The organism is Trinickia diaoshuihuensis (assembly GCF_003390925.1).
GTDB classification, from domain to species: Bacteria; Pseudomonadota; Gammaproteobacteria; order Burkholderiales; family Burkholderiaceae; genus Trinickia; species Trinickia diaoshuihuensis.
The window spans coordinates 1-48,740 of sequence record NZ_QUBS01000070.1 but is presented as its reverse complement, the minus strand read 5'-3'; the positions used below and the strand labels follow the sequence as shown (position 1 = coordinate 48,740).

42 protein-coding genes, 1 tRNA gene and 1 pseudogene are annotated in these 48,740 nt (G+C 64.2%); 29 read left to right on the top strand and 15 right to left on the bottom strand.

Annotated features, from left to right (window positions below):
- Nucleotides 1-172: 172 nt before the first annotated feature.
- Nucleotides 173-1,375 (bottom strand): M20 aminoacylase family protein, encoded by a 1,203-nt coding sequence (locus tag DXT59_RS14200; protein ID WP_116137530.1) that lies wholly within the window; start codon nucleotides 1,373-1,375, stop codon nucleotides 173-175.
- Between the two features lie 166 nt (nucleotides 1,376-1,541).
- Here DXT59_RS14200 and DXT59_RS14195 point away from each other — a divergent pair, with 166 nt between their 5' ends.
- The 19 genes from DXT59_RS14195 (at nucleotide 1,542) to lpxC (ending at nucleotide 25,704) form a co-directional block, all read left to right on the top strand.
- Entirely contained in the window at nucleotides 1,542-3,626 is a 2,085-nt protein-coding gene (locus DXT59_RS14195) for a molybdopterin-containing oxidoreductase family protein (RefSeq protein ID WP_116137529.1), read from the top strand.
- A 121-nt stretch (nucleotides 3,627-3,747) separates the two neighbouring features.
- Nucleotides 3,748-5,460: a long-chain fatty acid--CoA ligase gene (locus DXT59_RS14190; protein WP_116137528.1), complete on the top strand. Its 1,713-nt coding sequence runs from the start codon at nucleotides 3,748-3,750 to the stop codon at nucleotides 5,458-5,460.
- Between the two features lie 190 nt (nucleotides 5,461-5,650).
- Nucleotides 5,651-6,289, top strand: a complete 639-nt coding sequence (gene coq7, locus DXT59_RS14185) for a 2-polyprenyl-3-methyl-6-methoxy-1,4-benzoquinone monooxygenase (RefSeq protein ID WP_116137527.1) — start codon at nucleotides 5,651-5,653, stop codon at nucleotides 6,287-6,289.
- Nucleotides 6,290-6,666: 377 nt separating this feature from the next.
- Entirely contained in the window at nucleotides 6,667-7,095 is a 429-nt protein-coding gene (gene mraZ, locus DXT59_RS14180; RefSeq protein ID WP_102643981.1) for a division/cell wall cluster transcriptional repressor MraZ, read from the top strand.
- A gap of 25 nt (nucleotides 7,096-7,120) precedes the next feature.
- Nucleotides 7,121-8,062, top strand: a complete 942-nt coding sequence (rsmH, locus tag DXT59_RS14175) for a 16S rRNA (cytosine(1402)-N(4))-methyltransferase RsmH (protein ID WP_116137526.1) — start codon at nucleotides 7,121-7,123, stop codon at nucleotides 8,060-8,062.
- On the top strand, nucleotides 8,059-8,445 hold the full coding sequence (gene ftsL / locus DXT59_RS14170) for a cell division protein FtsL (RefSeq protein WP_116137525.1): 387 nt from the start codon (nucleotides 8,059-8,061) through the stop codon (nucleotides 8,443-8,445). Before rsmH ends, ftsL begins: the two co-directional genes overlap by 4 nt.
- Nucleotides 8,442-10,289 (top strand): peptidoglycan D,D-transpeptidase FtsI family protein, encoded by a 1,848-nt coding sequence (locus tag DXT59_RS14165; RefSeq protein ID WP_116137524.1) that lies wholly within the window; start codon nucleotides 8,442-8,444, stop codon nucleotides 10,287-10,289. The genes ftsL and DXT59_RS14165 overlap by 4 nt, the downstream gene beginning before the upstream one ends.
- Nucleotides 10,286-11,827: a UDP-N-acetylmuramoyl-L-alanyl-D-glutamate--2,6-diaminopimelate ligase gene (locus tag DXT59_RS14160; RefSeq protein ID WP_116137523.1), complete on the top strand. Its 1,542-nt coding sequence runs from the start codon at nucleotides 10,286-10,288 to the stop codon at nucleotides 11,825-11,827. The genes DXT59_RS14165 and DXT59_RS14160 overlap by 4 nt, the downstream gene beginning before the upstream one ends.
- Nucleotides 11,824-13,275, top strand: coding sequence for a UDP-N-acetylmuramoyl-tripeptide--D-alanyl-D-alanine ligase (locus DXT59_RS14155; RefSeq protein ID WP_116137522.1), 1,452 nt, complete (start codon nucleotides 11,824-11,826; stop codon nucleotides 13,273-13,275). Before DXT59_RS14160 ends, DXT59_RS14155 begins: the two co-directional genes overlap by 4 nt.
- Before the next feature lie 15 nt (nucleotides 13,276-13,290).
- The gene (gene mraY / locus DXT59_RS14150; protein ID WP_102643975.1) at nucleotides 13,291-14,460 is read left to right on the top strand and encodes a phospho-N-acetylmuramoyl-pentapeptide-transferase; all 1,170 of its coding nucleotides are present in this window, start codon (nucleotides 13,291-13,293) and stop codon (nucleotides 14,458-14,460) included.
- Between the two features lie 40 nt (nucleotides 14,461-14,500).
- Nucleotides 14,501-16,030, top strand: coding sequence for a UDP-N-acetylmuramoyl-L-alanine--D-glutamate ligase (murD, locus tag DXT59_RS14145; protein ID WP_162878073.1), 1,530 nt, complete (start codon nucleotides 14,501-14,503; stop codon nucleotides 16,028-16,030).
- Nucleotides 16,027-17,310 (top strand): putative lipid II flippase FtsW, encoded by a 1,284-nt coding sequence (gene ftsW, locus DXT59_RS14140; RefSeq protein WP_116137521.1) that lies wholly within the window; start codon nucleotides 16,027-16,029, stop codon nucleotides 17,308-17,310. The genes murD and ftsW overlap by 4 nt, the downstream gene beginning before the upstream one ends.
- Nucleotides 17,307-18,413: an undecaprenyldiphospho-muramoylpentapeptide beta-N-acetylglucosaminyltransferase gene (gene murG, locus DXT59_RS14135; protein WP_116137520.1), complete on the top strand. Its 1,107-nt coding sequence runs from the start codon at nucleotides 17,307-17,309 to the stop codon at nucleotides 18,411-18,413. Before ftsW ends, murG begins: the two co-directional genes overlap by 4 nt.
- Nucleotides 18,410-19,810: a UDP-N-acetylmuramate--L-alanine ligase gene (murC, locus tag DXT59_RS14130; protein ID WP_116137519.1), complete on the top strand. Its 1,401-nt coding sequence runs from the start codon at nucleotides 18,410-18,412 to the stop codon at nucleotides 19,808-19,810. Before murG ends, murC begins: the two co-directional genes overlap by 4 nt.
- Entirely contained in the window at nucleotides 19,803-20,744 is a 942-nt protein-coding gene (locus DXT59_RS14125) for a D-alanine--D-alanine ligase (RefSeq protein WP_116137518.1), read from the top strand. The genes murC and DXT59_RS14125 overlap by 8 nt, the downstream gene beginning before the upstream one ends.
- A gap of 9 nt (nucleotides 20,745-20,753) precedes the next feature.
- Nucleotides 20,754-21,515, top strand: a complete 762-nt coding sequence (locus tag DXT59_RS14120; protein WP_116137517.1) for a cell division protein FtsQ/DivIB — start codon at nucleotides 20,754-20,756, stop codon at nucleotides 21,513-21,515.
- Between the two features lie 20 nt (nucleotides 21,516-21,535).
- Nucleotides 21,536-22,768 (top strand): cell division protein FtsA, encoded by a 1,233-nt coding sequence (gene ftsA / locus DXT59_RS14115; RefSeq protein WP_116137516.1) that lies wholly within the window; start codon nucleotides 21,536-21,538, stop codon nucleotides 22,766-22,768.
- 150 nt (nucleotides 22,769-22,918) lie between these two features.
- A complete protein-coding gene (gene ftsZ, locus DXT59_RS14110) occupies nucleotides 22,919-24,121 on the top strand; it encodes a cell division protein FtsZ (RefSeq protein WP_116137515.1) in 1,203 nt (400 codons plus the stop codon).
- Between the two features lie 665 nt (nucleotides 24,122-24,786).
- Nucleotides 24,787-25,704 (top strand): UDP-3-O-acyl-N-acetylglucosamine deacetylase, encoded by a 918-nt coding sequence (gene lpxC, locus DXT59_RS14105; protein ID WP_116137514.1) that lies wholly within the window; start codon nucleotides 24,787-24,789, stop codon nucleotides 25,702-25,704.
- A 70-nt stretch (nucleotides 25,705-25,774) separates the two neighbouring features.
- Here lpxC and DXT59_RS14100 read toward each other — a convergent pair whose 3' ends face one another.
- Complete coding sequence (locus tag DXT59_RS14100) at nucleotides 25,775-26,260, bottom strand: DciA family protein (protein ID WP_116137513.1); 486 nt, start codon at nucleotides 26,258-26,260, stop codon at nucleotides 25,775-25,777.
- A gap of 181 nt (nucleotides 26,261-26,441) precedes the next feature.
- Between DXT59_RS14100 and secA the strand changes: the two genes are divergently transcribed.
- From secA to DXT59_RS14080, 4 genes are all read left to right on the top strand, one after another.
- Nucleotides 26,442-29,270 (top strand): preprotein translocase subunit SecA, encoded by a 2,829-nt coding sequence (gene secA / locus DXT59_RS14095; protein ID WP_116137512.1) that lies wholly within the window; start codon nucleotides 26,442-26,444, stop codon nucleotides 29,268-29,270.
- Nucleotides 29,271-29,285: 15 nt separating this feature from the next.
- On the top strand, nucleotides 29,286-30,533 hold the full coding sequence (argJ, locus tag DXT59_RS14090) for a bifunctional glutamate N-acetyltransferase/amino-acid acetyltransferase ArgJ (RefSeq protein ID WP_116137511.1): 1,248 nt from the start codon (nucleotides 29,286-29,288) through the stop codon (nucleotides 30,531-30,533).
- 82 nt (nucleotides 30,534-30,615) lie between these two features.
- Complete coding sequence (locus DXT59_RS14085) at nucleotides 30,616-31,485, top strand: ATP-binding protein (protein WP_116137510.1); 870 nt, start codon at nucleotides 30,616-30,618, stop codon at nucleotides 31,483-31,485.
- 17 nt (nucleotides 31,486-31,502) lie between these two features.
- Nucleotides 31,503-31,922 carry an NUDIX domain-containing protein gene (locus tag DXT59_RS14080; protein WP_420823390.1) on the top strand — a complete coding sequence of 140 codons (420 nt, stop codon included), beginning with the start codon at nucleotides 31,503-31,505 and terminating at the stop codon, nucleotides 31,920-31,922.
- Nucleotides 31,923-31,940: 18 nt separating this feature from the next.
- Here DXT59_RS14080 and yacG read toward each other — a convergent pair whose 3' ends face one another.
- The 9 genes from yacG to DXT59_RS14035 form a co-directional block, all read right to left on the bottom strand.
- Entirely contained in the window at nucleotides 31,941-32,132 is a 192-nt protein-coding gene (yacG, locus tag DXT59_RS14075; RefSeq protein WP_116137508.1) for a DNA gyrase inhibitor YacG, read from the bottom strand.
- 83 nt (nucleotides 32,133-32,215) lie between these two features.
- On the bottom strand, nucleotides 32,216-32,971 hold the full coding sequence (zapD, locus tag DXT59_RS14070) for a cell division protein ZapD (protein WP_116137507.1): 756 nt from the start codon (nucleotides 32,969-32,971) through the stop codon (nucleotides 32,216-32,218).
- A 198-nt stretch (nucleotides 32,972-33,169) separates the two neighbouring features.
- Nucleotides 33,170-33,781 (bottom strand): dephospho-CoA kinase, encoded by a 612-nt coding sequence (gene coaE / locus DXT59_RS14065; protein ID WP_116137531.1) that lies wholly within the window; start codon nucleotides 33,779-33,781, stop codon nucleotides 33,170-33,172.
- Between the two features lie 5 nt (nucleotides 33,782-33,786).
- Nucleotides 33,787-34,737: a prepilin peptidase gene (locus DXT59_RS14060; protein ID WP_116137506.1), complete on the bottom strand. Its 951-nt coding sequence runs from the start codon at nucleotides 34,735-34,737 to the stop codon at nucleotides 33,787-33,789.
- 1 nt (nucleotide 34,738) lies between these two features.
- On the bottom strand, nucleotides 34,739-35,848 hold the full coding sequence (locus DXT59_RS14055; protein ID WP_116137505.1) for a type II secretion system F family protein: 1,110 nt from the start codon (nucleotides 35,846-35,848) through the stop codon (nucleotides 34,739-34,741).
- Entirely contained in the window at nucleotides 35,845-37,068 is a 1,224-nt protein-coding gene (locus tag DXT59_RS14050; RefSeq protein ID WP_116137504.1) for a GspE/PulE family protein, read from the bottom strand. Before DXT59_RS14050 ends, DXT59_RS14055 begins: the two co-directional genes overlap by 4 nt.
- A 114-nt stretch (nucleotides 37,069-37,182) precedes the next feature.
- The gene (locus DXT59_RS14045; protein ID WP_116137503.1) at nucleotides 37,183-38,475 is read right to left on the bottom strand and encodes an HlyC/CorC family transporter; all 1,293 of its coding nucleotides are present in this window, start codon (nucleotides 38,473-38,475) and stop codon (nucleotides 37,183-37,185) included.
- A gap of 145 nt (nucleotides 38,476-38,620) precedes the next feature.
- Nucleotides 38,621-38,697 (bottom strand) — tRNA-Pro (locus DXT59_RS14040).
- 40 nt (nucleotides 38,698-38,737) lie between these two features.
- On the bottom strand, nucleotides 38,738-39,730 hold the full coding sequence (locus DXT59_RS14035) for a polyprenyl synthetase family protein (protein WP_116137502.1): 993 nt from the start codon (nucleotides 39,728-39,730) through the stop codon (nucleotides 38,738-38,740).
- Nucleotides 39,731-39,968: 238 nt separating this feature from the next.
- On the opposite strand from DXT59_RS14035, the gene rplU reads away from it, so the two are divergent.
- The 4 genes from rplU (at nucleotide 39,969) to proB (ending at nucleotide 43,035) form a co-directional block, all read left to right on the top strand.
- A complete protein-coding gene (gene rplU / locus DXT59_RS14030; protein ID WP_115537596.1) occupies nucleotides 39,969-40,280 on the top strand; it encodes a 50S ribosomal protein L21 in 312 nt (103 codons plus the stop codon).
- A 24-nt stretch (nucleotides 40,281-40,304) separates the two neighbouring features.
- Nucleotides 40,305-40,568 carry a 50S ribosomal protein L27 gene (gene rpmA / locus DXT59_RS14025; RefSeq protein ID WP_102643953.1) on the top strand — a complete coding sequence of 88 codons (264 nt, stop codon included), beginning with the start codon at nucleotides 40,305-40,307 and terminating at the stop codon, nucleotides 40,566-40,568.
- 149 nt (nucleotides 40,569-40,717) lie between these two features.
- Nucleotides 40,718-41,824, top strand: coding sequence for an Obg family GTPase CgtA (cgtA, locus tag DXT59_RS14020; protein ID WP_116137501.1), 1,107 nt, complete (start codon nucleotides 40,718-40,720; stop codon nucleotides 41,822-41,824).
- Between the two features lie 92 nt (nucleotides 41,825-41,916).
- On the top strand, nucleotides 41,917-43,035 hold the full coding sequence (proB, locus tag DXT59_RS14015) for a glutamate 5-kinase (RefSeq protein WP_116137500.1): 1,119 nt from the start codon (nucleotides 41,917-41,919) through the stop codon (nucleotides 43,033-43,035).
- A gap of 104 nt (nucleotides 43,036-43,139) precedes the next feature.
- Here proB and DXT59_RS14010 read toward each other — a convergent pair whose 3' ends face one another.
- Both DXT59_RS14010 and DXT59_RS14005 read right to left on the bottom strand, forming a co-directional pair.
- Entirely contained in the window at nucleotides 43,140-43,694 is a 555-nt protein-coding gene (locus tag DXT59_RS14010) for a CNP1-like family protein (protein ID WP_116137499.1), read from the bottom strand.
- Between the two features lie 112 nt (nucleotides 43,695-43,806).
- Nucleotides 43,807-44,448: an RNA pyrophosphohydrolase gene (locus tag DXT59_RS14005; RefSeq protein WP_240324509.1), complete on the bottom strand. Its 642-nt coding sequence runs from the start codon at nucleotides 44,446-44,448 to the stop codon at nucleotides 43,807-43,809.
- A gap of 250 nt (nucleotides 44,449-44,698) precedes the next feature.
- Here DXT59_RS14005 and DXT59_RS14000 point away from each other — a divergent pair, with 250 nt between their 5' ends.
- Nucleotides 44,699-46,435 (top strand): proline--tRNA ligase, encoded by a 1,737-nt coding sequence (locus DXT59_RS14000; RefSeq protein WP_116137498.1) that lies wholly within the window; start codon nucleotides 44,699-44,701, stop codon nucleotides 46,433-46,435.
- Between the two features lie 52 nt (nucleotides 46,436-46,487).
- On the opposite strand, the gene DXT59_RS13995 is transcribed toward DXT59_RS14000, so the two are convergent.
- The gene (locus DXT59_RS13995; RefSeq protein ID WP_116137497.1) at nucleotides 46,488-47,039 is read right to left on the bottom strand and encodes a hypoxanthine-guanine phosphoribosyltransferase; all 552 of its coding nucleotides are present in this window, start codon (nucleotides 47,037-47,039) and stop codon (nucleotides 46,488-46,490) included.
- An 84-nt stretch (nucleotides 47,040-47,123) separates the two neighbouring features.
- Nucleotides 47,124-48,491 carry a signal recognition particle protein gene (gene ffh / locus DXT59_RS13990; RefSeq protein ID WP_116137496.1) on the bottom strand — a complete coding sequence of 456 codons (1,368 nt, stop codon included), beginning with the start codon at nucleotides 48,489-48,491 and terminating at the stop codon, nucleotides 47,124-47,126.
- A gap of 94 nt (nucleotides 48,492-48,585) precedes the next feature.
- Here ffh and DXT59_RS31175 point away from each other — a divergent pair.
- Nucleotides 48,586-48,740, top strand: a pseudogene (locus tag DXT59_RS31175) (inner membrane protein YpjD); the annotation flags it as partial.

The following is a 48,740-nucleotide window of genomic DNA, read 5'->3' as shown; positions in this document are numbered from 1 at the left end:
GGATTGCCCGTGTGAAAGTAGGTAATCGTCAGGCTCCTCATGCTAAGAACCCCCGTCAGCCACCGCGCTCTCGGGGGTTTTTGCTTTTACTCGCGCGGCAAACCACATCGCCTGCCAAGCCCCCGTCGCCCTTTGCGCCCACTAGCCTCCGGCTAGCGAGCGCATCCTTTCATTACTTCTTGATCCCTTCCGCGAGATACCGCTCCGCGAGTCTCACCCAGTACGTCGTACCGACCGGCAGCAGTTCATCGTTGAAGTCATAGCTTGCGTTATGGAGCATGCATGGCCCCGCGCCGTGGCCCGCATCGCGATGGCCGCCGTCCCCGTTGCCGAGGAACGCGTAACATCCGGGCTTGGCCTGCAGCATGAATGCGAAGTCTTCCGCACCCATGGTCGGCTCCGTATGCGCGTCGACATTTTGCTCACCCACGATTTCCCGCATGACCTCCGCGGCGAAACGCGTCTCGTCGCCGCTGTTGATCGTCGGCGGGTAATTGCGGTTGAACGCGACTGTTGCCGAGCAATCGAACGCCGATGCCGTCGCTTCGACGATCTTCGACATCTTCGACTCGATCAAATCCAACGTCTCCGTCGTAAACGTACGCACGGTCCCGGCGAGCCACGCGTCGCTAGGGATGACATTGACCGCATCGCCGGCGTGGATCTGCGTAATCGAGAGCACGGCCGTATCGATCGGTTTCTTATTGCGCGTAATGATGCTCTGCAGTGCGTTGCCGATTTGAATCGCCGCGAATACGGGATCGCGGCCGTTGTGCGGCATGGCCGCGTGCGCTCCGACGCCTTTCACGTCGATCCTGAACTCGTTGCTCGACGCCATGATCGGCCCCTCGGTCACACCGAAGGTGCCCGCCGGCATTCCGGGCCAATTGTGAATGCCGAAGACCGCGTCCACTGGGAATTGCTCGAACAAACCGTCCTCGATCATAGCGCGCGCGCCCGCCCCGCCTTCCTCCGCCGGCTGAAAGATGAAGACGATCGTGCCGTCGAACCGGCCATGCAAAGCCAGGTGCCGTGCGGCGCCCAACAACATCGCGGTGTGTCCGTCGTGCCCGCAAGCATGCATTTTCCCGGGGGCCTGCGAGCGATGCTCGAACGTGTTGATTTCCTGGATCGGCAGGGCGTCCATATCCGCCCTCAGCCCGATCGCTCGCGTGCCGCTCCCTCGCTGGAGCACGCCGACCACACCGGTTTTGCCCAATCCGCGCTGTACGCGCAGGCCCCATTTTTCGAGTGACTGAGCCACAAGCTCGGCGGTGCGTGTTTCTTCGTACCGCAATTCAGGATGGGCATGGATACTTCGTCGGAGCGACTGGATCTCGTCGCGCGCGGCCAAGACTTCAGGAATGAGTTTCATGATGCGTTCGACCGTGGAATGGGGTTCTACAACTAGAATAAGTATCGGTATCGAACGAATCATTCTACGCTCAACGGCGTCCCGACAATTTGGTGCGGGCTCGGGCACGCGAACGTACTAAAATCACCGGCCTACCGCAACGCCACCCCTCTTACCGAACGCAGCCATGAATGCGCCCACCGAATTTGCCCGCGCCGTTTGCCCTCACGATTGCCCCGACACGTGCGTCATGCGGGTCACCGTCGTCGACGGCAAGGCCATCAAGGTCACCGGCGAGCCGAACCACCCGCCGACCCAGGGCGTACTCTGTACCAAAGTCAGCCGCTATGCCGAGCGCACGCATCACGCGCAGCGCTTGACCACGCCGCTAAAGCGCGTCGGCCGCAAAGGCGAAGGGCGCTTCGAGCCGATCAGTTGGGACGAGGCGCTTACATTAGCCGCTGGTCGCTTATCGGAAATCGTACGCCGAGAACCGCAGGCCCTCCTCCCGTATAGCTATGCGGGCACCATGGGTCTCGTTCAAGGCGAAAGCATCGCTCAGCGGTTCTTTCACAAGCTCGGCGCGTCGCGGCTCGATCGCGCGATCTGCTCGGCAGCCGGTATGGCGGGACTCAAATACACGTACGGCGCAGCGGTGGGCATGCATCTCGAATTTTTCGAGGAAAGCGAGCTCATTTTGATCTGGGGCTCCAATCCGATCGCATCGAGTCTGCATTTCTGGACCCGCGCGCAAGAGGCCAAGCGGCGCGGCGCCCGCCTCGTCGCAATCGATCCGTATCGCTCGCTGACAGCGGAAAAGTGCCATCAGCATATCGCCTTGCGCCCGGGCACGGACGGCGCATTCGCCCTCGGGATGGTGCACGTGCTGATCGCCGAGGACCTGATCGATCACCGCTATGTCGCGGATCATACGGTCGGGTTCGAGGCGCTCAAGGAGCGTGCATCCGCCTATCCGCCGGCGCGCGTTGCGCAAATTTGCGGTATCGAGGAACACGAACTCGTCGAGCTCGCGCGGCTCTACGGCAAAACGCGCAAATCGGCGATTCGTCTGAATTACGGCATGCAACGCGTTCGCGGCGGAGGCAACGCCACGCGTGCGATTGCGTGTCTGCCGTCGCTGACCGGAGCGTGGCGCGATCGCGCGGGCGGCTTGCTGCTGTCGACGTCGGGATGGGTGCCGTTCGATACCGCGGCGTTGCAGCGCCCCGATCTCATGCCCGGCTGGCCCGAGAAGCTGCCGCGCGTCATTAATATGAATGCGATCGGCGACGCATTGCTCCATCGAGGCGACGACTCGTTCGGCCCCAAGATCGAAGCGCTGGTCGTCTACAACTCGAATCCCGTGGCCGTGGCGCCTGATTCGGCGCGCGTTGCCGCCGGCTTTGCGCGCGAAGATCTCTTTACGATCGTACTCGAGCATTTTCAGACGGACACCGCCGACTATGCGGATCTGGTGCTGCCCGCCACGACTCAGCTCGAGCATTTCGACGTCCATCGCGCATACGGCCATACGTACCTCATGGTCAACGAACCGGCGATCGAGCCGGTTGGCCAAGCGCGACCGAATACGGAAATTTTCCGCGGGCTCGCACGCCATATGGGCCTCGACGAGCCGGCGCTGTTCGAAAGCGACGAGACCGTCGGGCGCAGCGCATTTCGCTGGGACGATCCGACGCTCGAAGGCCTCGATTGGGACAAGCTGAGCGAAGCAGGGTGGGTCAAGCTGAAATTGCCCGACGCGCCGTTCGCGGAAGGCCGTTTTCGCACGCCGTCGGGAAAGTGCGAATTCGCGAGTTCGTTGTTGGCCGCCCAGGGCAAGGATCCGCTACCCGACTATCTGCCGCCATATGAATCACGCGACGGTTCACCGGAGCTTGCGGCGCGTTACCCGCTCGCGATGATTTCGCCGCCCGCCCGCAATTTTCTCAATAGCTCCTTCGTCAACGTGGATAGCCTGCGTCAGGTCGAAAAGGAGCCGCATCTCGACATTCATCCTATCGACGCGGCATCCCGCGGGATCGGCGACGGCGACATGGTCCGCATTCGCAACGATCGCGGCGCGTTCGCGGCGCGCGCTCGCGTGACGGATCGTGCTCGGGAAGGGGTGGTGGTCGGCCTATCGATTTGGTGGAAGAAGCTTGCCCCGGACGGGTGCAATGCAAACCAGGTAACGAGCCAAGCACTGACCGACCTCGGCGACTCGGCCACCTTTTACGATTGCCTCGTCGAAGTCGAGCGTTTCGATGTCTGAGTGTTGTGCAAGCGGTTTTCTTGCAGTTCGAATTCGATATCTAATCCGGTTGTTTCTACCGGAGCGACCGGCTAGGATGCATTTTTTAGCACGACCATTCGAAAAGTAAGGGAGACGCCGCATGGAAAAAGTTTGGTTGAAGTCATACCCGCCCGGCGTCCCCGCCGAAATCGACCCGTCCGCTTACGCGTCGGTCGGCGAACTGCTGCAAGAGAGCTTCGAGCAATATCGGACTTCGCCGGCGTTTGCCTGCATGGGCAAAACGATGACTTACGGCGAACTCGATACGCTCTCGCGCAAGGTGTCCGCCTGGTTTCAGTCGAAGGGGCTTGCTCGCGGGGCGCGCATCGCGATCATGATGCCCAACGTGCTGCAATACCCCGTCGTGCTCGCCGCGGTGTTGCGTGCGGGTTACGTCGTCGTGAACGTCAATCCGCTCTACACGCCGCGCGAACTCGAGCACCAGCTCAAAGACAGCGGCGCCGAGGCGATCGTCCTGCTGGAGAATTTCGCGGTGACGCTCCAAGCGGTGGTGCGCAGCACCGCGATCAAACATGTGATCGTGGCGTCGATGGGCGATTTGATGGGCGCCAAGGGCTTCATCGTTAATTTCGTCGTGCGGCGTGTCAAGAAGATGGTGCCGGCTTGGGATCTCCCGGGCCACGTCAAATTCAACGATGTCGTGGCCGAAGGCGGCCGCTTGCCGTTCGCCGCCGCGGCTTTGACGCGAGACGACATCGCGTTCCTACAGTACACGGGCGGCACGACGGGCGTCGCCAAGGGCGCGACGCTTACGCATGGCAACATCGTCGCGAACGTCCTGCAATCGGCGGCGTGGCATGAGCCGGCTCACGCGCTGCACCCGGACGTCGACCAAATCGTCAACGTGATTGCGTTGCCGCTCTATCACATTTACGCGTTGACGGTCTGCGCATTGCTGACCATCCGAACGGGCGGCCTTGGCGTTCTGATCCCCAACCCGCGCGACATCGGCGGCATGATCAAGCAGTTGCAAGGCTATCGCATCAACACGTTCCCGGCCGTCAATACGCTCTATAACGCGATGCTGAACCATCCCGATTTCGGCAAGCTCGATTTTTCGAAGCTGCTCGTGGCCAATGCCGGAGGGATGGCATTACAAGAAGCGGTCGCCAAGCGGTGGTACGAGCGCACGCATGTGCCCGTCATCGAAGGGTACGGCTTGTCGGAAACGTCGCCGAGCGCGTGCTGCAATCCTGTTACCGCAACGCAGTTCAGCGGTACGATCGGCCTGCCGATCCCATCCACCGAACTGTCCATTCGCGACGACGACGGTAACGAATTGCCGATCGGTCAGCCTGGCGAAATTTGCATTCGCGGCCCTCAGGTGATGGTGGGCTACTGGAACCGTCCGGACGAGACGGCCAAGGTCATGACGGCCGACGGTTTCTTCAAGACCGGCGACATCGGCATCATGGACGAACGCGGCTACTTCAAGATCATTGACCGCAAGAAGGACATGATTCTCGTCTCGGGATTCAATGTCTATCCGAACGAGATCGAAGACGTCGTGGCCAAACATCCGGGCGTGCTGGAGGTGGCGGCGGTGGGCGTGCCCGACGAGCACTCGGGCGAGGCGGTGAAACTCGTCATCGTCAAACGAGACCCCGCGCTCACGCAGGCGGATGTCGTCGCGTTCTGCAAGGAGCAACTGACAGGCTATAAGCGGCCGAAGATCGTCGAGTTCCGTACCGAGCTGCCGAAGACGAACGTCGGAAAAATCCTGCGCCGCGAACTGCGCGACGCACCTGCCGCTCGGCCCGCCGCCGCGGTTGTCCCGGAGCGCAGCGCATAAGTGCCGCGGCGCGGCAAAAAAGCGCCGATGCTATATGCATTGCACAACATCGTCTAAAATGCACGATTAACCGCGGTTTTGCTCTGAACTAAGCGCGCGCCACATCTTGGGCAGCGGGCAGCCGTGGGGACGTGCCGCACGGCCTGCCTTTCGTGGCTGCCAGGTCGCCGCACCGCAAGGAGAAAGTGCAATGACGTTGGACGAGTTGATTACCGAGTTCGACCGCGGGCTGCGTTCGATCGCCGGCGTGAGCAGAATGAGCCGGCCGGTGCCGCAGCCCGAATCCGAACCGGCGGCTCCCCCGGCACCTGATATGACGCTTGCCGAACGTGCGCATGCCGCGGGACTCATGCGCGTGAATCACGTCGGAGAGATTTGCGCGCAGGCGCTCTATCAAGCGCAAAAGCTGGCTACGCGTACCCCCTCGCTCAAAGAGGCGTTCGAGCACGCGGCACGTGAGGAGGAGGATCATCTCGCGTGGACGGCGTCCCGGCTGCGCGACCTGGATTCGCGACCGAGCCTGCTCAATCCCCTGTGGTACAGCGGCGCGCTTGCGATCGGTTTCGCGGCCGGGTGCCTTGGCGACAGGGCGAGTCTTGGTTTCATGGCCGAAACCGAGCGTCAAGTCGAACGGCATCTCGAAGGACATCTGAGCACACTGCCCGAAGCGGACCGCCATTCGCGCGCGATCGTCTCGCAAATGCGCGACGACGAGCGGGCACACGGCCAATCGGCCACGGATGCCGGCGGCGTGCAATTGCCGGTGCCCGTGAAGGCATTGATGCGCGCGGCCTCGAAGGTCATGACGCAAACGGCTTACTACATTTGATTTTGCAGTGGGAGCGGCGCGCTCGCGCCGCCCGTCGACTTATCTCCATTCGCTTGGCTTTCTCATCCCGCCCTTGATCGCGCCGAGCGCTTGCCGCGCCGGTGCCCGCCGCGAGCTTTTCACGTATCACATTCACAAAATGCAGTAGTTCATTCTTTTATAACGTTTTTCGGTTTCTTACCTTGCATGAAGGGACTCACGTAAGTCCTTGTTCTTACAAACAAAATTCGTCGAAAAAACGGCTTTCTCCCTTGACCGGCCTGGGGCGTTACTCTAAAGTGGGAGACAGTGTGAGAAAGTGTATTTTTGTGGATTGATCGGATCATTCCGGGCCGTTTTCGAGGGATGGAGCGTCGTGCTCCGAAGGGGAGAGAAGGGTGTTTCAAGGGGCGTCGGCGCTGACGCTCGATGCGAAGGGGCGGATGTCCGTGCCCTCTCGGTATCGCGAGGCGCTGCAAGGCGAGGCACAAGGACGGGTGACGCTCACGAAGCACCCGGACGGCTGCCTATTGCTGTTTCCCCGTCCCGAATGGGAAGTCTTTCGCACCAAGATCGCCGCATTGCCGATGGACGCGCATTGGTGGCGGCGCATTTTTCTCGGTAACGCTTCCGACGTCGATCTCGATAGCGCGGGACGGATTCTCGTCTCGCCTGAATTGCGCATGGCCGCAGGGCTGGAAAAGGAAATCATGTTGCTCGGCATGGGAAGCCACTTCGAACTGTGGGATGCGCAGACCTACGCCGCCAAGGAACAGGCGGCCATGGCGCAGGGGATGCCCGATGCGCTGAAGAATTTCACGTTTTGATCGCGGGTTGAAATAGGGCGCTGCGATGGGAAACGAATTGCAGCATCGCACGGTGCTGCTGGAAGAAGCGGTGGATGCGCTGGTCACGCGCGTGGACGGCGTCTATGTCGACGGCACGTTCGGACGTGGCGGGCATAGCCGAGCGGTACTCGCGAGACTGAGCGAGGCCGGGCGGCTGATCGCGTTCGATAAGGACCCGCAAGCGATTGCGACGGCACGCGAGATTGGCGATCCTCGCTTCACGATCGTGCATGAGAGTTTTGCGTCGTTGGCGCCGGCGCTGGCGACGCGGGGTATCGAGCGTGTTGCCGGCGTATTGCTGGACCTGGGCGTGTCGTCGCCGCAACTGGACGACCCCGCGCGCGGTTTCAGCTTCCGCGCGGACGGCCCGCTCGATATGCGGATGGACCCGACGCGTGGCGAATCCGCGGCCGAATGGCTCGCGCGGGCAAGCCAGCAGGAACTGACGGAGGTCATTCGAGATTATGGGGAAGAACGGTTTGCTGTTCAGATTGCAAAGGCGCTTGTTGCTCGCCGGGCAGAGTCCGACCGTCTTGGGCCTCTCTCAAGCACGGGCGAGCTTGCCGAAATCGTGGCTCGCGCAGTCAAGACCCGTGAGAAGGGCAAGGATCCGGCCACCCGCACCTTTCAGGCTATACGGATTCACGTCAATCAAGAGCTTGCGGAGTTGCAAGTCGTTTTAGAGGCGGCATTTGCGTCGTTGGAGCAAGGGGGGCGGCTGGTGGTGATCAGCTTTCATTCGCTCGAGGATCGAATCGTGAAGCGATTCATGCAGGCTCACGCGAGTGGGCCTGCGATCGACCGTCGCTTGCCGATTCGTGCCGTCGATCTGCCCGCCGCTCCTTTGCGAATCATTGGCCGCGTATTTGCCGGCGCCGCCGAACTCGAGGCCAATCCGCGTGCCCGCTCGGCGGTCATGCGCGTCGCGGAGCGCGTCGCGCCATGAGCCGTCTCAACATTTTCCTGCTCATCGTCGTTCTCGGTTGTGCACTTTCCGTCGTCAATGCCACGAATCAGCAGCGGCAACTGTTCGTGCAGCTCGAGCGCGCGCAGTCGGAAGAGCATCAATTGCAGCAGGACTATGCGCAGTTGCAATATCAGCAAAGCGCGCTGTCGAAAACGTCGCGCATCGAGCAGCTCGCGACCGACACGCTGAAAATGCAGCCCGCGTCGACGGGCGAAACGCAATTTCTGACGCTCGCGCCCGGAGCGAACCAAGCCGAGAACGCCCCGATCCCCACGCTGCCCGCGAGCGCACCGCTCGCGCGCGCCGGTAAAGGAACGGCCAATGGCGCGGCCGGCGCCGCTCGTCGAGGAGGCGCGCGATGAAGCACGCCGCCAAGACGAAGGGCGTGACGTTCTCCTCGAGCCCCGTCCTCTCGGTACGTTTGCCGATGTGGCGCTCGAAACTCGTCGTCTTCTTGCTGTTCACCGCCTTCGTCGCTCTCGCCGCGCGCGCCTTCTGGATCCAGGGGCCGGGCAACGCCTTCTATCAGAAGCAGGGTGAAAGCCGCTACGAGCGCACGATCGAGTTGCCCGCCACGCGCGGCAAGATTCTCGACCGCAACGGCCTCGTGCTCGCGACGAGCTTGCCCGTGCGCGCGATCTGGGCGATTCCGGAGTCGGTGCCCGAGGACCTCGATCAGAGCAAGCTCGCCGCGCTCGGCTCGCTGCTGGGCATGACGCAAAAGGAGCTGCGCGCGAAGCTATCCGAGGACAAGACGTTCGTCTACGTGAAGCGCCAAGTGCCCGTCGATATCGCCGCGAAGGTCGATGCGCTCAAGATTCCCGGCATCTATCAGCGTGCCGAGTACAAGCGCTTTTACCCCGAAGGCGAGCTCACGGCCCACTTGGTCGGGTTCACGAACGTCGAGGACGAAGGCCAGGAAGGCGTCGAGCTGTCCGATCAAAAGATGCTCTCCGGCACGCCGGGCATGCGTCGCGTGATCAAGGACCGGCTCGGGCATATCATCGAGGACGTCGATGAGCAGGTCGTGCCGCATAACGGCCAGGACGTCGAACTGTCGATCGACAGCAAGATCCAGTACATCGCGTACTCGGACTTGAAGGCTGCCGTGGAAAAGTCGAAGGCGAAGGCCGGTGCGGCCATGGTCATCGATGTGCGCACAGGCAACGTGCTCGCGCTCGTCAACTATCCGACCTACAACCCGAACGATCGCTCGCACCTCACGGGCGAACAATTGCGCAACCGCGCACTCACCGACGTTTTCGAGCCGGGCTCGATCATGAAGCCGTTTACGGTGTCGCTCGCGCTCGATTTGCACCGCGTGACGCCGAATACCCTCGTGGATACCGGCAACGGCCGCTTCACGCTCGATGGCGCTCCGATTACCGACGACAGCGCCAACGGCGTGCTGACCATCGGCGGCGTGATTCAGAAGTCGAGCAACATCGGCGCGACGAAAATCGCCATGACGCTCAAGCCGGAAGAGATGTGGAATATGTATACCAGCATCGGCCTCGGGCAAGCGCCGAAGGTCGGATTCCCGGGTGCGGCCGCCGGCCGGCTGCGTCCCTGGAAGAGCTGGCGCCGCATCGAGCAGGCGACGATGTCGTACGGCTATGGTTTGTCGGTCTCGCTGTTCCAACTCGCGCGCGCCTATACCGCGATCGCGCACGACGGCCAGATCATGCCCGTGTCGATTTTCAAGACCGATCCGGATCAAGTGGTTACCGGCCCGCAGATCTTTTCGCCGACGACCGCGCGCCAAGTGCGCACGATGCTCGAATCGGTCGTCACGGCCGAAGGCACGTCGCCCGAGGCGGCCGTGCCGGGCTATCGCGTCGGCGGCAAGAGCGGAACCGCATACGTCCATGCGGGGCACGGCTACGACCGGTCGAAGTACCGGGCGTCGTTCGTCGGCATGGCGCCGATGCCGAACCCGCGCATCGTCGTGGCTGTCTCGATCGATCAGCCGACGGCCGGCAGCCACTTCGGCGGCTACGTGTCCGGCCCCGTCTTCTCCGGCATCGTCGGCGACACGCTGCGCGCGCTGAACGTGCCGCCCGATATGCCGATCAAGCAACTCGTCGTCTCCGACGATGCGGCCGCGGCCAAACCCGCCGCCAACGGTAAAACCGCCAACTTCGCGCCGGCGCGGCCGATGAACGTGTCGGCGGCTACCCAAGCTCACCCGGGAGTCGTTCGATGAGTGCGCCCGAAAAACAGGACGCCATGCACCGGGACATCGCCGATGCGCTCGACTGGCTGCGCGCGCATGCGCCGGCCGGCGCGCAATTGCACGGCGACACGCGCACGCTCGCGTCCGGCGATATATTTTTCGCGTACGCCGTGGACGGCGCCGATAGCCGGCCCCATATCGCGAGCGCCTTCGAGCGCGGCGCGGCCGTGGTCCTCTATCAGCCCGAAGGGTTCGCGGGCAATGTCGACGCCGCTCGTTCGCACGCGGTGCCCCACCTCGATCGTCTGGCCGGCGAGATCGCGAGCCGCTGGTACGGCGCGCCGAGCCAGTCGATGCGCACGATCGGCGTGACCGGCACCAACGGCAAGACTTCGTGCTCGCAATGGATCGCCGCGGCGCTGACGGGGCTCGGGGAACCGTGCGCGGTCATCGGCACGCTTGGCACCGGTATGTGGGGGCATCTCGTGCATACCGGGTTCACGACGCCCGATGCGCCGCAAACCCAGCGTTCGCTCGCGCAATTGGCGGCGGCGGGCGCCCGCGCGGTTTCGATGGAAGTGTCCTCGCATGCGCTGCATCAGGGGCGCGTCAACGGCACGGCTTTCGATATCGCCCTGTTCACGAATCTGACGCAAGATCACCTCGACTATCACCGCACGTTCGAAGCGTACGAGGCCGCCAAGGCGAAACTGTTCGATTGGCCGACGCTCAAGACGGCGGTCATCAATCGTGACGATGCCGCCGGGCGCCGGTTGATCGAGCGGACGCAGGCGCGCATGCCGACGATCGTCTACGGCATCGGGGCGACGAGCGATGCGCCGAGCGCCCATGCCGCGCTCGTGGCGACGAACGTGCGCGCCACGGCCACCGGCACCGCGTTTCATTTGTCGTCGGATTGGGGTGCGGCCGAGGTCGAAGTCGGCACGCTCGGCGAATTCAACGTCAGCAACCTGCTCGGCGTGCTCGGCGCCTTGCTGGCCGCCGATGTTCCGTTGAGCGATGCGCTGGCGCAGCTCGCCAAGCTCGAACCCGTCAACGGCCGCATGCAGCGTCTCGGGGGGCGTATCGCGAGCGACGAGCCGCTCGTCGTCGTCGACTATGCCCATACGCCCGACGCGCTCGAAAAGACGCTCGCCGCGCTGCGGCCGATGGCCCAAGCGCGCGGCGGCCAGCTCGTCTGCATGTTCGGCTGCGGCGGCGATCGCGATGCGACCAAGCGTCCGCTGATGGGGGCGATCGCCGAGCGGCTGGCCGATGCCGTCGTCGTCACGAGCGATAACCCGCGCAGCGAGGATCCCGCGTCGATCATCGACCAGATCGTCGCGGGCATGGCGGACCCGGACCGGGCGCGCCGGATCGAGGATCGTGCGAACGCGATCTTGCAAGCGGTGCGCGGCGCGGCCCGCGAGGATGTCGTACTGCTGGCCGGCAAGGGCCACGAAGCCACACAGGAAATCATGGGCAAGAAACGCGTGTTTTCGGACCAAGATCACGCGCGTCTCGCATTGGCGGCGCGTGCGACGCATCCGCGGGGAGCCGAGCAATGACGATGCTTTCGCTGGCCGAAGCCGCGCAACTGATCACAGGCGCCACCGTCCATGGCGATGGCGCGACCGTCTTCGAACGGATCGGCACCGACAGCCGGACCACGGGCCCCGGCGAGTTGTTCGTCGCGCTGAAGGGCGAGCGCTTCGACGCGCATGACTTTTTGTCCGACGTTCGCGCGCGCGGCGCGAGTGCGGTGCTGGCCTCGCGACTGCCCGAGGATTGGCGCTCGCCGGCACTCGTGGCACCCGACACGCGCGCGGCGCTCGGCGAGCTCGCGCGCGGCTGGCGCCGCCGCTTTGCGTTGCCGCTCGTCGCCGTGACGGGCAGCAACGGCAAGACGACGGTCAAGGAGATGATCGCGTCGATTTTCGCGCAAGCCGTCGGCGAATCGGCGCGGCTCGCGACGGCCGGTAACTTCAACAACGACGTGGGATTGCCGCTGACGTTGCTGCGTTTGAATGCGGCGCACCGGCTCGCCGTCATCGAAGTCGGCATGAATCATCCGGGCGAAACCGACGTCCTCGCGAAGATCGCGCTGCCGACGATCGCCCTCGTGAACAACGCGCAACGCGAGCATCAGGAATTCATGGCCACGGTGGAAGCGGTCGCGCTCGAACACGCGAGCGTGATCCACGCGTTGCCGGCCGAGGGCATCGCGGTGTTCCCGGCCGACGACGCCTATGCCGGAATCTGGCGCATCGCGGCGACAGGGAACCGTATCGTGGACTTCGCGCTCGAAGACGCTTCGCAGAATGGAACCGCGGCCGGTGCGGCGGTGCGAGGCGTGCTCGAAGGCAACCGTTTGCGCGTGCGCACGCCCGCGGGTGCGTTCGAAGCGGCGTTGCAAGTGCTCGGCGAGCACAACGCGCGCAATGCGTTGGCCGCCACGGCCGCGGCCGTCGCCGCCGACGTGCCGCTCGAGGCGATCGCGCGCGGGTTGGAAGCGTTCACGCCCGTGAAGGGGCGGTTGCAAACGAAACGTGCGATCGCCGGCTCGCTCGCCGGCGCGGCCGTCATCGACGACACCTACAACGCGAACCCCGACTCCATGCGCGCTGCGATCGATGTGCTGGCCGCATCGCCGGCGCCGCGCGTGCTCGTCATGGGCGATATGGGCGAAGTGGGCGATAACGGCACCCAATTTCACCGCGAAGTGGGCGCCTACGCGCGCGAACGCGGCATCGACGCGCTCGTTGCGCTCGGCGACGCGACGCGCGAGTCGTGCGCGGCCTTCGACGCGGGGGCGGGCAGCGGCGCGGCTCAGGCCGGCGCCCGCCACTTCGAGGACGTGGCTGCACTCGTCGAGTATTTGTTGCAGGCGGGTTTTGGAGCGAGCGCGACGCTGCTCGTGAAAGGCTCGCGCTTTATGCGGATGGAGCGCGTCGTCGAGGCGCTGACCGTCCAATCGTCACCCGTCGTGCCGGGCGCCGCGCCCCGCACGCATTGAAAGAGAAGGACAAGCATGCTGCTGGTGCTGGCGCAATGGCTGCAGAACGACGCAAGCTTTTTGCGCGTATTCGGCTATCTGACGTTTCGCGCGGTGATGGCAACCATCACCGCGCTCGTGATCGGGCTCGTCTGCGGGCCGTGGGTGATCCGTAAGTTGACCGAAATGAAGGTGGGCCAGGCCGTGCGCACCGACGGCCCCAAGACGCACCTCGTCAAATCGGGCACGCCGACGATGGGCGGCGTGCTGATTCTGATCGGCATCGCCGTTTCGACGCTGCTGTGGGCCGATCTGACGAATCGCTTCATTTGGATCGTGATCCTCGTCACGTTCGGCTTCGGCGTCATCGGTTGGGTGGACGATTACCGCAAGGTCGTCTACAAGGATCCGCGCGGCATGTCGTCGCGCGAGAAGTATTTCTGGCAATCCGTGATCGGTTTGTTCGCCGCCGTCTATCTGGCCTTCAGCGTCTCCGAGGCGAGCAACGTGCGCGTATTCGACCTGTTCATGGCTTGGGTGCGCAGCGGCTTGTCGATGGGGCTGCCCGCGCGCGCCGACTTGATGCTGCCGTTTTTGAAATCGATCAGCTACCCGCTGGGCGTGTGGGGCTTCATCGCGTTGACCTACTTGGTCATCGTCGGAGCGAGCAATGCGGTGAATCTGACCGACGGTCTCGACGGCCTCGTGATCATGCCCGTCGTCCTCGTCGGCGCTTCGCTCGGCGTCTTCGCCTATGTGATGGGCAGCTCGGTCTATTCGAAGTACCTGCTGTTTCCGCATATTCCCGGCGCGGGCGAGTTGCTGATTTTTTGCTCGGCGATGGGCGGGGCTGGGCTCGCCTTCCTCTGGTACAACACGCACCCCGCGCAAGTTTTCATGGGCGACGTCGGGGCGCTCGCGCTCGGCGGCGCGCTCGGGACGATCGCCGTGATCGTGCGCCAAGAGATCGTGCTCTTCATCATGGGCGGCATTTTCGTGGCCGAGACGCTCTCGGTGATGCTTCAAGTCGTGTGGTTCAAATACACGAAAAAGCGCTATGGCGAAGGGCGGCGCATCTTCAAGATGGCGCCGCTGCACCACCATTTCGAGTTGTCCGGCTGGAAGGAGACGCAAGTCGTCGTCCGCTTTTGGATCATTACGTTGATGCTCTGTCTATTCGGGCTCTCGACGTTGAAGCTGCGCTAAGCGCCGCGCGGCAAACGCAAAGGAAAAGGGAAAGCAAGCGATGTTCGGCGAGATGTTTCGTGATCGGCAAAGGCCGATGGTGCTCGTGCTGGGGCTCGGTGAGTCGGGCCTTGCGATGGCGCGCTGGTGCGCGCGCCAGGGGTGCCGTTTGCGCATCGCCGATACGCGCGAGGCGCCGCCGAATCTGCCGGCGCTCGCGACGCACGGACTCGACGCTCAGTTCGTTGGCGGCGCGTTTTCGCCGGCGCTGCTCGACGGCGGGATCGAACTCGTCGCGCTGAGCCCGGGCTTGTCGCCGCTCGCACAGGACCTCGTCCCGCTCATCGCGAGCGCGCGCGAACGCGGTATTCCGGTCTGGGGCGAACTCGAATTTTTCGCGCAGGCGCTCGCGCATCTCGGCGAAAGCGGATACGCCCCGAAGGTCGTCGCGATCACCGGCACGAACGGCAAGACTACGACGACGAGCATGACGGGGCTGCTATGCGAGCGCGCCGGCAAAAAGGTGGCGGTCGCCGGCAACATCAGCCCGTCGCTGCTCGACCGCTTGATGGATGCCATCGATGCGGCGGCGTTGCCTGAGGTGTGGGTGCTCGAGCTGTCGAGCTTCCAACTCGAGACGACCGTCTCGTTCGCTCCCGACGCGGCAACCGTGCTCAACATCACGCAAGATCACCTCGACTGGCACGGCGGTCTCGATGCCTACGCCGCCGCGAAGGGCCGCATTTTCGGGCCGAATACGGTGCGCGTGCTCAATCGCGACGATCCGCGCACCATGGCGCTCGCTCCGCGTGCCGATGCGGCCGGGCAAACGCCGGCGCCGTGCATTACGTTCGGATTGAACGAGCCCACGCGTCTGGGCGACTACGGGCTCGTGCTCGAAAACGGCATCAATTGGCTTGCGCAGGCGCGCGAGCGCGAGCCGTCGGACGAAACGGCGAGCCCGCGCCGTCGCAAGCAAGAAGCGCCCGCGCCCGCGGATCTCGCCATGACGCGCTTGATGCCCGCCGACGCACTGCGCATCCGCGGGTTGCATAACGCCGCGAACGCGCTGGCGGCATTCGCTCTGGCGCGCGCGATCGGATTGCCGGCCGCGCCGTTGCTGCACGCCTTGCGCGAGTATCGCGGCGAGCCGCATCGCGTCGAGTTGATTGGGTCCATCGACGGCATCGACTTCGTCGACGACAGCAAGGGCACGAACGTCGGAGCGACCGTCGCCGCGCTCGACGGCTTGGCGCAGCGCGTCGTGTTGATCGCCGGCGGAGACGGCAAGGGCCAGGATTTCGCGCCGCTCGTGCGCCCGGTCGCGCGTTGGTGCCGCGCCGTCATGTTGATCGGACGCGACGCGCCGCAACTTCGCGCCGCGCTCGCCGAGACGGGCGTCGCGCTCGTCGATCAGCCCACGCTCGAAGCGGCGACGCATGCCGCTTTCGCGCTCGCCGAGCCGGGCGATGCCGTGCTCCTCTCGCCGGCCTGCGCGAGCCTCGATATGTTCACCAACTATGCGCACCGCGCGGCCGTGTTCCATGACACGGTCGAGGAGATTGCGGCGCAGCGGGGGACGATGCTATGAGTTGGCTCGATCGGTTCGGCCCGGGCCTGGCGCCGCAGCGCGATAGCGCAGGCGGCGCTAGGCCGGCGAAAACGGCCGGCGTCGCTTCCTCGGGGGCGGGTGGCCTCGCGAGCGCGGTCAGCGGGATGCGCCCCGTGCGTTCGCGCATGCTCGATTACGATCACGCGCTGCTGTGGGTGGCGATCGCGCTGCTCGCGCTTGGCGTCGTGATGGTCTACTCGGCGTCGATCGCCATGCCCGATTCGCCGAAGTATGCGGCTTATCACACCTATGCATTCTTGATGCGCCACACGATTTCGCTCGCCATCGCTTCGATGGTCGCGATCGTGACGTTCAGGATTCCCATTTCGGTGTGGGACAAGTATGCGCCCAAGCTATTCTTGCTCGCGCTCTTCGCGCTGGTGATCGTGCTCGTGCCGCACATCGGCAAGGGCGTAAACGGCGCGCGCCGCTGGATTCCGCTCGGCCTCATGAACATGCAGCCGTCGGAGATCATGAAGCTCGCCGTCACGATCTACGCGGCGAACTACACCGTGCGCAAGCAAGAGCACATGCACAGTTTCGCCAAGGGCTTTTTGCCGATGGGCTTCGCGGTCGGCGTCGTCGGCGCGCTGCTGCTGCTCGAACCCGATATGGGCGCGTTCATGGTCGTCGCGGCCATCGCGATGGGCGTGCTCTTTCTCGGCGGCGTGAACGGCAAGCTATTCGGCGGCCTCGTCGCCACGGCCGTCGGCACGTTTTCGATATTGGTCTGGGCGTCTCCCTGGCGGCGCGAGCGGATCTTCGCCTACCTGGACCCATGGGACGATCGCTACGCGCAAGGCAAGGCGTATCAATTGACGCACTCGCTGATCGCGTTCGGCCGCGGCGAGTGGTTCGGCGTCGGCCTCGGCGGCAGCGTCGAAAAACTCAACTATCTGCCCGAAGCGCATACCGACTTCATTCTCGCCGTGATCGGCGAGGAGTTCGGTTTCGTCGGCGTGCTCGTCGTTATCTTGCTGTTCTACTGGATCGTGCGCCGTGCGTTCGAGATCGGCCGGCAAGCGCTTGCGCTCGATCGCACGTTCGCGGGATTGGTGGCCAAGGGCATCGGCTTGTGGTTCGGCGCTCAAACGTTCATCAATATGGGCGTGAACCTGGGTCTGCTGCCGACCAAGGGGCTCACGCTGCCGCTCGTCAGCTACGGCGGTTCGGGGATCGTGCTCAACTGCGTTGCGCTCGCGGTGCTGATGCGGGTGGACTACGAGAATCGCGTGCTGATGCGTGGGGGGAAAGTATGAGCAGCACGCCGCAACACACGCTCTTGGTGATGGCCGGCGGCACCGGGGGGCACGTGTTCCCGGGGCTCGCGGTGGCCCACCGTATGCGCGCGTGGGGCTGGCGCGTCGTCTGGCTCGGCAATCCGTCGGGCATGGAGGCATCGCTCGTGCCCAAGCATGGCTTGCCGATCGAATTCGTCCGTTTCGGCGGGTTGCGCGGCAAGGGGCTCAAGACGAAGCTCATGCTGCCGCTGAATTTGCTGCGCGCCTGCTTGGAAAGCGCACGGGTGCTCAAACGCGTGCAGCCCGATGTCGTGCTCGGGATGGGCGGGTATATCACGTTTCCGGCGGGCGTCATGACGGCGCTGACCGGGCGTCCGCTCGTGCTGCACGAACAGAACTCGGTGGCGGGGCTGGCGAACAAAGTGCTCGCCAAGCTTGCCCGCCGCGTGCTGGTCGCGTTCCCGGACACGCTGCCCGGCGCCGAGTGGACTGGCAACCCGCTGCGCGATGAGCTGTGCCATGCGCAAGAACCGAAAGCTCGTTATGCGAGTCGCACCGGACCGCTGCGCGTGCTCGTCGTCGGCGGCAGCCTCGGCGCCGCGGCGCTCAACGAATGCGTGCCGCGCGCGCTGGCTTTGCTTGGTGCGCACGAGCGTCCCCACGTCGTTCATCAGGCGGGGGCGAAGCATATCGACGCGCTGCGCGCCAATTACGTCCAAGCCGGCTTCGAACCGGGCGAGGCATTGCGCCTCGTGCCGTTCATCGACGACATGGCCGCCGCATACGGCGAAGCCGACCTCGTCATTTGCCGCTCCGGCGCGATGACGGTGGCTGAGGTGGCGGCCGTCGGCGTGGCGGCGCTGTTCGTGCCGTTCCCGTACGCGGTGGACGACCACCAAAGCACGAACGCGCAGTTCCTCGCGTCGCAAAACGCGGCCGTGCTCGTGCAGCAACGCGACTTGTCGCCCGAAAACCTCGCGGATTGGCTGCGCAGCCAGACGCGCGAAACGCTCGCCGAGATGGGCGAGCGCGCGCGCTTGCTGGCCAAGCCCGAAGCCACCGATCGCGTCGCGCAAGTTTGCGCGGCCGTGGCGCTCGCGCGCCGAGAAGGAAGGTCATGAAACACATCGTCAAACATATTCACTTCGTCGGCATCGGCGGCGCCGGCATGAGCGGTATCGCGGAGGTGCTCGTCACGCTCGGCTATCGCGTGAGCGGATCGGATCTCGCCCGCAGCGCCTCGACCGACCGGCTGGCCTCGCTCGGCGCACGCATCGAAATCGGCCACGCCGCCGAGCACATCGGCGATGCGGATGCCGTCGTCGTTTCCACGGCCGTGCGCAGCGACAACCCCGAAGTGCTGGCCGCGCGCCGCAAGCACGTGCCGATCGTGCCGCGCGCCGTGATGCTGGCCGAACTGATGCGGCTCAAGCAGGGCATCGCGATCGCCGGTACGCACGGCAAGACCACGACGACGAGCCTCGTCGCGAGCGTGCTCGCGGCGGGCGGGCTCGACCCGACGTTCGTCATCGGCGGACGCCTGACGAGCGCGGGCGTCAATGCGCGTCTGGGCACGGGTGATTTCATCGTGGCCGAAGCCGACGAGTCGGATGCCTCGTTCTTGAATTTGCTGCCCGTGATCGAAGTCGTCACGAACATCGACGAAGATCACATGGACACGTACGGGCACGACTTCGCCCGGCTCAAACAGGCGTTCATCGAATTCACGCACCGGTTGCCGTTCTACGGGATCGCCGTGCTCTGCGTCGATTGCACGAACGTGCGCGAGATCCTGCCGTTCGTCTCCAAGCCCGTGATTCGCTATGGGTTCGCGCCCGATGCGCAAGTGCGCGCGATCAACGTGCTGGCCCGCGACGGCAAGATGCATTTCACGGCGGTACGCGAAGGCGCGGCGCCGCTCGACATCGTGCTGAACATGCCGGGCACGCATAACGTGCAAAACGCACTGGCCGCGATCGCGATCGCGACCGAACTCGAGATCGCCGATGCCGACATTCAGCGGGCGTTGGCCGAGTTCACGGGCGTGGGGCGGCGCTTTCAGCGCTACGGCGAAATGCCGGCGGCCGGCGGCGGGCACTACACGCTGATCGACGACTACGGGCATCACCCCGTGGAGATGGCGGCGACGATCGCTGCCGCGCGCGGGGCATTCCCGGGTCGGCGGCTCGTGCTCGCCTTCCAGCCGCATCGCTATACGCGCACGCGCGATTGCTTCGAGGATTTTGTCGGCGTGCTCTCGGGCGTCGATGCGCTCGTGTTGACGGAGGTGTACGCGGCCGGCGAATCGCCGATCGTGGCGGCCGACGGTCAAGCGCTCGCGCGCGCGGTGCGTGCGACGGGCAAGGTGGATCCGGCATTCGTCGCGACGATCGACGACGTGCCGCAGGCGCTGTCGACGCTCGCGCGCGACGGCGACGTGGTGATCACGATGGGCGCGGGCTCGATCGGCACGGTGCCGGGCCGCCTCGTTCAAGAACTAAAGGTTAGAGATGAGTAGCATCGATCCGAAACGTTTCGGCAAAGTGGCCGTCTTGCTCGGGGGCGAATCCGCCGAGCGCGAAGTGTCGCTCAAATCCGGCTCGCTCGTGCTGAAGGCGCTGCGCGACGCGGGCATCGACGCACATCCGTTCGATCCGTCGGAGCGGCCCCTGTCCGCGCTCAAGGACGAGGGCTTCGCGCGCGCGTTCATCGCGCTGCACGGCGGTTATGGCGAGAACGGCCAGATCCAGGGCGCGCTCGACTTTTACGGCATCCGCTACACGGGTCCCGGCGTGCTCGGCTCGGCGCTCGGTCTCGACAAATTCCGCACGAAGCTCGTGTGGCAACAGCTCGGCGTGCCCACGCCGCCGTTCGAGGCGGTCATGCGCGGCGACGACTACGCCGCGCGCGCCGCTCAGATCGTCGCCAAACTCGGCTTGCCGCTGTTCGTGAAGCCCGCGAGCGAGGGGTCGAGCGTGGCCGTCACCAAGGTGAAGAGCGCCGACGCGCTGCCGGCCGCGCTCGAGCAAGCCGCGAAGTTCGACAAGATCGTCGTCGTCGAAAAGAGCATCGAGGGCGGCGGCGAGTACACCGCATGCATCGCGGGCGACCTCGATTTGCCGATCATCAAGATCGTGCCGGCCGGGGAGTTTTACGACTATCACGCGAAGTACATCGCCGACGATACGCAGTACCTGATCCCGTGCGGCCTGCGTGCCGAGGAAGAAACGCGCCTGAAGGCGCTCTCGCGCCGCGCTTTCGAGGTCCTCGGCTGCACCGATTGGGGCCGCGCCGACTTCATGCTCGATGCGAACGGCAACGCGTATTTCCTCGAGGTGAACACGGCGCCGGGCATGACCGATCATTCGCTGCCGCCGAAGGCGGCGCGTGCGGTCGGCATCAGCTATCAGGAACTCGTCGTCGGCGTGCTCGCCTTGACGCTTTCGGACTGATCGCCGGCCATGTGGAACAACGTACGCCAACTGAACCTCGCCGCCAACGCGCTTTATGCGCTGTGGGCGCTGGTGCTCTTGGCGGCTGGCGCGTATTGGCTGATGCAGCGCCCGGCGTTCGCGCTGCATACGATCGCGATCGGCGGCGACACCGAGCACATCAACGCGCCGACGGTGCGCGCCGGCGTGGTGGGGCATTTGAAGGGCAATTTCTTCACGGTCGATCTGGACAGCGCGCGGGCGGCATTCGAGCAGATGCCGTGGGTGCGCCGCGCGAGCGTGCGGCGCGTCTGGCCCAACGCACTCGCGGTCACGTTGGAGGAGTACAAGCCGCTCGCCACCTGGGGCAGCGATCAGCTCGTCAGCGTCGACGGCGAGCTGTTCACGGCGAACCAGGGCGAACTCGATCAAGACCTGCCCGCGTTCAACGGACCGAACGGGACCGAGAAGGAAGTCGTCGCACGCTACTTCGATTTCAAGAAGTGGCTCGCGCCGCTCGGAGCGACGCCCGACGAGGTGACGCTCTCGCCGCGCTATGCGTGGACGGTGAAACTGTCGAACGGCACGCAGATCGAGTATGGCCGGGAGCGCAACCCGCAAACGCTGGCCGAGCGCAGCCATCGGCTCAGCGCGGCATGGGGCGCGGTCACGGCGCGCTGGGGGAACGATATCGAATACGCTGATTTGCGTTATCCGAACGGCTTTGCGATTCGCGCCGCGGGGATGCGCTTCATCGGCAATGCGACCGCGGGCAAACCCGCGGCGAAGTAAACACACGCAATGAGCACGCTATGAGTAAAGACTACAAGGATCTGCTGGTTGCCCTGGACATCGGTACGGCCAAGGTCGTCGCGATTGTCGCCGAGTTGCGCGGCGAGGGTCACTACGAGGTGATCGGGCTCGGGCAAAGCGAATCGAAGGGTCTGAAAAAGGGCGTCGTGGTGAACATCGAGGCCACGGTGCAGTCTATTCAGCGCGCGCTCGAGGAAGCCGAGTTGATGGCCGACTGCAAGATCACGAACGTTTTCACGGGGATCGCCGGCAGCCACATTCGCAGCTTCAATTCGAGCGGCATGGTGGCGATCAAGGACAAGGAGGTGACGCAGGCCGACGTCGCGCGCGTGATCGAGACCGCCAAGGCGATCAACATCCCGACCGATCAGCAAGTGCTGCATATCCTCACGCAGGAATTCATCATCGACGGCCAAGAAGACGTGCGCGAGCCGATCGGGATGAGCGGCATTCGCCTCGAAGTGAAGGTGCACATCGTGACGGGCGCCGTATCGGCCGCGCAGAACATCGTCAAATGCGTGCGCCGTTGCGGGCTCGAGGTCAACGACCTGATCTTGCAACCGCTCGCCTCGTCGCTGGCTGTCTTGACCGAGGACGAGAAAGAACTGGGCGTCGTGCTCGTCGATATCGGCGGCGGCACGACCGATATCGCGATCTTCAGCGAAGGCGCGATTCGCCACACGGCCGTGATTCCGATCGCGGGCGACCAGATCACGAGCGATATCGCGATGGCCTTGCGCACGCCGACGCCCGATGCCGAGGACATCAAGGTCAGCTACGGCATCGCGAAGCAGGCGCTGGCCGATCCCGATGAAATGATCGAAGTGCCGGGGCTCGGCGAACGCGGTCCGCGCACGCTGTCGCGCCAGGCGCTCGCGGCGGTGATCGAGCCGCGCGTGGAGGAGTTGTTCTCGCTCGTGCATCAAGTCGTGCGCGAGTCCGGTTACGAGGAACTCTTGAGCTCCGGGATCGTTCTGACGGGCGGTGCTTCGATGATGCCGGGCATGGTCGAACTCGGCGAAGACATTTTCCTGAAACCGGTGCGCATCGGCGTACCGGAATATGCGGGCGGTCTGGCCGACGTCGTGCGCAATCCGCGCTATTCGACGGCGATGGGCTTGCTCGTGGAGGGCTCGTCGCAGCGGATGCGCGGGCGCAAGGTTGCGGTGCAGTCCGGCTCGATGGGGCAGGTCTTCTCGCGAATGAAGGACTGGTTTTTGGGCAATTTTTAACGATCGAAAACGGCCCAACGCGCGTCGCTGCGATGCGCTTCGGGCAGGCAGTGAAAGCGCGGGTGCCGGCGGCTCGCGTGCGGCAAGGGGTTGCCCGATTCCTTGTCGAATAACGGCCGATCAGCAGGATTATTTCTTGACGGAGGCAATATGGAATTCCAGATGTTGGAAACGGAAACCAACGGCACCATCATCAAGGTGGTGGGCGTTGGCGGTGCGGGCGGCAATGCCGTCGCGCACATGATCAGCAAAGGGGTGCAGGGCGTCGATTTCGTCGTCATGAACACCGATGCGCAAGCGTTGTCGCGCTCGCGCGCGCCGAACGTGATTCAGCTCGGCAACACCGGTCTAGGCGCGGGCGCGAAGCCCGAGATGGGACGTGCGGCGGCCGAAGAAGCGCGCGAGCGGATCGCCGATGCGTTGCGTGGCGCGCACATGGTGTTCATTACCGCCGGCATGGGCGGCGGCACGGGTACGGGCGCGGCGCCCGTGGTCGCGCAGATCGCCAAGGAAATGGGCATCTTGACCGTGGGCGTCGTGAGCAAGCCTTTCGAATTTGAAGGCGGCAAGCGCATGCGCGTGGCGGAAGCAGGTTCGCAGCAACTGGAGGATCACGTCGACTCGCTGATCGTCGTTCTGAACGACAAGCTGTTCGAGGTGATGGGCGATGACGCCGAGATGGACAAGTGCTTCCAGTGCGCGGACGACGTTCTGAACAACGCGGTGGCCGGCATTGCCGAAATCATCAACGTCGACGGGCTCGTGAACGTCGACTTCGAAGACGTGAAGACGGTGATGGGCGAGCAAGGCAAGGCGATGATGGGCACGGCCACGGTGGCCGGCGTCGATCGCGCCCGCCTGGCTGCGGAGCAAGCCGTGGCGAGCCCGCTCCTCGAAGGCGTCGATCTGTCGGGCGCGCGCGGCGTGCTCGTGAACATCACGTCGAGCCGCTCGCTGCGTCTGTCGGAAACGCGCGAAGTGATGAACACGATCAAGAGCTACGCCGCGGAAGACGCAACGGTCATCTTCGGCGCCGTCTACGACGACGCGATGGGCGATGCGCTGCGCGTAACGGTGGTGGCGACGGGTCTGGGCCGCGCCGCCGCGAGCGCCGCGAAGAAGCCGCAAGCGGCGCCGATGACGCTGCTGCGCACGGGCACGGACAATCAGCCGGTGATGCAGCACGGCTACGCGCAACCGGCGCATGCGAACACGGCCGACTACGGCGCGTTCGATACGCCGGCCGTGTGGCGCAATTCGCGCGAAACGGCGGCTTCGCACGTGCAGGCTCTGCAGGAAAAGGGCGTCGACACGTACGACATCCCCGCGTTCCTGCGTAAGCAGGCCGACTAAGCGGCGCGTTCGCCCGCGCGCGCTTCGCGCGTCGCGTGAGGCGTTGGAAGGCGACATGAACGGCAACGGCGTCAGGCGGCTTCGTCCTGTCGGACGACCGGGCGCGGCCACCGCTCGCAGCGCGCAAGCGACGCGGGTGGATCGGCTGTCGGCGCGCCCGAGACCGGGCGGCGCGGCGCGCGCGAGGGCGACACGTCCCGCGCACGGATGCGCTCTAACGGTCTGCGACAGACGGATCTGGCAGCGAGCAAGCCGCTGACCGCGCTGCGCCGCGTCAAGTCAGGGCCGCGGGCAGAAAGAGCGGCGCCGGCATTGACCGCGCGTTGGCGCGGCCGGGCGTTCGGGGCATCGCGGGCAAGATGTTCCGGACAACGGCTTCGTCGAAACGAGCCGAGCGATGACGCTCGCTTGGCCGGGAGCCTTCGCGCCGCCGACACGGCGTTGCGCGCGGGCAACGCGTGCGCCGCGCATTTTGTGACGGTCCGTTACGGGCCGGCGGCCGGGAATGCCTCCGTTCCGGCCGCCGGCTTTGTTTTGTCGATTGCGGTAACCGGGGGAAACAGATTGATACGTCCGCGGAAATGAACGCATCCGCCGGATGCGGTATAATTCGCGCTATGGACTAAAAAATACCGATTGAGAATAGCAATCGAACCGACGGAATCATGTTGAAGCAACGCACCATCAAATCGATCGTCAAGACGGTCGGCATCGGCTTGCACTCAGGGCGCAAGGTCGAGCTGACGCTGCGCCCGGCTGCCGCCAACACCGGGATTGTGTTCTCGCGCATCGATTTGGCCACGCCCGTGGACATTCCGGCGCGGGCGCTGTCGATCGGCGACACGCGCCTTGCCTCGGTGCTGCAAAAAGACGGCGTGCGGGTCTCGACGGTCGAGCATTTGATGTCGGCCTGCGCGGGCCTCGGCATCGACAATCTATATGTCGACGTCACGGCCGAGGAAATTCCGATCATGGATGGCAGCGCCGCCTCGTTCGTGTTTCTGATCCAATCGGCCGGCATCGAAGAACAGAACGCGCCCAAGAAGTTCATCAAGGTCGTCAAGCCCGTCGAAGTACGCGAGGGCGACAAATTCGCGCGCCTCGATCCGTATTTCGGCTTCAAGCTCAAGTTCACGATCGATTTCAGTCATCCGGCCGTCGATAAGACCGGCCAAGCGCTCGAAGTCGATTTCGCGACGACCTCATACGTTCGCGAGATCGCGCGGGCGCGCACGTTCGGCTTCGCCCATGAAGTCGAAATGCTGCGCGAGCTCGGCTTGGCCCGGGGGGGGACGTTGGACAATGCGATCGTGCTCGACGACTACCGCATCTTGAACAATGACGGTCTTCGCTACGACGATGAGTTCGTCAAACACAAGATGCTCGATGCGATCGGCGATCTTTATGTCGTCGGCCACCCGTTGCTGGCGTCGTACACGGCGTATAAATCAGGGCACGGCTTGAACAACGCGCTGCTGCGCGAATTGCTCGCCCACGAGGACGCCTACGAAGTGCTCAGTTTCGACGACGTGCGGCAGGCGCCGCGCGGTTTCGGCTACGAGGCGCAGACGGCGTTCGCCTGATCCGCCCCGACGGCGCGCCGGTCGTCATACCCATCTAGATGATGTCTACGCTAAGCGGCCTGCGGGCCGCTTAGTCGTTTTGGTCGACCGGTTTGCCGTGGCGCGCGGCCATCTTCGCGAGCGCGGCCTGGAGCGGCGAGGGCGCAAGCGTGCGGCTCAGCGCTTGAAGGGCGGCGGCGCCGGCCGGCGTCATCCGGGCTTGCTTCGGCGCCGGCGGCTCGGCCATCGGCCGGGGCCGCACTTTGATCGCGAGCGTGCGCACCGGCCAGCCGCGTTGCTGCAACTCCGAAAGCAGCCGCGGTTCGACCTGCCGCAAACGCGCCGCGAGGGCACTGTGCGCCGCGAACAGGGTCAGCGCGCCGTCCTTGATGAAGCCGGGTTCGACGTTGGCAGAGAGATAATCGGGCAGCAATTGCGCCAAGTCGCGTTCCAACGCCGATATTTGCTCGACGCCCGCGCGCAGCGCCGCGAACGCATCGGTGCGGCCGAGCAGTTCCGAGACGGCCTGCGGCCTGCGCGGCGCGGCAAATTTGGAAAAAGACGAAAAGCGGCTCATGGCGCGATTGTACCGCCCGCGAGCACGCTGCGGACACGGTACATTAAGGCCCGCGTGCTAAAATGCGCGATTCGAATTCACTCATGGAATAAGCCGCCGAGGCTATCCGAACCCGGGCGTCCGCCGTGTCTCTTCAGAGACCGCGGCCGCCCGACCGAAGCCGCGACGCATACTCGACCCGATGACCACCGGTTTTCTCCAAAAGATCTTTGGCAGCCGCAATCAGCGTCTCGTCAAGCAGTATCAAAAGACCGTCGCGGTGATCAATGCGCTCGAGCCGCAAATCGAGCAATTGACGGACGACCAACTGCGCGCGAAAACGGATGAATTCCGCCAGCGCGTGGCGAGCGGCGAGTCGCTCGACAAACTGCTGCCCGAAGCGTTCGCCGTATGCCGCGAGGCGAGCCGCCGCGTGCTGAAGATGCGTCACTTCGACGTGCAGCTCATCGGGGGCATGGTGCTGCATTACGGCAAGATCGCCGAAATGCGCACGGGCGAGGGCAAGACGCTCGTCGCCACGCTGGCCGCTTACCTGAACGCGCTGTCGGGGCGCGGCGTGCACGTCGTGACGGTGAACGACTACCTGGCGGAGCGCGATGCCGAGTGGATGGGGCGGCTGTATAACTTCCTCGGCCTGTCCACCGGCATCAATCTGTCGCAGATGGACCACGAGTCGAAGCAGCAGGCGTACGCCGCCGACATCACTTACGGCACGAACAACGAATTCGGCTTCGATTACCTGCGCGACAACATGGTCTACGAGACCAGCGCGCGGGTGCAGCGTTCGCTGAACTTCGCGATCGTCGACGAAGTCGATTCGATCTTGATCGACGAAGCGCGCACGCCGCTGATCATTTCCGGCCAAGCGGAAGATCATACGGAGCTGTACGTTCGAATGAACGCTCTGCCGCCGCTGCTCGAGCGTCAAATCGGCGAAGAGAAGGCCGACGGCACGGGCATCGAAAAGCCGGGCGACTATACGCTCGACGAAAAGGGCCGGCAGGTCTTCCTGACCGAATCGGGTCATGAAAAGGCCGAGCGTCTGCTCGCCGAGTGGGGCCTGATCGGCGAGGGCGAGAGCCTGTACGCCGCGCAGAACATCACGTTGATGCACCACGTCTATGCGGCGCTGCGCGCGCATACGCTGTTCTTCCGCGATCAGCACTACGTCGTGCAAAACGGCGAAGTCGTCATCGTCGACGAATTCACGGGCCGCTTGATGGCGGGCCGCCGCTGGTCCGACGGCTTGCACCAAGCCGTCGAAGCGAAGGAACACGTGAAGATTCAGAGCGAGAATCAAACGCTCGCCTCGATTACGTTCCAGAATTACTTCCGCATGTACGGCAAGCTCTCGGGCATGACGGGCACGGCCGATACGGAAGCGTACGAATTCAACGAGATCTACGGGCTCGAGACGGTTGTCATTCCGACGAACCGTCCGCCGAAGCGGATCGACCGTCAAGACCAGATCTACAAGACGGCCAAGGAACGCTACGACGCCGTCATCCGCGACATCCGCGAATGCTACGAGCGCAACCAGCCGGTGCTCGTCGGTACGACCTCGATCGAGAACTCCGAGCTGCTGTCGTCGCTGCTGACCAAGGCAGGCTTGCCGCACGAAGTGCTCAATGCGAAACAGCACGCGCGCGAAGCGGCGATCGTGGCGGAAGCCGGGCGGCCGAAGCGCATCACGATCGCGACGAACATGGCCGGCCGCGGTACCGACATCGTGCTCGGCGGCAACGCGGAGAAGCAGGCCTCGCTGATCGAAGCGGACCCGTCGATTCCGGCCGAGGAAAAGGCGCGGCGCATTCAAGCGCTGCACGACGAATGGCAAGCGCTGCACGATCAAGTGAAGGCCGCGGGCGGCTTGCACATCATCGGCACCGAGCGTCACGAGTCGCGCCGTATCGACAATCAGTTGCGCGGCCGCGCGGGCCGTCAAGGCGATCCGGGCTCCTCGCGCTTTTATTTGTCGCTCGAAGATCCGCTGCTGCGCATTTTCGCGGGGGACCGCGTGCGCGCGATCATGGATCGCCTGCGCATGCCCGAGGGCGAGGCGATCGAGGCGGGCATCGTCACGCGTTCGATCGAATCGGCGCAGCGCAAGGTCGAGGCGCGCAACTTCGACATTCGTAAGCAACTGCTCGAATACGACGACGTCGCCAACGATCAGCGCAAGGTCATCTATCAGCAACGCAACGAGTTGCTCGAGGCGCACGACATCACCGAAACGATTACGGCGATGCGCCATGCGGTCATCACCGACGTCGTGCATGAGCACATCCCGGCGGGCAGCATCGAGGAACAATGGAATGCGCCCGAGCTCGAGGAAGCGCTACGTAAAGATTGGCAGCTCGACCTCGCCGTTCAGGAGATGATCAACGAATCGCAGTCGCTCGATGCGGACGATATTCTCGAAGCCGTGATCGCCGCGGCGGACGAAGCCTATGAGGCGAAAGTCGCGCTCGTCGGCCGCGAGGCGTTCAGCTCGTTCGAGCGCTCGATCATGCTGCAGACGCTCGACCGTTGCTGGCGCGAGCACCTGGCCGCGCTCGACCACTTGCGTCAGGGCATCCATCTGCGCGGCTATGCGCAACAAAACCCGAAGCAAGAGTACAAGCGCGAAGCGTTCGAGTTGTTCGAGACGCTGCTCAATATCGTGAAGACGGAAGTGACGCGCATCGTCATGAACGTCCAGATCCAATCGCCGGAACAACTCGAAGAGGCCACCGAGCAGTACGAAGAACAGGGAAGCCATCTCGAGAACGTGGAGTTCCGTCACGCCGAGTTTGCCGAAGCGGGCGCTGCCACGGCCGCGACCGAGTCGGCGGACGCCGCCGCGGCCGATATGGTCGGCCAAGCCATGAGCCATGGCGCGCATGCGGCCGGCGCCGCGGCGACCGCGGCCGTGGCCGGCACGGGCGGCGTGCCGAAGGTTGGCCGCAATGATCCCTGCCCGTGCGGCAGCGGCAAGAAGTACAAGCAGTGTCACGGCAAGCTCGCTTAACCGGAACTCCAGACCATGGCCGTCAATTTTCCCTCGATCGATCCCGCTCAACTCCATCCGGTCCCCGGCGTGACGCTCGGCTACGCGGAGGCGAACATCCGCAAGCCGAACCGGAAGGACGTGCTCGTCATTTCCGTCGATGAAGGCGCGACGGTAGCGGGTGTATTTACGTCGAACCGCTTCTGCGCCGCGCCGGTCACGGTGTGCCGCGAGCATCTCGCTCTCGCGCGGGAAGCGAAGGGGGCCAAGGGGATTCGCGCGCTCGTCGTCAATACGGGCAATGCGAACGCGGGCACCGGCGAACCGGGCCTCGCACATGCGCGCGAAACCTGCGACGAGTTGGCGCGCCTGGCCGGTATCGCCCCGCAGCAAGTCCTGCCGTTCTCCACGGGCGTGATCCTCGAACCGCTACCGGTCGATCGCCTCAAAGCCGGTTTGCCGGCCGCGCTGGAGCGCCGCGCGGCGGCGCACTGGTATGAGGCGGCGCAAGCCATCATGACGACCGATACGCTGCCGAAGGCGGCATCGGCCAAAGTCACGATCGACGGCCACACGGTCACGCTCACCGGTATCAGCAAGGGCGCGGGCATGATCAAGCCGAACATGGCGACGATGCTCGGTTTTCTCGCGTTCGATGCCGCACTCGCGCAGGACGTCCTCGATACGCTCGTCAAGGACGTCGCCGACCGGTCATTCAACTGCATCACGATCGACGGCGATACGTCGACGAACGATTCCTTCATCTTGATCGCTACGGCCAAGTCGAGCCTGCCGGCGATCACGTCGATCGATGCGCCGGCCTACGCGGCGTTGCGCGATGCGGTCGTGCGCCTGGCGCAGACGTTGGCGCAACTGATCGTACGCGACGGCGAAGGGGCGACGAAGTTCATGACCGTGCAAGTCGAAGGCGGCGCGAACGAGGCCGAGTGCCGGAAGATCGCCTATGCGATCGGCCACTCGCCGCTCGTGAAGACGGCGTTTTATGCGTCCGACCCGAACCTCGGGCGGATCCTGGCCGCGATCGGTTATGCGGGCATCGACGATCTCGATGTCGGCAAGATCGACCTCTATCTCGGCGACGTGCACGTCGCGAAGGCCGGCGGCCGTCATCCCGATTATCGCGAGGAGGACGGACAGCGTGTCATGAAGGAAAGCGAAATCACGATTCGCGTGGTCCTCGGCCGTGGCAATGCTCAGGCCACGATCTGGACTTGCGATCTATCGCACGACTACGTTTCGATCAACGCCGATTACCGTTCCTGATCCGTGCGCGGCCGCGTGCTGGCGGCTGCGCACCGATCAACGCGGCGCGCGTCGGCGCCCGATGCTTCACCGCTCATCGCTCATGGACAAACTCGAACAGTTTTTGACGCGCGCCGAGGCATTGCTCGGCCGTCTTGAAGGCATGCTCCCGCCGGCGGCGCCGGACGTCGACTGGTCGGCTGCCGTCGCGTTCCGTTGGCGCAAACGCCAAGGCCGCGGCTATTTGCAGCCCGTCCCGGCTATTTCGTCGATCTCTCTGGCCGATTTGCAAAACATCGATCGCCAAAAGGCCCTAATCGAACAGAACACGCGTCAGTTCGTGAACAAGCATCCGGCGAACAACGTGCTGTTGACGGGGGCGCGCGGGACCGGCAAGTCGTCGTTGATCAAAGCCTGCCTGAACGCCTACGCGAAAGACGGTCTGCGCCTGATCGAGGTCGACAAGGACGATTTGCACGATCTGGGCGACATTACCGAGCTCATTGCATCGCGGCCCGAGCGGTTCATCGTGTTTTGCGACGACCTTTCGTTCGAGGAAGGCGAATCGGGCTACAAGGCATTGAAGGTTGCGCTCGACGGCTCCGTATCGGCGCAATCCGATAACGTCCTCATCTATGCGACGTCGAACCGCCGGCATTTGCTGCCCGAGTACATGAGCGACAACGAGACGTACAAGCACACGTCCGACGGCGAGATTCATCCGGGCGAGGTCGTCGAGGAAAAGATTTCGCTCTCCGAGCGCTTTGGCCTGTGGGTTAGCTTCTACCCGTTCAAGCAAGACGATTACCTGACGATCGTCGGCCATTGGCTGCGCCATTTCGGCTGCAGCGACGAAGAGGTCGCGAATGCGCGCGGCGACGCGCTCGTCTGGGCGCTCGAGCGCGGATCGCGCTCGGGTCGTGTGGCTTGGCAATTTGCCCGCGATTGGTCGGGCCGTAGGACGCCGGCATGAGCGCGAAGCCAAACGGCATGGAAGCTGCCGCCGATCGCGCGCCCGACGGACGCCCTGTGACCGAGGTGGCCGTAGGCGTCGTCGTCCATCCCGACGGACGGTATTTGCTCGCGCAGCGGCCTCCCGGCAAGCCTTACGAGGGCTATTGGGAATTTCCGGGCGGCAAGCTCGAACGGGGTGAGACCGTCGAAGCGGCGCTGTCGCGCGAGTTGCATGAGGAACTCGGGATCACGCTGACGGCTTGCCATCAATGGCATACGCTCGAGCACGATTACCCGCACGCCTACGTGCGGCTGTACTTTTGCAAGGTGACGGGCTGGACCGGCGAGCCGCATGGACGCGAGGGCCAGGCGTTTAGCTGGCAGCGTCTGCCCGTCGAGGTGGCGCCGCTGTTGCCCGCGGCCATCCCCGTGCTGGAGTTGCTCGCGGCCGAATGACCGGGCGGCGGCCGCCGCTCAGTTCAGATCGCCGTGCTTATCCTCGTCCGAGGGCGGATCCTCGTCGGTGCCGCCGATGCGGTACTTCTCATTGGCCCACGCGCCGAGGTCGATCTGCTTGCATCGTTCGGAGCAGAACGGCCGGAAACGGTTTTCGGGCGTCCAGCGGACATCTTTCCCGCAGGTCGGGCATTTGACGACGGTAACCATACTGTCAGGCAATCATGAGTAGGCTGCCGCGCACGGGCGCGGCAGCGACGAATTTCGCGCGATGAAACTTGCCGCGCATTCGATCAAAGGCTGCACAGCGTCAATTGGAACGGCACGTCCACATCGACGGCGCGCGGACGCAAATCCCCATCTTGTACCGTGAAGCGCACCCACAGCATGTACTTGTTGGCACTGGCTTCGGGAATGACACGCAGCTCGGGCGACACGCGCACCTGCATGAGCTGGTAGGTCCGGCCCGATAGCATTTGCTGGTAGCTGCCCTGCATCGCCATGACTTTCGATGCTTGACCCGACTCGCGGGCGAGCCGCAGTACGATCGAGGCGGCATCGCGCAGCGGCAGCAGCGGCGTGATCCATTTGGCGATGTCTTGGCGGCGCTGGTCGGGATGCAAGTGCTGCCACGCGTAGTACGAGGGCAAGTCGAACTCGCAGGTGCCGCCGGGGATGATCGCGCGGCTGCGGATGCTCGCTAGCCACTCGTTATCGGTCAGATGCTGACCGGTCTTGCCCTGCATCTGTGCCAAACCGGCGAGCGTCTGCTCGATTTCGCCCAGCACCGCCTCGAGGGCGTTCTGCTCGATCCCGGGATTGCCGCGGAACGGCGCGAGGGTTTGCCGCTGCCGCTCCAGTTCTTTCATCAAGTCCGACTTGAGGTCCGCCCGGCCGGTGACTTCTGCGATTTCGAACAGCGTCGTCAGTGCGACGTGGTGCTCCCGCGGGTCATCTTGATTCAAAAAGAACGTAAAGCGCTCGAACAAATCTTCGAGACGCAGCAGTGTGCGAATTCGCTCGTTGAACGGATACTCGTAAAGAATCAAGCGGGCTCGCCCCTGACGTCGTGGGTGGTGGGATTGCAGCACATTCTAATGCCCCGGATTGACCCCGGCAATCACGGAATCGGGCACTTTTTACTGGTTTTTCGTTAGATTGAACCGTCGGCGAACGTATACGGCGTATCGTCCCGCGCGTTCGAGATCTTGGGTTTCGAACGTGCCTCGTGTTCTACCCGCGGACCGCTAAGCCGGTGCGGCGCCGGCGAGTGACAAATAGTGCCGGTGAAGGACGTGCACTTCGCGTGCCAGGGCGTCGAGCGGCGTCGCGTCGTTCACGATGACGTCGTCCGCCGCCGCAAGGCGTGCCTCGCGCGTGGCCTGGCGCGCGATGATCGCGAGTACTTGTTCGCGTGAAAACGCGTTGCGCCGCATGACGCGTTCGATTTGCGTCTCCACGTCGCAGTCGACCACCAGCACGCGATCGACGCGCGAGCGCCATGTGCCCGATTCGACCAGCAGCGGCACGACGACGATGACGTAAGGGCCGATTGCCGCTTCGCGTTCGCGCTCGGTTTCGGATCGAATCAATGGATGGGTGATGGCCTCGAGCCGGGCTTTGGCCGTGTCGTCGGAAAACACCAAGGCGCGCATTCTGGCGCGATCGAGTGAGCCGTCGGGCGCGACGAATTGCGGTCCGAACGCTTGCTCGATCGCACCCATCGCCGCGCCGCCAGGCGCCGTGATGCGATGCGCGATCGCATCGGTGTCGACAACAGCGACGCCGTGCGTGGCGAACAGATCGGCGATCGTGGATTTGCCGCTACCGATTCCCCCCGTGAGTCCGACGGCGAACATAACGGTCATCCCCCCAGCAGATGAAAAATCGGCGTACCCGCGAAGAGCGTCACGACGCCGCCCAGCGCCAAAAACGGCCCGAACGGAAGCGGCTCCTCGAACCGCAAGCGTCCCGACCACATGGCAAGCAAACCCGCGACGGCGCCCGTGACGGCGGCGATGAGAACGATTTGCGGCAGTGCCGCCCACCCGAGCCAGGCGCCGAGGGCCGCGAGCAATTTGAAGTCGCCGTAGCCCATGCCTTCCACGCCGCGCGCGAACCGGAACAGCCAATAAATCGACCAGAGGAACACGTAGCCCGCAATCGCACCGGCGACGGCCGCGTGCAAGGTCGCGAAGGTGTCGCCGAAATTGACGATGAGACCCGCCCAGAGCAGCGGCAACGTGAGCGAATCGGGTAACAGCCGCGTTTCGGCGTCGATCGCGCTCATCGCCAGCAGGGCGGCCGTCAAGCCGAATGCCGCGAGCGCCTGTCCCGTCGGTCCATAGAAAGCGAGCGAGGCCGCCGCCAGCGCCCCGCCGGCGAGTTCGACCAGCGGATAACGCGGGCTGATCGGCGCCCGGCATGCCGAACAACGGCCGCGCAGCAGCGCGTAGCCTAGGACGGGAATGTTTTCATGTACGCGCAGCACGTGACCGCAATGTGGGCAGGCGCTGCGCGGCACGCACAGGTTGTAGCGCGCGGGCAGCGCATCGCTCGGCGCGGCTTGCCCCGTTGCCTCGCTGATCTCCATCCGCCAGGCGCGCTCGAGCATGATCGGCAACCGGTGGACGACGACATTGACGAAACTGCCGATGACAAGGCCGAACATGACCGCGAAGGCGAACTGCAAGGCGGGCGGCAAGCCGCCGAACGCGGCGCCGATATCGATGGACACGCGCGAAATCGGATTGCTGAAGACAGAGGCGTACACGGAGGATAGGGTAATCGTGGCCGAATGGCGAATGGGGGGCATGCTACACCACGTTGCCGAGTTCGATGACAGGCAGATAAAGCGCGACGACGAGTGCGCCGACGGCGAGCCCAAGCACGATCACGATGAACGGCTCGGCGCAGGCGCTCGCGAGCGCAAGTGCCTCGTCGATTTCACGTTCGGCGAGCGCCGCGCAGTCGAGCAGCATCGCATCGAGCGCACCCGATTCTTCCGCCACGGCGATGGTTTCGACGAAAGCGGACGGGAAACACGCGACGCCGCGCATTGCCTGGGCGAGCCGTTCACCGCGACGCAGCCGCGCTTCGATCTGCGCGCTTGCCGCGTCGAACACCGCATTGCCAGTGACGCGCGACAGCGCGCGCAGGGCGTCGGAGAGCGGGATGCCGGCGGCGAGCAGCGTGCCGAGCGAGCGCGACCAGCGCGCGGCAGCCGTCGCGCGCAAGAGCGGACCCGCCAGGGGTATCGAGAGCAGCGCGCGATCGCGCGCGGTGCGGGCACGGGGCGAGCGTCGTACAAGATGTATAACGACGAGCAGCAGACTTGCCGATGCGGCCAGAACGAGCGGGCCCCAGTATGTGACAAACTCGGAAAGCGCGATGACCGCGCGCGTCGGACCGGGCAGCGCGGTACCGTAACTATCGAACACATGACTGAACGTCGGCACCACGAATGTCAGCAAAGCCGCGGTGACGGCCCCGGCGAGCAGCACGACCGCGCAGGGATAGGCAAGCGCGGAACGCAGCTTGCCGCGTAGGGCGCTCGCGCGCTCGCGGTGCTCGACGATGCGCGCGAGCACGAGCGAGAGCGAGCCCGTGGCTTCGCCGATTGCGCACAGTTCGAGATAGAGGCGATCGAACTGGGCCGGATAGGCGGTGAGCGCCACCGCGAATCGCTCCCCGTTCGAGATGCGCCGCGCGAGCGCGCCTGCAACGTACGGCATGGCGTCGCGCCGCTCCGAACGTGCGATGAGATCGAGCGCTTGAACGAGCGCGAGCCCCGCGCCCAGCAGGCTCGCCAACTGCCGTGTGAACGCCGTGACCGCGCGCGGCGTCGATCTGCGCCGCTTGTCGGCGCCCATGCGAACCGTCGCGCTGACGCGGCGGTCGAGGTTGCCGCCGGAGTTGCCGCTCATACCGGATTCGGATCCGTGGCCGCGAGGACTTCGGCGAGACTAGTGGTCCCGTCGAGCACCCGTGCGAGCGCCGCCTCGCGTAGCGACCCGATGCTCTCCGATCGCGCCTGTTCGACCATGGTCTGACCGCTCGCCTGCGTGTCGATGAGATCTCGCATGGCGGACGATATGGGCATCACTTGATGGACGCCGATACGTCCCGCGTAACCTGCGCCGTGACAGGCCGCGCAGCCGGCAGCGGTGTACGCCGTCCAAGTCGATTCGGCTTCGTGTGCAAAACCGGCGGCCGCGCGGGCGGCGGACGATATCTGCTCCGGCGCACGGCAGAGCGGGCATAGGCGCCGCACGAGCCGCTGCGCGGTGACGAGCCGCAAGGCCGCGGAAAGGCTGTACGGCGCGACGCCGATATTGATCAGGCGCCCGATCGCACTGGGAGCATCGTTCGTATGCAGCGTCGCCAGCACGAGGTGGCCGGTTTGGGCGGCCTTTAACGCGACGTCGGCTGTTTCGTGGTCGCGAATTTCTCCCACCATGATGACGTCCGGATCTTGCCGAAGCAGTGCGCGCAATGCTGCGGCGAAGGTCAGCCCCGTTTTCTCGCGGACGCTGACCTGGTTGACGCCCGCGAGTTGGATTTCCGCCGGGTCTTCCACGGTGCAGATATTGCGCGATGGCTCATTGAGCAGATGCAGGAACGCATAAAGCGAAAGCGTTTTACCGCTCCCGGTCGGCCCCGTCACGAGCACGAGCCCGTGCGGCGCGCGAATTGCCGCTTCGACGATGGGGCGCTGCCGCGCGTCGAACCCGAGCGAGGCAAGCGATAGGTCGGCCGGTAGTGCTTCGAGGCGCCGCAGGGCGAGTTTCTCCCCGTGCGTCGTGGGCAAGGCGCTCACGCGGTAGTCCTCGGTCCTGCCCGGCGCGACGGTTAGCCGTAAGCGGCCGTCTTGCGGGACGCGCCGCTCCGCGATATCCAGCCGAGCGAGCACCTTGACCCTTGTCACGACCGCGTCGCGCAAATGGGCCGGGGGAGCCGGCATCTCATGTAATGCGCCGTCCACGCGCAAGCGAATGCGCCAGCCGCGTTCGCTCGGCTCGATATGAATGTCGGAAGCGCCGCGCGCGGCCGCTTGATCGAGCGTCGCGGCGAAGAGCCGGGCGGCGGGGCCGTCATCGGCCAGGACGGGTTCGGTCGGTAAAGGCGGTGATAAAGGAGCGGGCATCGAAAAGCGGCGCTACGCCGGCGTGGTACGCGATCCGTCGATCATCGCCCACGGCGCTTCGGTGCTCCATTCGTCCGATCGGCCAACGCGATCGATGCGGCCCGCCCGCCGCGATCAGACTTGCGGCTTCGCGGTTGCGCGTGTGCGCGGCTTGAAGAGCTTGACCGTGCGCACGGCTTGGTCGTCGCTTTGGAGCACTTCGAGTTGGACGTCGCCGATTTGCAGACAGACGTCGCCTTCCGGGATTTCTTCAAGCGTTTCTAGAATCAGCCCGTTCAGCGTTTTCGGACCGTCGGTCGGCAAAGTCAGTTGCAGCCAACGGTTCAACTCGCGCAGCGGCATGCTGCCGGCGACGATGCATTCGCCGTTTTCCGTCCAGCCCTTGCGCGTGCCGGCGCTGCGCGGGATCGACGTCGTAAATTCCCCGATCAACTCTTCGATGATGTCCTCGGGCGTCACGAGTCCTTCGAGTTCGCCGTATTCGTTCACGACGAGCGCCGTGCGTTGCCGCGTTTCCTGGAAGTATTGGAGCTGCTGGAACACGGGCGTGCCCGAGGGGACGAAGTACGGGTCCGTCAGCAATTCGTGCAGCGTCTCGCGTGTGAGTTCCTGCTTATGCAGGGCGGCGAGCGTTTTGCGCACGTGCAACACGCCGACGACGCGCTCGATGTCGCCTTGATAGACGATCAGCTTGTTGTGATAGCAGGTTTCGAGTTGATGCAAGATGTCGTCGAAGGGCGCATCGAGATCGAGCGATTCGATTCGCCGGCGCGGGATCATGACATCGTCGACCGAAATGTTTTCGAGGTCGAATAGGTTTAGCAAGATGCTGCGGTGCTTGGTCGGCATGAAGCTGCCCGATTCGAGCACGATGGCGCGCACTTCCTCGGTGGTGAGACGTTGCTCGCGTCCGCCTTTCGTATTGATGTGCAGGACGTAAAGGATCGCGTTCGAGAACAAGTTCACGAGCCAAACGGCGGGCTTGAGCACGCGCATCAACGGCGCGATGACGACGCTGGCGGGTAGGGCGATTTTCTCCGGGTAAGTCGCGCCGACGATCTTCGGCGTGATTTCGGCGAAGACGATGATGAGGAAGGCGACGATACCCGTGGCGATCGAGAGGACGAGATTGTCGCGGCCGAACGTGCGCAGCGCGATCGAGGTCGTCAACACGGGGATGATCGTGTTCAGCAGGTTGTTGCCGATGAGCACGACGCCGAGCAACTGATCGGTCCGTGCGAGCAAGCCTTGGGTCGTCTTCGCGCCGAATGCCCCCTTGCCGGCGAGGTACTTCAACCGGTGCCGGTTGAGGGCCATCATCGCCGTCTCGGAAATCGAGAAAAAGCCGGAGAACAGGAGGAGGACGAAAACGGCGCCAATTTGCGCCCACAAGGGAATTTGGTCCACGCGTCGTGCTGAAGTGGTAATGAAAGGGATGGCAAGAATATAGCAGAGCGGGTGGGGCGGGCTGGGGGGGGATGGCTGGGGTGAACGACAACACGAAAGTACAAAAGAAAATGGCCCGTCAAATTTGACGAGCCATTCAAAATTCTGGTCGGGGTGAGAGGATTCGAACCTCCGGCCTCTACGTCCCGAACGTAGCGCTCTACCAGGCTAAGCTACACCCCGAATTGTCACTGCTTGGACTCTTCCGGCAGATCAGTCTCGTTCAAGACTGGCGGGCCGTCGAGTAAAAACATAATTCTAGCAGGCTTTCTTTGTAAATGGAATCCGGGAACGAAGAAATTGCATCCGCGGCCGCCTGCGCCTCGCGCTTCGCGCATTCGAGCGTGTGATCGAGCGCGCCCGAAGACGAAATCGCTTCGAAGATCGTCTCGAAGCGGTCCGTGCCGCCTTGCTCGATCGCCTCGCGCGCCAGCGCCGATTGTTCCGGCGTGCCGCGCTCGATCAAATAGATCAGCGGCAGCGTAGGCTTGCCTTCGCGCAGATCGTCGCCGGCGTTCTTGCCCATCGATTCGGCCGTGCCCGTGTAATCGAGCCAGTCGTCCATGATCTGGAATGCCGTGCCGATGCGCCGGCCGAACTCGGCCGCCGCGGCCTCCGTCTTCGCGTCGACCCCCGAGATCACGGCGCCGAGCTGGGCGGCCGCCTCGAACAGCTTCGCCGTCTTGTAGCGAATGACCTGCATGTAGCGCGCTTCGTCCACATCGGCGTCATGCATGTTGAGCAATTGCAGCACTTCGCCTTCGGAGATGATGTTCGTGGCTTCGGCAAGGATTTCCATGATGCGCATCTTGCCGATGCCGACCATCATCTGGAACGAACGGGAGTAGAGAAAATCGCCCACGAGCACGCTCGCGGCATTGCCGAACAGCGCGTTCGCGGTCTGGCGGCCGCGCCGAAGATCGGATTCGTCGACCACGTCGTCGTGCAGCAGCGTCGCCGTATGGATAAACTCCACGATCGCCGCGAGCTCGTGCCGGTGGCCCGTCGCGTCGCCGAGCGCGCGCGCCACGAGCAATAGCAGCGCGGGGCGCAGCCGCTTGCCGCCGGCGCCGATGATGTATTCCGAGATCTGGTTGATGAGCATCACCTCGGAGGCCAAACGTTGCCGAATGACGCGATTGACTTGCTCCATGTCCTCCGAAATCGGGGCGAGCAAGTTGGCGGCGCTGGGGGAAGAGGTGGCGGTCGACGACATGATGAGAAAATGGTGTGATGCCGCGGATTATAAAGGTTATGCGGCTGCCCGAGGGGCCAGGCGGCGCGCCCGGGCGCGCACGCACGCGCGGCGGACGAACGCCTGCTTTGACCGCGCCGCTAACTCCATGTATAATCACGCGTTTTCACGCACGGTGCGTGGAAAAGAAGAGCAGTAGGTAGGTTTGAAAAAAGCGTCGGCGCAAAGTGCGCGCGGCGCACACAGAGTGAGGTTCTCAATGTACGCGGTCATAAAAACCGGCGGCAAGCAGTACAAAGTTGCTGTCGGCGAAAAATTGAAAGTAGAACAGATACCGGCAGACATTGACGCTGAAATCACGCTCGACCAGGTTCTCGCGGTAGGCGAAGGCGAATCGATTAAGTTCGGTACGCCGCTGGTGGGTGGGGCTTCCGTCAAGGCTACCGTCGTATCGCATGGGCGGCACGCCAAAGTGACGATCTTCAAGATGCGTCGCCGGAAGCACTATCAGAAGCACCAAGGTCACCGCCAGAACTATACCGAACTGCGCATCGACGCGATCAACGCGTAAGCGCACCGGTTCAGGAGCTATCAGATGGCACACAAAAAAGCAGGCGGGTCTTCCCGCAACGGCCGCGACTCCGAGTCGAAGCGCCTCGGCGTCAAGGTGTACGGCGGCCAAGCGATCAACGCGGGCGGCATCATCGTGCGCCAACGCGGCACGCGCATGCATGCTGGCGATAACGTCGGCATGGGCAAGGACCACACGCTGTTCGCGTTGGTCGACGGCCACGTCAAGTTCACGACGAAAGGCGCCGACAAGAAGCATACGGTCGTCGTCCTCCCGGCAGCGGTCTGAGATCGATCAGACACGGGAGCGACACAGTAAAAAGGCCCCGCGTGGTTGGCGGGGCCTTTTTTCTTCTGTGCGCCGGTTTTTATGCGCGGCCAAGGTGCGGGCGCGCTAGCCAAGCGGCAAAATACGGTAAACACGGGACGGAGCGATAGATGAAGTTCATTGACGAAGCGCGGATCGAAGTGATCGCCGGCGACGGCGGCGACGGCAGCGCGTCGATGCGCCGCGAGAAATTCGTTCCGTTCGGCGGCCCCGACGGCGGCGACGGCGGCCGAGGGGGCAGCGTCTATGCGGTCGCCGACCGCAATATCAACACCCTCGTCGATTACCGGTACGCGAAGAAGCACCAAGCGCGCAACGGCGAAAACGGCCGCGGTTCCGATTGCTACGGCAAGGGCGGCGACGATATCGTCCTGCGCATGCCCGTCGGCACCGTCATCAGCGATCTCGACACGGGCGAGCTCATCGCCGACCTGACCGAGCATGATCAGAAGGTGCTGATCGCTCAAGGCGGGGCCGGTGGTCTCGGCAACTTGCATTTCAAATCGAGCACGAACCGCGCACCGCGTCAGAAAACGGACGGCAAGCCCGGCGAGCGCCGCATGCTGCGTCTGGAACTGAAGGTGCTCGCCGACGTGGGCTTGCTCGGCATGCCGAACGCCGGTAAATCGACGTTCATTTCGTCGGTCTCGAACGCGAAGCCGAAGATCGCCGATTACCCCTTCACGACGCTTGCGCCGAATCTCGGCGTCGTCCGTGTGGGACCCAGCAAAAGCTTTGTCATCGCGGATATCCCGGGCCTCATCGAAGGCGCGGCCGAAGGCGCCGGGCTCGGGCACCAATTCTTGCGCCATCTACAGCGCACCGGTTTGCTGTTGCATCTCGTCGACCTCGCACCGTTCGACGAGACCGTCGATCCCGTTGCCGAGGCGAGGGCGATCGTCGCCGAGCTGCGCAAGTACGACGAGGCGCTTTATCAGAAGCCGCGCTGGCTCGTGCTCAACAAACTCGACATGATCGCCGAGGACGAGCGCGATGCGCGCGTGGCCGATTTCCTCGCGCGGTTCGAGTGGACGGGGCCCGTCTTCCAGATCTCCGCGCTGACGGGGCTGGGCTGCGAGAATCTCTGTTACGCCGTCTACGATTACCTGTCCGAGCATTCGGACGCTCATCGCGCCGAGCAGGCGGAGGACCTCGCGGCGGACGTGCGCTTTCGCGACGCGCCGCAGCCGGGCGATACGCCCAAGCACGAGGCCTGACGTTTTGCCCAGGGCGCCGGCAGCGGCCGGCGCTCACCGCCGCCCGACTGTTGACGGCGGGCTCACCGATCATTCATGGAGACTTTCGCACGATGCGCTCTGTCATCGCGGATTCGAAGCGCTTGGTGGTAAAGGTGGGATCGAGCCTCGTGACGAACGAGGGGCGCGGCCTCGATCAAGCGGCGATCGGCCGCTGGGCGGCGCAAATCGCGCAGTTGCGCGAACGCGGCAAAGAGGTCGTGCTCGTCAGCTCCGGCGCGATCGCCGAGGGCATGCAGCGTCTGGGCTGGACCAAGCGTCCGCGTGAAATCGACGAATTGCAGGCCGCCGCCGCGGTAGGCCAAATGGGACTGGCTCAGGTCTACGAAAGCCGCTTCGCCGAGTACGGCATACGGACGGCGCAGATTCTTCTCACGCATGCGGACTTGGCCGACCGCGAGCGCTACTTGAACGCGCGCTCGACGCTCTTGACGTTGCTGCGCTTGGGTGTCGTGCCGATCATCAACGAAAACGACACGGTCGTGACCGACGAAATCAAATTCGGCGACAACGACACGCTAGGCGCGCTGGTCGCGAACCTGATCGAAGGCGATGCGCTCATCATCCTCACCGATCAGCAGGGCTTGTTTACGGCCGATCCGCGCAAGGATCCGGCGGCCGAACTCGTCGGCCAGGCCGATGCCGGCGCCCCCGAGCTCGAAGCGATGGCCGGCGGCGCGGGGTCGGCCATCGGCCGCGGCGGCATGCTGACGAAAATCCTGGCGGCCAAGCGCGCGGCCGGCAGCGGCGCGAACACGGTGATCGCGAGCGGCCGCGAGCCCGACGTGTTGACGCGCCTCGCCACGGGCGAGGCGATCGGAACGCAACTCGTCGCCCGCACGGCACGGCTGGCGGCGCGCAAACAGTGGATGGCCGATCATCTGCAAGTGCGCGGACACGTCGTCATCGACGACGGCGCCGTGGAAAAGCTGACCGTCGGCGGCAAGAGCTTGCTACCGATCGGGGTCGTCGACGTGCAAGGCGCATTCGCGCGCGGCGAAGTGATCGCTTGCGTGAGTTTGACCGGCCGCGAGGTGGCGCGTGGGCTGACGAACTACAGCAGTGCGGAGACCATGCTGATCAGGCGCCGCCCGAGCACCGAGATCGAATCGATCCTTGGCTATATGCTCGAGCCGGTGTTGATCCACCGCGACAACTTAGTCGTCATCTGAGGCGGCGCTCAGTCGCTGTTCGAATAACGCCCGCATGCTCCGTTGAGCACGCGGGCGTTTTCATGCGCGGCGATGCCAGCGTAGCCAGACGCCGGCGTCCAACGTCATTGCCTGATCGACGTGGCGGTGCGATTGAATCGCATATTGTTGACGATCGTCTTCGCGTTGCCCGTCACCATTTTGCTGGCGCAGAAGTAGTCCTGATAGAGCGACGCTTGATAGGCGTTGAGGTTGCCGTTTTCGATCCGCGTCCAGTCGTTGGCGACGGAGCGATCCCAGCCGTCGTGATCGGCATTCAAACCGGCGTAGAGCCGCCACTCGTACGTGTCGCAGCGAATCCCCTCGTAATTGACGTTACGCGCGCCGCTCGGGCTCGTGATGACGACCGTATAGCGCACCACCCCGTCGGAGCCGACGTTCAGCGACTTCGCATCCACCGCGTAATGCAACGGTGAGTTTTGAGATACGTCGAACGCGATCAAATCATGCTCGCTCGGCAACGGCGGCAGCGTTTCGACCTTGTCTTCCTTCCATTCCGACTTACGGTCGAGCAAGTACTGAAACGTGGAGTCGTCTTTGGGGTTGGCGGGCATGTGCGAGCAGGCGGCCAGGATGCCGCTGCCGGCCACGCAGGCCAGTGCGAGAGCGATCGCTTTCAATGTAGGTACCTCGGTGATCGGGCACAAAGATTGTGAGACCCGAATGATAGCGCCCGCGCGCACGCTCGCGCGAGCGATATGCGCGGGGGCGCCGCTTGGGCGGCGGATCCGGTTAGTCGGGCAGGATGAAACTCGGCGTGGAGTAGGGCGATGCGTCCGCGCTGCCGTTGGTCGCCTGCAAGGGCGTACCGCCGGCCGCCGGAAGTTGCGCCGAGGGCGACATGCGCGGATAACGCCCGCCGTGCTGCGGTCCGCGCGGCTGCTTTTCCGTGCGCGGTACGGCGCGCCGCAGAAAGCGCGACAGTTCCGTCAGCGCCAATTGATAGACATCCCGCTTGAACTCGATCACGGCGTCGAGCGGAACCCAATACTCGTTCCAACGCCAAGCATCGAATTCCGGGTGATCGGTGGCGCGCAGGCAGATGTCGCAGTCGCGCCCGACCATCCGAAGCAAGAACCAGATTTGTTTCTGGCCGCGGTAGTGGCCGCGTACTTCGCGCTTGATGAACTTGTCGGGCACCTCATAACGCAACCAGTCGCGCGTGCGACCGATGATCTTGACGTGTTCGGGGCGCAAGCCGGTTTCTTCGTGTAACTCCCGATACATCGCTTGCAAGGGGGTCTCGCCATACTTGATGCCCCCTTGCGGAAACTGCCAGGAATGTTCACGCAGCCGCTTACCCCAAAACACCTCGTTGTGCGCGTTCAAGAGGATGATGCCGACGTTCGGGCGAAAGCCTTCGCGATCAAGCATACAACCACCTTCGAATCCTTTAAAATTGCTTTGATTATAAACAGATAACGAGCCTTTGGCATCGGCATGCACCATAAGGGTTCGGACACGGCAACAATCGTGCCCTGGCGCGCCGATGACTTGTCTGATGAATCGCGTCGCGCGTCGGTTATGAAGCCATCTGCGCGGCGGCTCCGGCCGATGCCCTACAATCACTCGTTCCCTTCTTTCGGCGGCTCGCTGCGGGCTGTCGCTTTTGGAAAATCGTTGAATGAAAGCCTCACGTTTCTTTATCGGCACCCTGAAGGAAGCTCCGGCGGACGCGGAAGTCGTCAGCCACAAGTTGATGTTGCGCGCGGGCATGATCCGGCGCGTCGCGGGCGGCATCTATAGCTACCTGCCGGTCGGACTGCGCTCGATTCGTAAGGTCGAGGCCATCGTGCGCGAGGAAATGGATCGCGCCGGCGCGCTCGAACTTCTCATGCCTGCCGTGCAGCCGGCCGAATTGTGGCAGGAGTCCGGGCGCTGGGTGCAATACGGGCCGGAACTGCTGCGCTTCAAAGATCGCAAGCAAAGCGAGTTCGTGATCGGACCGACGCACGAAGAGGTGGTCACCGACATCGCCCGCAATCAGATCAAGAGCTACCGGCAGATGCCGGTGAACTTCTATCAGATCCAAACGAAGTTCCGCGACGAGATTCGGCCGCGCTTCGGGGTGATGCGCGGGCGCGAGTTCACGATGAAGGACGCCTATTCGTTCGACAAGGACCAGGCGGGACTGCAAGAGTCGTATCGCAAGATGTTCGACGCCTATGTGCGGATCTTCACGCGCATCGGGCTCGAGTTCCGCGCGGTGAACGCCGATAGCGGCTCGATCGGCGGCAATCGCTCGCAGGAATTTCACGTGATCGCGGCCACGGGCGAGGACGATATCGCTTACTGTCCGGCATCCGATTTCGCAGCCAACGTCGAGGCCGCCGAGGCGCTGCCGTTGTACGCCGAACGTGCCGCGCCGCGGGAGGCGATGCAAAAGACGGCGACGCCGGGCAAGGCCAAATGCGAAGCGGTCGCGGAGTTTCTCGGCATCCCGCTCGAACGGACGATCAAGTCGATCATCCTGGCGACGGACAACGAAGGCGCCGAGCCGACGATCTGGCTCTTGATGCTGCGCGGCGATCACGATCTGAACGAAGTAAAGGTGGGCAAGCTGCCCGGGCTGGCGGGTTTTCGCTTTGCGACGGAGGCTGAAATCGTGGAGTGGTTCGGCACGCCGCCGGGCTACCTCGGGCCGATCGGCACGAAAAAGCCCGTGAAAGTGGTGGCCGATCGCACTGTGGCGAACATGAGCGATTTCGTCGTCGGCTCCAACGAAGTGGACTACCACACGACCGGCGTGAATTGGGGCCGCGATCTACCCGAGCCCGAGGTGGCCGATATCCGCAACGTGCGGCCCGGCGATCCGTCGCCTGACGGCAAGGGGCAGATCGAAATCTGCCGCGGCATCGAAGTGGGCCACGTGTTCCAACTCGGCACGAAGTACTCGGAGGCGATGGGCGCGACGTTCCTCGACGAAAACGGCAAGCCGCAGCCGATGGTGATGGGCTGCTACGGCATCGGCATTACGCGCATTCTCGGCGCGGCGATCGAACAGAATTTCGATGATCGAGGCATTATCTGGCCCGAGGCGATCGCGCCGTTCGAGGTGGTGCTGTGCCCGATGGGGTACGACCGCAGCGAGAGCGTTCGCGAGCAAACCGATAAGCTTTACGCCCAGTTGAGCGAAGCCGGGGTCGACGTGATTCTCGACGATCGCGGCGAGCGCCCCGGCGTCATGTTCGCGGATTGGGAACTGATCGGCGTGCCGCATCGTCTCGTGATCGGCGATCGCGGGCTCAAGGAAGGTAAGGTCGAGTATCAGGGCCGGCGCGATGCCGAGCCGACGCTCGTGCCGATCGAACAAGCGGCGGGCTTTGCCGCCGAGAAGATCCGCGCAGCGCTCGCGCGCTGAGCCGGCGCAGCCGTAAGCGCGGCTGAAGCCGCCCCCTCGCCGGGGGGGCGGCTCAGGCGCCTTCGGTCAGCGCCCGGATCGTCGGCAGGTTGCGCCAGTAGCCTTTTGCATCCATACCGCACCCGAATACATAGCGGTCGGGCACTTCGAAACCGCAGAAATCGGGACGCAGCGGTTTGGCTTTCGAGATGCGTTTCTCGCAGAGCACGGCGCTCAAGAAGCGCTTCGCCCCCATCGCCAAGATCCGGTCGCGGATCGCGGCCATCGTCTCTCCTTCGTCGAGAATGTCATCCAACACCAGTACGACCCGTTCCTTCACCGATTCGGCGGGCGCTACGCGCCACTGCATATCGGTGCTGCCTTGCGTCGTATTGCGGTAGCGCGTCAGATGGATGTAGTCGAACTCGAGCGGGAAGTCGAGATGCGGTAGCAGCATGCCCGTGAAGACGGCCGCGCCGCCCATGACGGAGAGCAGCAGCGGGAAGTCCTCGCCGATCTCGGTTCGGATGGCGCCGGCCATCGCCGCGATCGATGCGTTGACCTCCGAGGCCGAGACGATTTCCTCGGAGTGGCGAAAGATGTGAAGGGCTTCTTCGCGATTCATGGCGTTGTGCCTGCGGTGACTAACTGTATACAAGGAGTGTGATGCGGCGCGCGCTATCGCGCCACGGCATAAACCCCCGCACGCTTAACGCATGCCTGGGAGCATCCCCTTCATGCCGCGCATCATTTTTTGCAGGTTGCCGCCCTTGAGCTTTTTCATCATCGTGCGCATCTGCTCGTATTGATTGAGCATTCGGTTCACTTCCTGCACCTGCACACCGGCTCCCGCGGCGATGCGGCGCTTGCGCGTCGCCTTGATGAGCTCCGGTTTCGCGCGTTCGGCCGGCGTCATCGAGTTGATGATGCCTTCCATCCGGCGCATTTGCTTTTCCGCCTGGCTCATGTCCGCGCCGGCAGCGGCCTGTTGAAACTGCGCGGGCAATTTATCCATCAGCGTGGACAAGCCGCCCATGTTCTTCATCTGCGAAAGCTGGGCGCGGAAGTCGTTCAGGTCGAAGTCGCCGCCCTTTTTGACCTTGTCCGCCAGCTTTTGCGCGGCTTTGACGTCGACGTTGCGCTGGGCTTCCTCGACTAGGGCGAGGATGTCGCCCATGCCGAGGATCCGGTTCGCCATCCGCTCCGGGTAGAACACTTCGAGTCCGTCGAGCTTCTCGGCCACCCCGACGAACTTGATCGGCTTACCCGTCACGTGGCGCACCGATAGCGCCGCGCCGCCGCGCGAGTCGCCGTCGAGCTTGGTCAGCACGACGCCCGTCAGGGGCAGTGCATCGTTGAACGCCTTGGCCGTGTTCACGGCGTCTTGGCCGAGCATCGCGTCGACGACGAACAGCGTTTCGACCGGCTTGACGGCCGCATGCAGCGCGGCGATCTCTTGCATCATCGCCTCGTCGATACCGAGCCGGCCGGCCGTGTCGACGATCAAGACGTCGTGGTAATGACGCTTCGCCCAGTCGAGCGCGGCGAGCGCGATATCGACAGGCTTTTGATTCGGCTCCGATGGGAAGAAGTCGGCCCCCACTTGTTCCGTCACCGTCTTGAGCTGGGCGATCGCGGCGGGGCGATACACGTCGCACGAAACGGTCAGCACCTTCTTCTTGTACTTCTCGCGCAAAAGCTTCGCGAGCTTGCCCGAGGTCGTCGTCTTACCCGCGCCTTGGAGGCCGGCCATTAGGATGACGGCGGGCGGCGTGACGGCAAGATTGAGTTCCGCGGCGCGGCCCTCGTAGTCTCCGCCGATGACCGCCGTGAGCTCGCGCTGCACGACCGATACGAGCGCTTGCCCCGGCGAGAGGCTCGACAGCACTTCTTCGCCGAGCGCCTTTTCTTTGACTTTGGCGACGAAATCGCGCACGACGGGCAGCGCCACGTCGGCTTCGAGCAGCGCGAGCCGCACTTCGCGCAGCATTTCCTGCGTATTCGATTCGGTGAGGCGGGCTTCGCCGCGCAGCGTCTTGACGACGCGCGCCATCCGTTGGGTGAGTGTGTCGAGCATGGGAGCCGTAGGAAGAGCTGAGCGGCGGCAGCCCGGCCCACGCTTCTCTATTGTCTAGCGGGGCGGGTGCGGCGGCCTAGTGTAAACTTGGAACATGGATATTGTACTGTATGCCCTCACCGCGCTCCTTTACGGCGGCCTCGCGGTCGCCGGTTGGCGCGCCCATCGCGTCGAGGGCGGCGCGTCGATGCTCGCCAGCGTGCCGCCGATGCCCGCCGCGCGGCGCGAGCCGCCGTCCGCTCGCGCGCC

What these genes read in the sequence shown, in the direction of transcription:
- DXT59_RS14200 (WP_116137530.1), bottom strand. Translation starts at nt 1,375, where the DNA reads ATGAAACTCATTCCTGAAGTCTTGGCCGCGCGCGACGAGATCCAGTCG.
- DXT59_RS14195 (WP_116137529.1), top strand. Translation starts at nt 1,542, where the DNA reads ATGAATGCGCCCACCGAATTTGCCCGCGCCGTTTGCCCTCACGATTGC.
- DXT59_RS14190 (WP_116137528.1), top strand. Translation starts at nt 3,748, where the DNA reads ATGGAAAAAGTTTGGTTGAAGTCATACCCGCCCGGCGTCCCCGCCGAA.
- coq7 (WP_116137527.1), top strand. Translation starts at nt 5,651, where the DNA reads ATGACGTTGGACGAGTTGATTACCGAGTTCGACCGCGGGCTGCGTTCG.
- rsmH (WP_116137526.1), top strand. Translation starts at nt 7,121, where the DNA reads ATGGGAAACGAATTGCAGCATCGCACGGTGCTGCTGGAAGAAGCGGTG.
- ftsL (WP_116137525.1), top strand. Translation starts at nt 8,059, where the DNA reads ATGAGCCGTCTCAACATTTTCCTGCTCATCGTCGTTCTCGGTTGTGCA.
- DXT59_RS14165 (WP_116137524.1), top strand. Translation starts at nt 8,442, where the DNA reads ATGAAGCACGCCGCCAAGACGAAGGGCGTGACGTTCTCCTCGAGCCCC.
- DXT59_RS14160 (WP_116137523.1), top strand. Translation starts at nt 10,286, where the DNA reads ATGAGTGCGCCCGAAAAACAGGACGCCATGCACCGGGACATCGCCGAT.
- DXT59_RS14155 (WP_116137522.1), top strand. Translation starts at nt 11,824, where the DNA reads ATGACGATGCTTTCGCTGGCCGAAGCCGCGCAACTGATCACAGGCGCC.
- mraY (WP_102643975.1), top strand. Translation starts at nt 13,291, where the DNA reads ATGCTGCTGGTGCTGGCGCAATGGCTGCAGAACGACGCAAGCTTTTTG.
- murD (WP_162878073.1), top strand. Translation starts at nt 14,501, where the DNA reads ATGTTCGGCGAGATGTTTCGTGATCGGCAAAGGCCGATGGTGCTCGTG.
- ftsW (WP_116137521.1), top strand. Translation starts at nt 16,027, where the DNA reads ATGAGTTGGCTCGATCGGTTCGGCCCGGGCCTGGCGCCGCAGCGCGAT.
- murG (WP_116137520.1), top strand. Translation starts at nt 17,307, where the DNA reads ATGAGCAGCACGCCGCAACACACGCTCTTGGTGATGGCCGGCGGCACC.
- murC (WP_116137519.1), top strand. Translation starts at nt 18,410, where the DNA reads ATGAAACACATCGTCAAACATATTCACTTCGTCGGCATCGGCGGCGCC.
- DXT59_RS14125 (WP_116137518.1), top strand. Translation starts at nt 19,803, where the DNA reads ATGAGTAGCATCGATCCGAAACGTTTCGGCAAAGTGGCCGTCTTGCTC.
- DXT59_RS14120 (WP_116137517.1), top strand. Translation starts at nt 20,754, where the DNA reads ATGTGGAACAACGTACGCCAACTGAACCTCGCCGCCAACGCGCTTTAT.
- ftsA (WP_116137516.1), top strand. Translation starts at nt 21,536, where the DNA reads ATGAGTAAAGACTACAAGGATCTGCTGGTTGCCCTGGACATCGGTACG.
- ftsZ (WP_116137515.1), top strand. Translation starts at nt 22,919, where the DNA reads ATGGAATTCCAGATGTTGGAAACGGAAACCAACGGCACCATCATCAAG.
- lpxC (WP_116137514.1), top strand. Translation starts at nt 24,787, where the DNA reads ATGTTGAAGCAACGCACCATCAAATCGATCGTCAAGACGGTCGGCATC.
- DXT59_RS14100 (WP_116137513.1), bottom strand. Translation starts at nt 26,260, where the DNA reads ATGAGCCGCTTTTCGTCTTTTTCCAAATTTGCCGCGCCGCGCAGGCCG.
- secA (WP_116137512.1), top strand. Translation starts at nt 26,442, where the DNA reads ATGACCACCGGTTTTCTCCAAAAGATCTTTGGCAGCCGCAATCAGCGT.
- argJ (WP_116137511.1), top strand. Translation starts at nt 29,286, where the DNA reads ATGGCCGTCAATTTTCCCTCGATCGATCCCGCTCAACTCCATCCGGTC.
- DXT59_RS14085 (WP_116137510.1), top strand. Translation starts at nt 30,616, where the DNA reads ATGGACAAACTCGAACAGTTTTTGACGCGCGCCGAGGCATTGCTCGGC.
- DXT59_RS14080 (WP_420823390.1), top strand. Translation starts at nt 31,503, where the DNA reads ATGGAAGCTGCCGCCGATCGCGCGCCCGACGGACGCCCTGTGACCGAG.
- yacG (WP_116137508.1), bottom strand. Translation starts at nt 32,132, where the DNA reads ATGGTTACCGTCGTCAAATGCCCGACCTGCGGGAAAGATGTCCGCTGG.
- coaE (WP_116137531.1), bottom strand. Translation starts at nt 33,781, where the DNA reads ATGTTCGCCGTCGGACTCACGGGGGGAATCGGTAGCGGCAAATCCACG.
- DXT59_RS14060 (WP_116137506.1), bottom strand. Translation starts at nt 34,737, where the DNA reads ATGCCCCCCATTCGCCATTCGGCCACGATTACCCTATCCTCCGTGTAC.
- DXT59_RS14055 (WP_116137505.1), bottom strand. Translation starts at nt 35,848, where the DNA reads ATGAGCGGCAACTCCGGCGGCAACCTCGACCGCCGCGTCAGCGCGACG.
- DXT59_RS14050 (WP_116137504.1), bottom strand. Translation starts at nt 37,068, where the DNA reads ATGCCCGCTCCTTTATCACCGCCTTTACCGACCGAACCCGTCCTGGCC.
- DXT59_RS14035 (WP_116137502.1), bottom strand. Translation starts at nt 39,730, where the DNA reads ATGTCGTCGACCGCCACCTCTTCCCCCAGCGCCGCCAACTTGCTCGCC.
- rplU (WP_115537596.1), top strand. Translation starts at nt 39,969, where the DNA reads ATGTACGCGGTCATAAAAACCGGCGGCAAGCAGTACAAAGTTGCTGTC.
- rpmA (WP_102643953.1), top strand. Translation starts at nt 40,305, where the DNA reads ATGGCACACAAAAAAGCAGGCGGGTCTTCCCGCAACGGCCGCGACTCC.
- cgtA (WP_116137501.1), top strand. Translation starts at nt 40,718, where the DNA reads ATGAAGTTCATTGACGAAGCGCGGATCGAAGTGATCGCCGGCGACGGC.
- proB (WP_116137500.1), top strand. Translation starts at nt 41,917, where the DNA reads ATGCGCTCTGTCATCGCGGATTCGAAGCGCTTGGTGGTAAAGGTGGGA.
- DXT59_RS14005 (WP_240324509.1), bottom strand. Translation starts at nt 44,448, where the DNA reads ATGCTTGATCGCGAAGGCTTTCGCCCGAACGTCGGCATCATCCTCTTG.
- DXT59_RS14000 (WP_116137498.1), top strand. Translation starts at nt 44,699, where the DNA reads ATGAAAGCCTCACGTTTCTTTATCGGCACCCTGAAGGAAGCTCCGGCG.
- DXT59_RS13995 (WP_116137497.1), bottom strand. Translation starts at nt 47,039, where the DNA reads ATGAATCGCGAAGAAGCCCTTCACATCTTTCGCCACTCCGAGGAAATC.
- ffh (WP_116137496.1), bottom strand. Translation starts at nt 48,491, where the DNA reads ATGCTCGACACACTCACCCAACGGATGGCGCGCGTCGTCAAGACGCTG.